At 56.0% G+C, this 44,158-nt stretch carries 37 protein-coding genes and 1 pseudogene (1 of these 38 cut by a window edge); 23 read left to right on the forward strand and 15 right to left on the reverse strand.

From position 1 onward, the window contains the following. Positions 1-843 carry the 5' portion of an excinuclease ABC subunit UvrA gene (uvrA, locus tag A1WC_RS23950; RefSeq protein ID WP_008807293.1) on the reverse strand. Its footprint begins 1,983 nt before the window's first position, so only the first 843 of its 2,826 coding nucleotides appear in the window; the start codon lies at positions 841-843; its stop codon lies off the left edge, out of view. Positions 844-1,094: 251 nt separating this feature from the next. Here uvrA and ssb1 point away from each other — a divergent pair, with 251 nt between their 5' ends. After that, positions 1,095-1,622, forward strand: a complete 528-nt coding sequence (gene ssb1 / locus A1WC_RS23945; RefSeq protein ID WP_008807292.1) for a single-stranded DNA-binding protein SSB1 — start codon at positions 1,095-1,097, stop codon at positions 1,620-1,622. A gap of 136 nt (positions 1,623-1,758) precedes the next feature. On the opposite strand, the gene A1WC_RS23940 is transcribed toward ssb1, so the two are convergent. Beyond that, the gene (locus A1WC_RS23940; RefSeq protein WP_016160107.1) at positions 1,759-3,339 is read right to left on the reverse strand and encodes a lytic transglycosylase F; all 1,581 of its coding nucleotides are present in this window, start codon (positions 3,337-3,339) and stop codon (positions 1,759-1,761) included. A gap of 588 nt (positions 3,340-3,927) precedes the next feature. On the opposite strand from A1WC_RS23940, the gene A1WC_RS23935 reads away from it, so the two are divergent. Then, positions 3,928-6,186, forward strand: coding sequence for a TonB-dependent siderophore receptor (locus tag A1WC_RS23935; protein ID WP_016160108.1), 2,259 nt, complete (start codon positions 3,928-3,930; stop codon positions 6,184-6,186). Positions 6,187-6,449: 263 nt separating this feature from the next. On the opposite strand, the gene A1WC_RS23930 is transcribed toward A1WC_RS23935, so the two are convergent. Together A1WC_RS23930 and A1WC_RS23925 are read right to left on the reverse strand one after the other, a co-directional pair. Beyond that, complete coding sequence (locus tag A1WC_RS23930; RefSeq protein ID WP_016160109.1) at positions 6,450-6,818, reverse strand: helix-turn-helix transcriptional regulator; 369 nt, start codon at positions 6,816-6,818, stop codon at positions 6,450-6,452. Positions 6,819-6,851: 33 nt separating this feature from the next. Then, positions 6,852-8,612, reverse strand: a complete 1,761-nt coding sequence (locus A1WC_RS23925; RefSeq protein ID WP_008807287.1) for a tannase/feruloyl esterase family alpha/beta hydrolase — start codon at positions 8,610-8,612, stop codon at positions 6,852-6,854. Between the two features lie 625 nt (positions 8,613-9,237). On the opposite strand from A1WC_RS23925, the gene bamA reads away from it, so the two are divergent. Then, entirely contained in the window at positions 9,238-11,661 is a 2,424-nt protein-coding gene (gene bamA, locus A1WC_RS23920) for an outer membrane protein assembly factor BamA (RefSeq protein WP_016160110.1), read from the forward strand. 39 nt (positions 11,662-11,700) lie between these two features. On the opposite strand, the gene A1WC_RS23915 is transcribed toward bamA, so the two are convergent. Next, positions 11,701-12,867, reverse strand: coding sequence for an L-dopachrome tautomerase-related protein (locus A1WC_RS23915; protein ID WP_016160111.1), 1,167 nt, complete (start codon positions 12,865-12,867; stop codon positions 11,701-11,703). 129 nt (positions 12,868-12,996) lie between these two features. On the opposite strand from A1WC_RS23915, the gene A1WC_RS23910 reads away from it, so the two are divergent. Further along, on the forward strand, positions 12,997-13,944 hold the full coding sequence (locus tag A1WC_RS23910; protein WP_008807284.1) for a LysR family transcriptional regulator: 948 nt from the start codon (positions 12,997-12,999) through the stop codon (positions 13,942-13,944). A gap of 270 nt (positions 13,945-14,214) precedes the next feature. Further along, the gene (locus A1WC_RS23905) at positions 14,215-14,568 is read left to right on the forward strand and encodes an anti-adapter protein IraM (RefSeq protein WP_008807283.1); all 354 of its coding nucleotides are present in this window, start codon (positions 14,215-14,217) and stop codon (positions 14,566-14,568) included. Between the two features lie 38 nt (positions 14,569-14,606). Here A1WC_RS23905 and A1WC_RS23900 read toward each other — a convergent pair whose 3' ends face one another. Genes A1WC_RS23900 through A1WC_RS23890 form a run of 3 tightly spaced genes read right to left on the reverse strand, consistent with a single transcriptional unit; the run spans position 14,607 to position 17,159 of the window. Continuing rightward, complete coding sequence (locus tag A1WC_RS23900; RefSeq protein ID WP_012969157.1) at positions 14,607-15,368, reverse strand: inositol monophosphatase family protein; 762 nt, start codon at positions 15,366-15,368, stop codon at positions 14,607-14,609. Positions 15,369-15,378: 10 nt separating this feature from the next. Beyond that, complete coding sequence (locus tag A1WC_RS23895) at positions 15,379-16,392, reverse strand: LacI family DNA-binding transcriptional regulator (RefSeq protein ID WP_016160112.1); 1,014 nt, start codon at positions 16,390-16,392, stop codon at positions 15,379-15,381. Beyond that, a complete protein-coding gene (locus A1WC_RS23890) occupies positions 16,389-17,159 on the reverse strand; it encodes an MBL fold metallo-hydrolase (protein ID WP_016160113.1) in 771 nt (256 codons plus the stop codon). The genes A1WC_RS23895 and A1WC_RS23890 overlap by 4 nt, the downstream gene beginning before the upstream one ends. A 162-nt stretch (positions 17,160-17,321) precedes the next feature. Between A1WC_RS23890 and A1WC_RS23885 the strand changes: the two genes are divergently transcribed. From A1WC_RS23885 to A1WC_RS23870, 4 genes are read left to right on the forward strand one after another with little or no spacing between them, the layout of a single operon-like run. Beyond that, positions 17,322-18,353 (forward strand): ABC transporter ATP-binding protein, encoded by a 1,032-nt coding sequence (locus A1WC_RS23885; RefSeq protein WP_016160114.1) that lies wholly within the window; start codon positions 17,322-17,324, stop codon positions 18,351-18,353. 29 nt (positions 18,354-18,382) lie between these two features. Further along, positions 18,383-19,522: an extracellular solute-binding protein gene (locus A1WC_RS23880; protein ID WP_012969155.1), complete on the forward strand. Its 1,140-nt coding sequence runs from the start codon at positions 18,383-18,385 to the stop codon at positions 19,520-19,522. A gap of 60 nt (positions 19,523-19,582) precedes the next feature. Further along, positions 19,583-20,416, forward strand: coding sequence for an ABC transporter permease (locus A1WC_RS23875; protein ID WP_012969154.1), 834 nt, complete (start codon positions 19,583-19,585; stop codon positions 20,414-20,416). Further along, positions 20,413-21,270 (forward strand): ABC transporter permease, encoded by an 858-nt coding sequence (locus A1WC_RS23870; protein WP_012543174.1) that lies wholly within the window; start codon positions 20,413-20,415, stop codon positions 21,268-21,270. Before A1WC_RS23875 ends, A1WC_RS23870 begins: the two co-directional genes overlap by 4 nt. A 46-nt stretch (positions 21,271-21,316) precedes the next feature. On the opposite strand, the gene A1WC_RS23865 is transcribed toward A1WC_RS23870, so the two are convergent. Next, positions 21,317-21,598: a YjcB family protein gene (locus A1WC_RS23865; RefSeq protein WP_008807275.1), complete on the reverse strand. Its 282-nt coding sequence runs from the start codon at positions 21,596-21,598 to the stop codon at positions 21,317-21,319. Positions 21,599-22,106: 508 nt separating this feature from the next. Between A1WC_RS23865 and A1WC_RS23860 the strand changes: the two genes are divergently transcribed. Further along, positions 22,107-23,711 carry an EAL domain-containing protein gene (locus tag A1WC_RS23860; protein ID WP_008807274.1) on the forward strand — a complete coding sequence of 535 codons (1,605 nt, stop codon included), beginning with the start codon at positions 22,107-22,109 and terminating at the stop codon, positions 23,709-23,711. On the opposite strand, the gene soxS is transcribed toward A1WC_RS23860, so the two are convergent. Further along, positions 23,696-24,025 (reverse strand): superoxide response transcriptional regulator SoxS, encoded by a 330-nt coding sequence (gene soxS / locus A1WC_RS23855; RefSeq protein ID WP_004151738.1) that lies wholly within the window; start codon positions 24,023-24,025, stop codon positions 23,696-23,698. The two genes, A1WC_RS23860 and soxS, sit on opposite strands and share 16 nt — an antisense overlap. Before the next feature lie 84 nt (positions 24,026-24,109). On the opposite strand from soxS, the gene soxR reads away from it, so the two are divergent. From soxR to A1WC_RS23835, 4 genes are all read left to right on the forward strand, one after another. Continuing rightward, positions 24,110-24,568 (forward strand): redox-sensitive transcriptional activator SoxR, encoded by a 459-nt coding sequence (gene soxR, locus A1WC_RS23850; RefSeq protein ID WP_004206331.1) that lies wholly within the window; start codon positions 24,110-24,112, stop codon positions 24,566-24,568. A 259-nt stretch (positions 24,569-24,827) separates the two neighbouring features. Continuing rightward, positions 24,828-25,496, forward strand: a complete 669-nt coding sequence (locus A1WC_RS23845) for a glutathione S-transferase family protein (protein ID WP_008807273.1) — start codon at positions 24,828-24,830, stop codon at positions 25,494-25,496. 390 nt (positions 25,497-25,886) lie between these two features. Further along, on the forward strand, positions 25,887-27,236 hold the full coding sequence (locus A1WC_RS23840; protein ID WP_008807272.1) for an NCS2 family permease: 1,350 nt from the start codon (positions 25,887-25,889) through the stop codon (positions 27,234-27,236). A gap of 147 nt (positions 27,237-27,383) precedes the next feature. Further along, positions 27,384-29,030, forward strand: coding sequence for a Na+/H+ antiporter (locus tag A1WC_RS23835; RefSeq protein ID WP_012543172.1), 1,647 nt, complete (start codon positions 27,384-27,386; stop codon positions 29,028-29,030). Positions 29,031-29,192: 162 nt separating this feature from the next. On the opposite strand, the gene A1WC_RS23830 is transcribed toward A1WC_RS23835, so the two are convergent. Further along, positions 29,193-30,074, reverse strand: coding sequence for a LysR family transcriptional regulator (locus tag A1WC_RS23830; RefSeq protein ID WP_012543171.1), 882 nt, complete (start codon positions 30,072-30,074; stop codon positions 29,193-29,195). A 105-nt stretch (positions 30,075-30,179) separates the two neighbouring features. Here A1WC_RS23830 and A1WC_RS23825 point away from each other — a divergent pair, with 105 nt between their 5' ends. From A1WC_RS23825 to A1WC_RS23795, 7 genes are all read left to right on the forward strand, one after another. Beyond that, positions 30,180-30,587 carry a CidA/LrgA family protein gene (locus A1WC_RS23825; RefSeq protein ID WP_012969152.1) on the forward strand — a complete coding sequence of 136 codons (408 nt, stop codon included), beginning with the start codon at positions 30,180-30,182 and terminating at the stop codon, positions 30,585-30,587. Beyond that, positions 30,584-31,273 (forward strand): LrgB family protein, encoded by a 690-nt coding sequence (locus A1WC_RS23820; protein ID WP_032691117.1) that lies wholly within the window; start codon positions 30,584-30,586, stop codon positions 31,271-31,273. The genes A1WC_RS23825 and A1WC_RS23820 overlap by 4 nt, the downstream gene beginning before the upstream one ends. Positions 31,274-31,783: 510 nt before the next feature. Next, positions 31,784-32,341 (forward strand): fimbrial protein, encoded by a 558-nt coding sequence (locus tag A1WC_RS23815; protein WP_074442684.1) that lies wholly within the window; start codon positions 31,784-31,786, stop codon positions 32,339-32,341. Between the two features lie 60 nt (positions 32,342-32,401). Continuing rightward, a complete protein-coding gene (locus tag A1WC_RS23810) occupies positions 32,402-33,091 on the forward strand; it encodes a fimbrial assembly chaperone (RefSeq protein WP_032691118.1) in 690 nt (229 codons plus the stop codon). Then, on the forward strand, positions 33,045-35,624 hold the full coding sequence (locus A1WC_RS23805) for a fimbria/pilus outer membrane usher protein (protein WP_016160117.1): 2,580 nt from the start codon (positions 33,045-33,047) through the stop codon (positions 35,622-35,624). Before A1WC_RS23810 ends, A1WC_RS23805 begins: the two co-directional genes overlap by 47 nt. Before the next feature lie 36 nt (positions 35,625-35,660). After that, positions 35,661-36,212 (forward strand): fimbrial protein, encoded by a 552-nt coding sequence (locus A1WC_RS23800; protein WP_050569050.1) that lies wholly within the window; start codon positions 35,661-35,663, stop codon positions 36,210-36,212. A 19-nt stretch (positions 36,213-36,231) separates the two neighbouring features. After that, positions 36,232-37,332: a type 1 fimbrial protein gene (locus tag A1WC_RS23795; RefSeq protein ID WP_016160119.1), complete on the forward strand. Its 1,101-nt coding sequence runs from the start codon at positions 36,232-36,234 to the stop codon at positions 37,330-37,332. 54 nt (positions 37,333-37,386) lie between these two features. On the opposite strand, the gene actP is transcribed toward A1WC_RS23795, so the two are convergent. The 3 genes from actP to acs form a co-directional block, all read right to left on the reverse strand. Continuing rightward, on the reverse strand, positions 37,387-39,039 hold the full coding sequence (actP, locus tag A1WC_RS23790; RefSeq protein ID WP_024623073.1) for a cation/acetate symporter ActP: 1,653 nt from the start codon (positions 39,037-39,039) through the stop codon (positions 37,387-37,389). Continuing rightward, on the reverse strand, positions 39,039-39,350 hold the full coding sequence (locus tag A1WC_RS23785) for a DUF485 domain-containing protein (protein ID WP_004177812.1): 312 nt from the start codon (positions 39,348-39,350) through the stop codon (positions 39,039-39,041). Before A1WC_RS23785 ends, actP begins: the two co-directional genes overlap by 1 nt. A 184-nt stretch (positions 39,351-39,534) precedes the next feature. Continuing rightward, positions 39,535-41,493, reverse strand: a complete 1,959-nt coding sequence (gene acs / locus A1WC_RS23780) for an acetate--CoA ligase (protein ID WP_008807262.1) — start codon at positions 41,491-41,493, stop codon at positions 39,535-39,537. 100 nt (positions 41,494-41,593) lie between these two features. Here acs and A1WC_RS25575 point away from each other — a divergent pair. After that, a pseudogene (locus tag A1WC_RS25575) lies at positions 41,594-41,794 on the forward strand (hypothetical protein). Positions 41,795-41,905: 111 nt separating this feature from the next. After that, positions 41,906-43,219, forward strand: coding sequence for a glutamate/aspartate:proton symporter GltP (gene gltP / locus A1WC_RS23775; RefSeq protein ID WP_012543161.1), 1,314 nt, complete (start codon positions 41,906-41,908; stop codon positions 43,217-43,219). 34 nt (positions 43,220-43,253) lie between these two features. On the opposite strand, the gene A1WC_RS23770 is transcribed toward gltP, so the two are convergent. Next, positions 43,254-43,940, reverse strand: coding sequence for a tetratricopeptide repeat protein (locus A1WC_RS23770; RefSeq protein WP_016160120.1), 687 nt, complete (start codon positions 43,938-43,940; stop codon positions 43,254-43,256). Between the last annotated feature and the right edge of the window lie 218 nt (positions 43,941-44,158).

The raw sequence follows: 44,158 nt of genomic DNA on the forward strand, positions 1-44,158 counted from the left end.
GTCGCAGGTCGGGCAGGCGCCCGCCGGGTTGTTGAAGGAGAACAGGCGCGGCTCCAGCTCGCGCATGCTATAGCCGCAGATCGGGCAGGCGAAGTTAGCGGAAAACAGCAGTTCTTCCGCTTTTTCATCATCCATATTGGCCACAATGGCGGTACCGCCGGAGAGCTCCAGCGCGGTTTCGAACGACTCGGCCAGGCGCTGCGCCAGATCGTCGCGCACCTTAAAGCGGTCGATGACCACCTCGATGGTGTGCTTCTTCTGCAGCTCCAGCTTCGGCGGATCCGAAAGATCGCAGACTTCGCCGTCGATCCGCGCGCGGATGTAGCCCTGGCTGGCGAGGTTTTCCAGGGTTTTGGTGTGCTCGCCTTTACGCTCTTTAATAATGGGCGCCAGCAGCATCAGGCGCAGGCCTTCCGGCTGCGCGAGGACGTTATCGACCATCTGGCTGACGGTTTGCGCCGCCAGCGGCACGTCGTGATCCGGACAGCGCGGTTCACCGACGCGGGCGTACAGCAGACGCAGGTAGTCGTGAATTTCGGTAATGGTACCCACCGTCGAACGGGGGTTGTGAGAGGTTGATTTCTGTTCGATGGAAATCGCCGGCGACAGCCCTTCGATGTGGTCGACGTCCGGCTTCTCCATCAGCGACAGGAACTGTCGCGCATAGGCGGAGAGCGATTCGACGTAGCGACGCTGGCCTTCGGCATACAGGGTGTCGAAAGCGAGTGAAGATTTGCCAGACCCGGAAAGCCCGGTGACGACAATGAGTTTGTCGCGCGGGATAACGAGGTTGATGTTTTTGAGATTATGGGTGCGGGCGCCCCGAACTTCGATCTTATCCATTCACCTTTCCCGGTAGGTAGATACACGGATTGCCTGGTTTGCTTGAAGGACAAACGGCAGAAACGGCTAATTATGACACAATTTAACCTGAATGAATATACAGTATCGGAATGCAAATTCAGGGGGAGTGTGCAACAATGTCTTGTACGAGTGCTATCTCTGGAATCAGCCTCGCAGCTATCAAAATGCTACGTGGAAATGGTACACTCGCGCGTTTACACTATTAAGAAACGTATTCAGGAGACACGAACATGGCCAGCAGAGGCGTAAACAAGGTGATTCTCGTCGGTAATCTGGGGCAGGACCCGGAAGTACGCTACATGCCAAGTGGCGGCGCTGTCGCCAACTTCACGCTGGCAACTTCCGAATCCTGGCGTGACAAGCAGACCGGCGAAATGAAAGAGCAGACCGAGTGGCACCGCGTTGTGCTGTTCGGCAAACTGGCGGAAGTCGCTGGCGAGTATCTGCGCAAAGGCTCTCAGGTATATATCGAAGGCCAGCTGCGTACCCGCAAGTGGACCGATCAATCCGGTCAGGAGAAATACACCACCGAAGTCGTGGTTAACGTTGGCGGCACCATGCAGATGCTGGGCGGCCGTCAGGGTGGCGGCGCGCCGGCAGGCGGCGGCCAGCAGCAGGGCGGTTGGGGTCAGCCTCAGCAGCCGCAGGGCGGCAACCAGTTCAGCGGCGGCGCACAGTCCCGTCCGCAGCAGCAGGCCCCGGCAGCGCCTTCTTCTAACGAACCGCCGATGGACTTCGACGACGACATCCCGTTTTAAGGCTTGCCTTAAACGCGTTGCCTGCGCCGTAAAATACAAAAAGCCCCGGTTTCGCCGGGGCTTTTTCTTTATCCTTTCAGCATTTTTTCTGCGCCACCGTGTCAGAACCGGTTTTTAACCTGCGGCGACGAGCGTTTCAGGCAGAGGGCGCCTGAGCGGTCTCCGGCGTCGCCACGCTGGGCTGCGGTTTCACTGGCTCTGCTGCTGGCTCCTGTCGCGGCGCGGCCGTCGCTTTCTGTTTGCGGGCCATATCATCGACGATCAGCCGATAGGCGATGTAATACTTATAGATATTACTGACGTAGGTGACCGTCTCGGCGCCAATTTTTTCTGCCGCCAGATTTTCGACATTACCGAACCAGACGTTCGGGTCAAATCCTCGCTGTTTAGTCATGGTGCGCAGGCGGGCGATACGCGCCGGACCCGCGTTATAGGAGGCAAAGGCAAACAGCGCCTTATCGAGCCGGGTCATGGGCTCATCAGCATAGTAGCGATCTATCATCCAGCGCATGTATTTCACGCCAGCATGGATGTTGGGATCCAACTGTTTAATATCGCCCACTTTCAGCTCTTTTCCGGTGCTGGGCATCACCTGCATTACCCCGACGGCGCCGACGTGGCTTCGCACCGACTGGTTCAGTCGCGATTCCTGGTACCCCTGGGCCGCCATCAGCAGCCAGTCGACATCGTAGCGATCGCCATATTTGCGGAAGACTTCCACCATGGCGAGGAACTTGCGCCGTTCCTTACTCGCGGCGGCATTTTTGACATATTTGGCATTTTTCAGGTAACGCAGCAGGAGGGTATTACCCAGCGTGGTGCCCTGACGATTCTTTTTGACGAAGTTGTTTAGCACCGCCAGCAGCTGCGGGCTGTCTTTGCGTACCGCCCAGGCAATGTTGCCGCCGTCGCGCAGCACCACGTTGTCATGGACCTGAATTTTCGGAAACACCTGTTTCCAGAAAACGGCTTTGTGTTGATCGACGACGATCAGCGGAATCAGCCCGGCGTTGAGCATTTCCAGCAGATCTTCATCCTCCAGCGCTTCCGGCGCTGCCTCCAGGATAACCGGCGGCCGCGACTCACTGGCAAATCGGGCATTCAGCGCCTGCAGACTCTCGTAATAGCTGGAGGAGCGGCGAACAAAGACGGTTTGGCCGGAGAGCTGCTCCAGGCTGTCGATCTTCGGCGATGCCGGCCCGGAGATCAGTAATTCTTTCACGTTGCTGTAGAGCGGCTGGGCGAAATCGACCTGGGCTTCCCGCGAGGGCGTGATGGTCAGATTGGCAGCCGCAATATCGCCTTTACCTTCATTAAGCGCGATAAAGAGATTATCCCGGCTGACCGGCACAAAAACGATATGCAGCTTCAGGTGGCGCTGTTTGAGCTTTTTATCCTTCGCCAACTGCTTATTCAGATCGTTTTCCAGCGCCATAAAGATATCGTGGGTTGCTCCGCGCTGAGTGCCTTTATCAATAAAAAAGAAGGTCTTGCTGTAGGTGGTTAATACCCGAATGGTGCGCCGCTCGGTCATGCCGGGCAGATCGCCTTTCCATGGCTGCAGCATATCGTCGATGTGGATCGACAGCGTATTGTCTTCGGTTGCGACTGGCGGCGCTTTTTCCGCCTCCGCCGCAAGCAGGATAGGGGCGAATAACAGCGGCGCGAGGCAGGTGAGCCAGGCGATAAACAGGCGTGATAGCAAGTTGGCGTTCATGGAGGAACACTCCGCAGGGGGATGTGGTTATTTTAGCAGAACGGCTGCCGTTAGCCGGGCACGACAAGGGCGTAAAAAACATAACGATGCCGACAAATAGTCTTCTCCCATTTTATCGCTTGCTATTAATGTGCTTTTATCTTTACTTTAACTATGGAGATAATATGGCGGAAATGTGTGTTTTTAATGATAAATAGAAAATGATGATGATATTTTTATTTTATTCTTCTCCATTTGTTTTGTTGTAACTGTTTGATTATTTGTGTTTATTTTATTTTTCCCTGATATTGATTATTATCATCTTGATAATGAATCTCATTTTTATTACCGTAGCACAGCACATTACTCTTATTATTCGCTGTCTGGATTACGCTATCAAAGAATAGCGCGCAGCGCTTTTTCTCTAATGATGAAACAGGGCACTTAATTTTATTATGCCTCATGCTGTTTTCTTATTCCCATGACTATCGGGAAGGGGCTGACCTACGCCAAAATCTGGCGAGGCGCAGAGGCGAGTATTTTATCCCATTGTTTTTTCAATTGGGGAAGGCGTTATGCCCGACAGCAACAGAAAACAGGGCATATTCTATGAAATACACGTCTCACTTCCCGCTGGGGATCGTCATTCCTTTGCTCGCCTGTAGCGTGCCGCTGCAGGCGGCAGAGAATATGACAGAACAATCGACGCGCGATAAGAGCACCCCAACGGCCGAAAACCAGGAGGAAACGATGGTGGTGACCGCTGCCAGGCAGAACCTGCAGGCACCGGGCGTGTCGACCATTACCGCAGAGGAGATTCGCAAACATCCCCCCGCCCGCGATGTATCGGAGTTAATTCGTACGCAACCTGGGGTAAACCTGACCGGCAACTCCACCAGTGGTCAGCGCGGCAACAACCGGCAAATTGATATCCGTGGCATGGGGCCCGAGAATACGCTGGTGCTGGTCGATGGTAAACCGGTGACCAGCCGTAACTCGGTGCGGTATGGCTGGCGCGGCGATCGTGACTCCCGCGGCGATACCAGTTGGGTGCCAGCGGAGATGATCGATCATATCGATGTGATCCGCGGCCCGGCGGCGGCGCGCTATGGTAATGGCGCGATGGGCGGGGTCGTCAACATCGTGACCAAACCGACCACGCCAGAATGGCACGGGTCGTGGAATACCTATATGAATGCTCCGCAGCACCGTAAAGAAGGGGCGACGAAACGTACCAACTTTAGCCTCAATGGTCCACTGTCGGACAGTGTCAGCTTCAATCTCTGGGGTAATCTGAGTAAAACCCAGGCTGATGCTCAGGACATTAACGCCGGGCATGAAGCGGAGCGTACCGGTTCCTACGCCGGTTCTTATCCCGCCGGACGTGAAGGGGTGGTGAACAAAGATATTCACAGTAAGCTACGCAGGGAGTTCGCCCCGATGCAGGCCCTGGAGTTTGAGGCCGGCTACAGCCGCCAGGGCAACCTCTATGCCGGCGACACGCAAAACACCAATACCAGTACGTTGGTGAAGAGTATGTACGGGAAAGAGACCAACCGTCTCTACCGGCAAACTTACGGCGTCACATGGACCGGCGGCTGGGATAATGGCGTGACCAGCAACAGCTATGCCCAGTACGAACACACCCGTAACTCGCGAATGAATGAAGGGCTGGCGGGCGGTACGGAAGGGATCTTCTCCAGTAGCGAGTTTTCAGATATCGATCTGGCCGATGTCCTGCTACATAGCGAAGTGAATATTCCGTTTACGCTGGGGGTCGATCAGAATCTGACGCTGGGCACCGAATGGAATCAGCAGCGGATGAAAGATGGCGTATCGACAACCCAGGCGCTCTCTTACGGGACTATCGACGGTGTGTCGGCTACCGGTCGTAGCCCGTACTCCAGCGCCGAGATCTTCTCGCTGTTTACCGAAGATAATATGGCGCTAACGGACAGTACCATGCTGACACCCGCCCTGCGCTTCGATCACCACAGCATCGTCGGCAATAACTGGAGCCCCTCACTGAACCTCTCCCAGGAGTTGACGGATGACTGGACGCTGAAGCTGGGCATTGCCCGCGCTTACAAGGCACCTAACCTCTACCAGTTGAACCCGAACTATATTCTCTACAGCAACGGTCAAGGCTGTTACGCCAGTAGTTCCGCCTGCTATCTGATGGGGAATAGCGACCTGAAAGCGGAGACCAGCGTTAATAAAGAGATTGGTCTTGAGTACAAGCATGATGGCTATCAGGCGGGAATCACCTGGTTCCGTAACGACTATCACAACAAGATTGAGTCAGGGTACGCGGCGGTGGGCACCGCCAGCAACGGCACCACCAATATCTATCAGTGGGAAAACGTACCAAAGGCGTTAGTGGAAGGCCTGGAAGGAACGCTGAATCTTCCGGTGGGGGAGACGGTTAACTGGAGCAATAACCTGACATGGATGCTGCAGAGCAAGAATAAGACGACCGGCGACCGGCTGTCAGTGATCCCGCAGTTTACCCTGAACTCGACTTTGAGCTGGCAGGTTCGTGAAGATCTCTCCCTGCAGAGCACCTTTACCTGGTATGGTCGACAGAAACCAAAACGCTTTAATTATAAGGGCGAGGCGGTCAGCGGCAGCGAACTAAACGAAGTCAGCCCATACAGCATTGTCGGCCTCAGTGCGACCTGGGATGTGAACAAAAATCTGAGCTTCACCAGCGGGATAGATAACCTGTTTGATATTCGCCACTACCGGGCAGGGAATGCGCAAACGACCGGCAACGCGACGACGGGGGCTTATCTGTATGGCGCGGGTGCGGAGACCTATAACGAGTCGGGGCGGACCTTCTTTATGAGCGTTAATACTCATTTCTGATGATGCTGATGAGGAGTAAACCGGGTGCAGCGCGACCCGGTTTTTTTATTTCAGATGAGAGCGGAGGAGGCGGTTATAAATCGTGACAAAATCTTCACGCCCTCTACATTATTAGCTCAACATATCCTTTTATACTGATTTCCGTCGCGCAAGGTCGTTGATCCCGACCGGGTTCGATAATAGCATCCTGCTATTTCCCTTCTGTAATATCCCCTGTCCCCCTTCCATTCCCAACCGCAGCGATGCGGAGGAGGGGGACCTCCTTATTTTTGCCGCGTGATCTGATAGCGATACTGAGTGGGTGTGAGCGCATAATATTTTTTGAAGGTACGATTAAACGCACTGAGATCGTCATAACCGACCATCATACAAATATCGACGATTCGGTAACCAGGCGTCGTCAGCAATAAACGGCAATACAGCGACATGCGCTGCTGGCGGATATATTCCATGGGCGAACGATCAAAATAATGGCGGAAGAGTCGAAATAAATGCCAGGGGGAATAACCAGAGATATCGCTCAGATCGTCGACGGTCAGTTTCTTATCCAGATTATTATCGATCCACAGGAGCAGGTCGTTTAATACCGATTGCTGGAGCGTTTTGCTACGCATGATTGCGGCTAATCCCATAACGAATGGCTCCTCAGCGAGGAGCCTTGGGGTTTATTGAACAGTGAGTTCGCCGTGGCGAACCTGATAATTTTTTTGATTATCAGGGCCAATATAGTCGCTGGCGGGTTTTGCCAGCTGCAGATGACCAAACGCGGTTGATTGCTCTGCATGATAATTTTCGCCGTCATTCACGTCGCCGTGCCCGTTATAACGGGCAATGGCCGGAAAGGGGTACGCCGGGCGAGTCGCGATAACGGCTGGGGCGGCGTCAGCGAAAGGCTGACTGACTTTCTGCACGCCGTGAAACTGCGTTTGGGCATCTGGTTTTTCTGTCATCGGCGGCAGGCTGGTGGCGGCTGGCGCCCGTTTTCCGGCCATGATCTCTTGCGGCGCGATGCCTTCCTCGGTCCAGCGCATCAGCGGGGTAAGGAGATCAATTTGATCGTAACCTTCGCCATTACCGCAATGGGCTACCCCAGGCAGCAGGAATAACCGCAGGAAGGTATCCGTTGCGGCATGGCCCATCTCTGCTTCTACGCCGCGGTAATAGGCGATAGAAAAGGCTGGGCTGACGGAGTCATCGGCCAGACCGTGCCACAGGATAAGCTTGCCGCCGCGCTGTTGATAGGCATGAAGATTGGTATTTGCCGCGTTATAGAGCGGTGCCAGTTGAGCGACGGCGTCAAAATTCTGCTGGTTCAGTGGGAAATCCCGCATCGATTGGATCTTCTGTTTTCCTCCCGGCAGGAGCACGGATTGCAGAGCCGGCAGTACCATCATTTCCGACATCGAGTGGCCGGTCGGGGTCTCGGGCACCGGCCAGCGTAGCTCGGAGCCCAGCGGCAGACCGCCAGCGACAAACTGGGCGCCGTGGCTGTCGTAAGCGCCGCGGTAGAGTTTTTTCACCACCTCGATCTCTTCCTGCGTCAGGCAGGTAGAACGGTCCTGAGCATCGGCAGGACAGCGGGGGAGCCATGACTCAGAGAACTGACAGGCATACGGATTTTGCAGGATACCATCCTGCACGCCGGAAAGCGTCGGGCAGTGAGCCAGCACGGCCTGGTGAATCAGAGGAAGGCGATCTTTCAGCAGGATAGCGGTACCGTCCGGACGCTGATTGGCGGCCACATTCCAGCCGTGGAAGAAGGAATTCTGAAACTGGAAAAAGGCCGCAGGCGCGCCAGCGCTGATACCGTCAAAATCTTGCGGAAAGCGCTGTGCTTCCATCAATGCTTCGCGACCGCCGTCTGAGCAGCCCATAAAGTACGCGTACTTTGGTTGCTGGCGGTAAAGCGTCTGAATCACCGCTTTGGTCAGCACGGCGGTCAGGTGGTTGGCGCGCCAGGCAAAATCGATGCGCTTTTGCGGATCCTCGGCCCATGAAGCATCCATCATACTGCCATGGTGCCCCATATCGGTTGCTGCCACCACAAACTCGCCGTTCATTGCCGGCAGGCAGCCGCTGGCATTCGACAGACTCAGGTTAATACTCCCGCACAGTCCGCCGCAGCCGACCTGCAAGAAACGTTGACTCCAGCGTTGGGTCGGCAGGGCAATCTGCACGCCAATCTGGGGGGCGATAGTGGCGCTCACCTTGCACCAGCTTCCCTGCGCGGAGGTTTGCATTTCAGTGTGGTTGATAGTGACCTTTGCGCCAACGGCGGCGCTGAAGTCGGTCGCGCTCAGCGCATCGCATGTTAGCGCGGGGAGAACCATCGGCAGACTGGCGGCAGCCTGCGTGGGTGAAGCGAACGATAACCCAAAGAGGGTGCAGAGGATGACGGGTAAGATCGTCTTGAGTAAGCGTGTCATACGCAGTTCCCTGTTGCTAATGATGGGAGGCGGCAGGATGGCGAAGCCTATGCCTCACCTTCCCTGGCGAGGCGCCACTGCTTGGCTATTGTAGATAACGATAGACTTTCCTTGATGCCTTGATAAGGCGACCCTACTGTATTCTGCTATTTTGAGGAAAATATGGAGATGTTCGTTAACGGCCTTTGGCAGTGTATACGGGGTAGAATGTTGTGATATCAGTTGCATAATTTATTCAATTTCTCTTCATTATATCTGCTGGGTTTCAGGATATTTTTCTCCCTGTTCCTGGTGATCCCAGAGAGCATCATTCCTAACGAGAATTTTCCCCCTTTCCATTAACAAGAAAGGGGGCTTTTTTAATAAAAAACGTTCAGGTAAATCTAAATATAGCTCTGGTGTTGGCCATTAGAACCACGGCGTTCAGCAAAAGTTCCATCATTAAATATATTTTTAAAGATGATTTAACATCCTTTTTTTCTCCATTTTATCGCCATAATTGCATGTAATTCTGCGCCTCGCTCAGGTTATTTTCTGTCGCACATTTTAGAGATGCATCCTGAACAAATAAGCTCAACACCAGCAGAATACTGCTATTGCTCATTATCTCGTAGACGACACATTCATGTTAAAAAAGACTCATATCATCAGCGGATTATTGATCGCCCCTTTAACGTTATATGCCGCAACATCATATCAAGTTGATGATATCCGTTTTGAAGGGCTACAGCGCGTGACCGTCGGGGCAGCGCTATTAAGTATGCCATTGCACGCGGGAGATGCGGTGACGCCAGAAGATGTCAGCGAGGCTGTGCGCGCGCTGTATGCGAGCGGCAATTTCGAGAATGTGCAGATCCTGCGCGATGGGAAAACGCTGGTGGTGCAGGTTAAGGAACGGCCCACTATTGCCAGCGTCAGTTTTTCCGGGAATAAGTCAGTGAAGGATGATGCGCTAAAGGAAAATCTCACCGCGTCCGGTATTTCTGCAGGTAGCGCACTGGACAGAAATTCGCTTAGCGAAATAGAAAAAGGGTTACAGGATTTCTATTACAGTGCGGGGAAATACAGTGCGCAGGTTCACGCGGTGGTGACCCCGTTACCGCGTAATCGCGTTGACTTAACGTTCGTCTTTCAGGAAGGCATCTCGGCGAAAATCGCACAAATAAACATTATCGGTAATCAGGCGTTTCGGGAAGAGACGCTCCTGGACCAGCTTCAGCTACGCGATAATGTGCCGTGGTGGAACGTGGTAGCCGATAAAAAATACCAGAAGCAGAAGCTGGAAGCCGATCTGGAAACGCTGCGCAGTTTTTATCTCGATCGCGGCTATGCGCGCTTTGCTATCGAGTCCACGCAGGTCAGTATGACGCCAGATAAAAAATCCCTGTATATCACTATCGCCCTCAATGAAGGCGAACGTTATCGGGTCGACCGAACTCAGGTGACAGGCGACCTGGCGCAGCATGGCCCAGAGATCGAGGCCCTTGCCCAGCCGCTGGCGGGGGCATGGTACAGCGGGGCGCAAGTCACCACAGTTGAAAATGAGATCAAAAAGCGTTTCGGTAAGTATGGTTATGCCTGGCCGCAGGTGACGACCACGCCGGAAATCGATGATGCGCATCACCGCGTGGCGCTGCATATTCAGGTCAACGCGGGCCGCCGCTACTCGGTACGCCAGATCCGATTTTCCGGTAACGACACCTCCCGGGACGCGGTGCTGCGTCGTGAAATGCGCCAAATGGAAGGGGCGTGGCTCAACAACGAAAAAGTCGAACAAGGGAAAGTACGTCTTGACCGAACGGGTTTTTTTGAGAACGTTGAACAGCAGATCGTTCCGGTCAGTGGGACGGCAGATCAGGTCGATGTGGTCTACAAGGTGAAGGAGCGCAACACCGGCTCATTTAACGTGGGCCTGGGATTTGGTACGGACAGCGGCGTGAGCTATCAGCTTGGCGTGACTCAGGATAACTGGCTGGGAACGGGTAATAGCGTTAGCTTCAACGGGACGCGCAACAGCTACCAGTCTTATCTTGAACTGGGGGCGACGAACCCGTGGTTTACCGTCGATGGCATCAGCCTGGGCGGAAAGATTTTTTATAACAGCTATGATGCTTCCGATGCGGATGCCGGGAGCTATAACCAGCAGAGCTATGGCTTAGGCAGTACGCTGGGGTTTCCCATTAGCGAAAATAACTCCCTGAACCTGGGACTGGATTATGTTCATAATCGCCTGACCAATATGGATCCGGAGCTGACGACCTGGCGCTACCTCAGCTCCCGGGGAATCGAGCCCAGCGTGGTGACGAAAGATGGCGACAGCGGCGCGAAATATAGCGCCAACGACTATTTTGTGAGTCTTGGATGGGGATATAACGATCTCGATCGCGGTTTCTTCCCGCGTGCGGGAAACAAGAGCAGTCTTAGCGGTAAAGTGACCCTCCCCGGTTCGGATAATAGCTACTACAAGCTCTCATTTGACACCGCCCAGTATCTGCCGCTGAGCGAGAATAAGCGCTGGGTCTGGATGGAACGTTTGCGTGCAGGCTATGCCGGTGGGTTAGACGGCAAAAGTGTACCGTTCTACGATAACTTTTACGCCGGCGGCTCGTCGTCAGTGCGCGGCTTCTCTTCTAACACCATTGGGCCTAAAGCGGCCTATTACCGCTGCAATGGTAGCGAAAGCAGCTATAGCGCCTGCCCGCTGGACGCCTCATCTGATGCGGTCGGCGGGAATGTCATGGCGGTGCTGAACAGCGAATTTATCATTCCAACCCCCTTTGTGAATGATAAGTACGCCGATAGCTTGCGAACCTCGCTGTTTGTTGATGCCGGGACGGTCTGGAGCACATCCTGGCAGAACACCGCGCAGACGCTGGCGGCAGGGATCCCTGATTACGGCGATCCGGGTCATATTCGTCTCTCCGCGGGGATTGCCGTGCAGTGGATGTCTCCCCTCGGTCCACTGGTCTTCTCCTGGGCAGAGCCGTTTAAAAAGTATGATGGCGATAAAGCAGAACAGTTTCAGTTTAATATTGGCAAAACCTGGTAAAAACGCAGGCAGGTCCAACGGGCCTGCCTGCCGTGTGGATCAGGGTTGCACCACTTTCCAGATGGTATATTTCTCTTCTCCCGGTTTAACCGCCTGAGCGAAGTGTTGGTTTAAATGGCTGGCGGTGAACATTACCGCGCCATCCGGGCCGATAGTCGGCGTATCGGGCCAGTACACGCGGTCGTCAGCGGCAAGCAGGGTGAACCGCCCGCTCTGCGGGCGATAACGGACAATACCGTTATGGGTCACATCGGTGATATAGAGTGCGCCATGCTTATCGACCACGATCCCATCGCTATTCCCGCCGACCTCACCCGCGGTACGGATGGCCGCGGCGAGCTGGCGTTCGTTCATCGCGGGATCGCGCAGCGCGGCGGTGGCGATGGTCCGCGCCGTGGTACCGGTGGTGACCGTCCAGTAGAGGGTTTCCTGGTCCGGTGACAGCGCAATACCATTGATACCAAGCATAATGGGGTTGCCCGGCCAGACCGTTTCCCCATGTGAAACCACCTGCAGACCGGCAACCGGCATCAACGCCGGGTGCTGGTTCAGTACCCGGCGGACCGTCCCACGGTTAGCATCCGCGACGATCAGTCCGGCCTGATTGTCCGGCGCGCTGCGCAGGCCGCTGTCGGCGATATACGCCACCCGGCGCGCCTCATCGACCACAATATCGTTGAGGAAGCTTCCTTCCCGGTCGGCGACGCTGTCGAGCGGAATACGCTGCACCAGATGACCGTCGCTGAGCGCATAGATCATGATTTTTTGCGCCCCCGGCGGCGCCGTCTTTTCCCCTGCGACAAAGCCCTGATCTAACGCCCATAGCCAGCCGTTGCGGTTATCGACGTAAAAGCCCAGCACATTGCGCAGGTGCGTGCGGGGATCGGCGCTGATGCTGTTGGCCGCGGTGGACGGAAAGGCGGTGAGTCGTGCCGGGCCGCTCAGGGACTTGGTATCGAGCAGGCTGAGCGTGGCGGGCGCCTGGGTCGAAATCAGACGTGGGGTGCTAACAAATGCCCGACCGGCGGCGTCAAAGTGCAATCCTGCGATGGGCGCATTGACGGAATGCGCATCGACGCGCTGCTGCCAGGTGACCCCGGTATAACTGCGCCATAGCGCCAGATGGGCAGGGGCGTCAGGCCCGGCCGCCAGTGCGGTCTGCCCCAGGGACAGCAGGCCGAGAATGAAGAGTGAAAAACGATGCATCATGGTCTCCAGAAAGCAGTAAAAAAGAGGGGCAGATGGCCCGGTTAAGCCTCGGTAAACGATTTTATTAAATCCCTTTGGGAAGATAAGATGCCTGGAATGACAATCATTTGTTCTCTGGAGAACCAAATGGCCCGGCGGTTTGATTATCTTGCGGATGTAGAAGTCTTTCTGGCGGTGGCCGAGCGCGGGTCGTTTACCGCCGGCGCGGTGGCGCTGTCGTCGACGCCGTCGGTGTTAAGCCGGGCCGTCACCCGTCTTGAAACGCGTCTGGGGTGCCAGCTGCTGCGCCGCTCCACCCGTCGGATCAGCCTGACCGAGGCCGGAAGCGCCTATCTGAGTCAGGTCCGCCAGGCGTTTGAGGTGCTGGATAATGCCGAACGGGAGACGCAGGGGCAAAAAGGGGCGTTATCCGGGCGCGTTAAATTGAGCGCCCCCACCACCTGGGGACACTATCGTTTGCCCGCCCGGCTGGCGTTGTACCGTCAGTTGCACCCCGACGTACAGATTGAGCTGAATATTACCAACCGTAATGTCGATATTATCGCTGAGGGCTTCGATCTGGTGGTGCGCCAGGGACATTTACCCGACAGCGGCCTGGTGGCAAAAAAGCTGGAGGATGCGGCGCTATGTCTGGTGGCCTCGCCGGCCTATTTACGCTCGACAGCGAGACCGCTGAGTAAAATAGCCGATTTGCGCCATCATTCATGCCTGACATTTATTATGCCGGCAACGGGAAAAGTCGCCGAATGGGTATTTCGTGAGGATGGCCGGGATATCAGCTGGCTACCGACGTCATCTCTGCATGTCTCCGATGATGTGCTCGGGGTGGTCTCGCTGGCCCTGCAGGGGGCGGGGATCTGTCAGAGCTATGCGTTTATTGTGCAGGAGGCGATCGCGCGCGGGGAGCTGGTTCCTGTTCTTCCGGCGTTCGCCGGACGTTCACGGCCTTTCTCGGTGCTTTACCCGCCGCATAAAAGCCAGTCAGCCGCTGCCCGGGCATTAATTACTCTGCTGACCATGCCTGCCGAGGCGCTGGCGACGCTGTGCGCGACATTACCTGATGCCTATGGCTGAGGGCTCATCCACAAGGACTAAGACGTTTTGTCAATTATGTTTATATTATCTTATTTTTTATTATATTTTCTTTTCTGTGGTTAATTTATTTCTTTTTTTATAGAGGTTAACCATTAATCTCTTGATGAAAAATTAAGGTTACCGATAATGGGTTATGTTGTTAGGAATTGTCTTAAGTCACATAATTGTCAGGTGTGCTTGCAGTTTATAATAATGGATGCTATCACTATATAAGGTAATAATTTGTAGCATCTTTTATAAGGAAGGAATATGAAATGGACTATTCTTAATACTCTCATCTGCCCGCAATCCGGCATCGCCTTTTCGGCAATATCCAGCCTGCGTTTCTTAAAATTTATTATGTGGTACGAGGCCGATGTGATACTACTGCCCGGCGAGTCGATGAAGCTCTATTCCTCGAGAGTTTTAATTAATGACCAGTATCATTCATTAAAAATCTACAATATTACGGTGTACGACGAGGCGCAATGGGAGAAATTACGCGAACGGCCATCTTGCCCGTATCAGGCTGGCGGCAAGCAGTCTGACTCCTGTTTTTTCCAGTCCTTTTGCGCGATTAAGCGCTGCCCGAATAATATTCCGCGCGGTGAACCCTGGCGTTAGCCCGAGAAAGCCGCCGGTCGGCTACCGGCGGCGCGATGTTATTTGACCAGCAGGGCGGCCATTCGTGGCTGGACGCTTGCGCAGCCGGCGAGGACGAGGTTGCCTTGCCGCAGCCCTTCATTGGCGAGAAATGCATTGCACGTTCCGCCCGCCTCCTCAATCAACAGCATACCCGCCAGCGCGTCCCAGCTGTTCATATGCGCTTCAAAATAGCCATGGATCTGACCGGCAGCGACATGCGCCAGCATCAGGGCGCCTGCGCCAAAACGGCGATACTCCAGGCCGGCGTCGAGCAGCGTGTCGATGGCCCGGGCATAGTCGCTGGCCGGGGCGCGGCTGGAGCGCCCCATGCCGATCACCACCGCGTCGGGATCCGGTTCACGCAGCGTCAGGCGACGACCGTTGAGAAACGCCCCTTCGCCGCGGCCGGCGAAGAAAAACTCATTGCGATCGGGGGCGTAGATGATGCCGAGCGAGAGTTCGCCCTGGCACACTCTCGCCAGTGAGATGCACCAGTAATCCATGCCAAGGATAAAGTTGGTGGTGCCATCCACGGGGTCAAGCACCCAGACGGTGTGCTCATCGCCTTCGAAACCGCTCTCTTCACCGAGGAAACCCTCCTGCGGAAAGTGCGCCTTCAGCCACCCTTTAATCTCCTGTTCTACCGCGAGATCTGCTTGCGAAACAAAGTCCTGGCGCGATTTTTTATCGACCTGCAATCCCGCATCGCGCAGCGCCTGGGCGTGGGCGCCTGCCTGGCGAATCAAGGCGCATAATGACTCTCGTTGTGCTTCCGTCATGGTCTTGCTCTCAGATAATAAAGGGCGACGTGCGCCGGTGAATTAATGTCACCTCCACCCAGGTGGTGCGTGAAGGTTGTAAAGGGTCGACGGTGCGCTCCTGCAGCCGGGCGAGCGCCTGGCGGGAGATCGCCGCCACATCCTGATGTAGCGTGGTGAGCTGGTAGCTATATTGCGCGGTCGGCGGCGTGTTATCAAAACCAATCAACTGATAATCCTCAGGCGCCTGTTTGCCGCGCTGGCGCATTCCATCGAGAAAGCCGCAGGCAATCTGGGCGTTAGCGCAGAAGATCCCCTCCAGCGCCTCGTCGGCGAGCGCAGCGGCCTGAAACCCGCCCGTATAGCCCTCTTCCGGGCAGGCGAGGATCGCCAGATTGCGTTCGACGTCCACTCCGCGCGCCTGCAGTGCCCGGCTGAATGCTTCCCCACGCATGCGCCCGGCCCAGGTGGAAGGTGAGTGGTTGAGCCAGCCAAACCGCCGGCAGCCGCTGCGCAGCAGCTGGTCGGCCGCCAGTTCGGCGCCGGCGATGTTGTCAGAGCAGACATAATCCACCCCGGGTATCGTCGGCTGGCGGTTAATGCCCACTACCGGGATATGCTGCTGGACGCACTCATTCACCAACGCCTCCGGCGGCTGGCCGGAGGTGACGATAACGCCGGAGACGCGAAACTGCGTGAAACGGCGCAGGGTGTGCGCCAGGTCCTGCTCGCTGTGGATCTCGCTCACCAGCGCCTGAAAGCCCTGGCGCTGGATCTCGTTGAGCAGGGCATCAAGCAGGGCGCTGCGAAAAGGATCGCTGATGCGCGAGACGATCACGCCGATTAAGTGGCTGCGCTGGCGATTGAGCCCCTGGGCAAGAAAGTTAACCTGGTACCCCAGCTCTTCGGCGGCGCGCAGCACCCGCGCCCGGGCGTCGGGAGAGATGCTGCCGTTGCTGCTCAGCGCGCGTGACACCACCGCCCGCGAGACGCCGGCCAGTCTGGCCACATCCTGGGCGGTGACGCTGGGTTTACGTGGGCTCATAGGGCATGCGCCTCATCGGCGAATGCGGGACGCGGCAGCGTAAAGTGGTCCCCATCCTGCGACACGAATAATCCCTGCCACGGCTGACAGGCTTGCTTCAGCGCCGACAGGGCGGCGTCCTCGCAGTGATAGAGCCCCAGCGCCGGGAGCTGCAGCGTTCTGAACAGCATCAGGCAGGAGGGGAAATCGCCATGAGAAGCATCGTCGTCAAGGGCCGCCACTGAGGCACACTCCTGAAACGCCAGCCCGGCGCCGGCCATCAGGGCTATCGAGTCGGCGGTTGGCCGGCCATCGCCGCTGTAAAACAGCGTCTGCCCGGCAATGGTGATGCGGATGGCGCGATTACTCAGCTCATGCTGGGTGGCGGCGGTGCGGATCTGCCAGTCCTGCCACGTCCAGGCTTCGCGGCATTCCTGCCAGTCGATGGTGAAACCAGGGTCCGCCTGAGGCCAGTTCGCCAGCGCGGCCAGCTGCATGAGCACCGGCTGCTGCGCTGGCTGGCAGTAGATAATCAGCGGCTTCTGACGGGAGCCACTTTTCCAGTAATTCAGCAGCGCCGTCAGACCGGTACAGTGATCCGGATGGATGTGGGTGAAGTAGATTGCGTCAATATCATTGACCCCACCGCCGCGCTGCCAGAGTGCGCGGGGAACGGTGGGGCCGCAGTCGATTAACCACTGTTTGTTGTCCGCGTCGATCACCCGCAGCGCGGAGGTATTTTGCGTGCAGGAAAAGGCGCTCCCGCAGCCAAGCACATCTATTTTCATTGACCCTCGCCAAAATTTTTTGCCGCTTAATTAAATTGTCATAAATACCCGACAAAGTAGGCTCACATCATGTCGAGTTAACGTTGCATTTTTTTTACAGCCAAATGAACACGTGTTCACCTTGCTAAAAAAATGCCGCAGCAGCGCTTTCAGGTAGCGAATATGAGTTATTTACAGATCACCGGCCTTAAAATTAGTTATGGCGATAACGTGGTTTTACATAATATCGATCTGGCGGTCGAGCAAGGGGAAATGATTGCCCTGCTGGGTCCGTCGGGATGCGGAAAAACCACGCTGCTGAACGCGCTCTGCGGTTTTATTCCGGTGCAAAGCGGCGAGATGGCGATTGCCAGTCGAACGATCACCCATCTTGCGCCGGAGCAGCGCAATATCACCATGGTGTTTCAAAGCTACGCCCTGTGGCCGCACCTGACGGTAGCGCGCAATATCGGCTATGGCCTGAAGCTGCGCAAATGGCGCGGGGCGGATATCGCGCGGCGGGTGGCGGAGCTGCTGCGAATAGTGAATCTTGAGGGGCTTGGCGAGGTGAAAGTGACCGAACTGTCGGGCGGTCAGCGGCAGCGGGTGGCGCTGGCGAGAGCCCTGGCCATAGAGCCCCAGGTGCTGGTGCTGGATGAGCCGTTATCTAATCTGGATGCCAAAGTGCGCCTGAATGTGCGCCATGAAATTAAATCTCTGCAAAAGAGACTGGGTTTCACGTCATTAATTGTCACCCACGATCAGCAGGAAGCCTTAGTGATGGCGGACCGCATTGCGGTATTAAATCAGGGGCGTATTGAACAAACTGGCACCCCGGAACAAATATATCAACGTCCCGCGACGCCCTTCGTCGCTGATTTTATGGGCGCCGATAATAAAATAACCTCCGGTGAATTATCTGCTGCTGCAATATCCGGTTTATCCGCCGCTCAGCAGGAGGAAAAAGTTATTTATTTTCGCAGCGCCGATGCCGCGCTCGCTGAATTAACGCAGCCTGCGCCGCAGGAGGGACTTGCTCTGGAGGGCGTGGTGGAGCAAAGCGCGTTTCTGGGCAATCTGTATCGCCACAGCGTGCGCTGTCATGACCGCCTGCTACTGGCTGATGCCGCGCAGTGCTGGCCGACAAAAAGCCGCGTTCGGCTCCATGTGCCAACGCCGGCCCTGCATATTTTTCCTTTACCACTATCACAGTGATATCAGCGTGTTCATTCTGGGGACAATCCATGTTGACTAAGACGAAAGCAGCGATCGTAACGACCCTCTTCCTGAGCCTTGGCGCACAGGCCGACACCATTCTGAATGTCGCCACCGCGGGCGATCAGAATATGGTGGATTATGTAAAAACCTGGCTGGGGCCAAAATTTGAAGCCGCTCATCCCGGCGTCAAGGTGCGGGTGATCGGTACCGGCCCCGGCGACGCCGGGTCGAATAAAATTAGCGAGAAGCTAACGGCCCAGCAGGAGAGCGGCGCGCAGCAGTGGGATATCGACGTCGCGGTAGTGCACCAGAAGGCGGGCGGTGAGCAGGTGGAAAAGGGATTACTGCAAAAATACCGTCAGGATATTCAGACCGGCGGCATGGTGAGTTCGCCGAGCGCCACTCAGGCGCTGGGCGTTAACGTCGACGGATACGTCATGCCGATGTTCTTAAGCCAGACCGCTATCGCCTGGAACAGCGATCTGGTCACTACCCCGCCGGCGTCGTATGACGAGCTGGTGGCCTGGACGCAGAAACATCCGCAGGCTTTTGGCTATAACGGCATCAAGAACGGCATGTCCGGCGTCAGCTTTGTGGTGGGCTGGATCTACGCCTACGGGACCGACGCCCAGCGTCTCTCCGCCGGGCCCTATGATAAAAGCGTCGAAAAAGGCTGGCAGCAGGCCTATGAGAAGCTGAAGGCGTTCAATAAAAACGTAACTTTTACCCCGGGCAACGCCGGGACGCTCGATATGCTGAGCCGGGGGGAAATCGCCATGGGCCCGGTGTGGGTCGATATGTTCTATAGCTGGAAAGATCAGGGCAAGCTGCCGCCCTCGATCAAGCTTGCTTTACTGGCGCCGGGTATGCCGGGTCAGCCGATGTATTACGTCATCCCGGCGAAGGCGGCGAATCCGCAGCTGGCGCGCGACTTTATCGCGCTGGCCACCAGTCCGGAAGTGCAGGCGCAGGGGATCGTTAAGCAGTTTAACTGGTATCCGGGCATCGACGCCGGGCAGGTGAAGCCGAAGCTGGATACGGCGACCTGGCAAAAGCTGTTTGCCGAAATCTCGCCGGAAGCGCTGGCAAAGTATGGCAAAAGCTTCCCGATCGCTCCCTATTTTGACGACATCAAAGAGGGTTACGAAAGCCAGGTGGCCAACTAACGCCTTCTCCCGCCCGGGTTGTCGGCCCGGGCGCTTTCTTGTGCTGACGCCAGGTGCATTATGTCCAGTTCATTAAAATATCTGCTGCTGGTTGCTCCGGCGGCGCTGATGATCGCGATCCTGTTTTTGTATCCGCTGGGGTTTTCGCTGGTCTCGGCGTTTACCGCGCCGGGACAGCCGTTCACGCTCGATCACTTCCGCAAGGTCTATGCGCTTTACGCCAGTGATGTGCTCTTTTCGCTGATTATCGTACTGGTCTCAGTGGCGCTGTTAGCGCTGATCGCCATTACCCTGTCGGCAGTGATTGCGCTGTCACCGTGCCGACCCGTTGTTCGTCTGCTGGGTTTTTTGTATCGCTTACCGCTGTTTATTCCGTTTATCGTTGTCGCCCAGATGATGCGCACTTTTCTCGCCAAAAATGGCCTGATGAACAATGCGCTGGTGGCGGCCGACCTGGTCACACCGCTGGAGACGCTCTCCTGGCTGGGATGGAAAGGGATAGTGATCACCTTTGTCTGGAAGCAACTGGCCTTTGCCACGCTGCTGATCTGCGGGGCGATGGCGGCGCTGGAGTCGTCGCAGATCCTTGCTGCGCGTAACCTTGGCGCCTCCCGGCCGCGGATCCTGTTCGATATCATGCTGCCGCAGGTCCTGCCGACCATCGGCGTGGCGCTGGTGCTGTCGACGGTGACCATGATGTCGGTGCTGTCGGTACCGTTGATGATCGGCGTCGGAACGCCGACGATGCTGACGGTGGATATGGCGTTTCGCGTGAATTCCTATGGCGATTACGCGGTGGCGAATGCGCTGGGTATGGTGTCGCTGGCGATCTGCGGCGCGCTGTCGTGGTTTTACCTGCGCCACAGCCTGCAGCAAAAAGGAGGGGAATCATGAAAGCGCTGACTCTCGCCTCATCCCCGTCATGGTGGATAAAAGGGCGCCGTAAAGTGCGCGCCAGCCTGGCGCTGCAGACCCTGCTGCTGCTGTTTATGCTGCTGGCGATGTTTGGCCCGTTGCTGAACCTGTTGATCTGGACCGTAGCGGAAAGCTGGTATTTTCCCCATTCGCTGCCCAGTCAGTGGGGGTTGAAGTACTGGTATCAGGTTTTCAATCCATACAGCGATGTGTCCGGTTCGCTGTTAACCAGCGTGTTGATCGCCCTGTTATCGGTGGGGGTCTGTTTGCTGATTTCCGTCCCCGCCGGCTATGCGCTTTCCCGGCGGAAAATGCCGCTGCGGGTGCTGTTTATGCTGCTGTTTCTCATCCCGCAGGCCTTTCCCAACTTGACGGTATACATGAATGTTGCCCGATTGTTTTATCAGTGGGGATTGAACGGCAGTATCGCGGGGGTGGTGCTGGTGCATAGCGTCCACGGCCTGATGTATTCGGTGTGGATCTGTATGGCAGCCTTCTCATCCATCGACCCGCTGCTGGCGCGGGCGTCGCGTAACCTTGGCGCCGGACCGGTATATACCTTCTGGCACATTGTGCTGCCGCAGGCGGCGCCGGGGATCGTTGCCGCCAGCATCTTCGTTTTTCTGGAGTCGCTGGATGAGTTTACCGGCACCTTCTTTGTCGGCGCGCCGGATATCACCACGCTGCCGCTACTGCTCTATAACGCCAGCATGTCGGGTAACTATCAGGTCTCGTCGATTACGGCGCTGATTTTGCTGGTGCCATCGCTGCTCTTTATGGTGGTGATCCATAAATTTATGCGCCCGGAGATGATGGCGAAACTGGGGAAGTAAGGACCGTAGAAAACGAAAAAGCTTCCCGGTGGGAAGCTTTTTAACCTCAGGTCATCATCATTGGCCATTCTGGCGGCGTCTGACTCATGACCTCAATCATCACATCTTTGATGTTGCCCCAGATTTTGGCGATATCGATCAGGGTGATGCCCAGCAAACCGGTGGCGAACCAGCAGGCGGCGGCAAGGCCGAGGCAGCTGCAGATCACTGCCAGACCGGCATAATCGCTTTTCCGTAACTGGATATTCAACGAGCTGGCGAGAAACATCAGTACCGCGCTCACCAGGGGCCAGCGCAACAAAACGACACTGGTAGTAATGGAAGCCATTAACCTATCCTCAAAGAAAGTCGGGGAGCCATGGATGACCTGGCGCGACTGACGATGGCATAGCGCTCTGGTCTCGACTGGCAAACTAGAGAGTGATGAAACGTCATTTCTGTTTCATCAACTTGTGTGAACTATATCACACTTGGTGCTTTATTCGCCAGCCAAAAAATGAGCTTTCGCTGCGCTTAATAAGCTTTAATTTTGTGTGGATATAGGTAAGCAAAACCCGATTATCTTATTTTCATTCTCTTGCTAATGATTATTATTCTGCGGGTTTTATTACCAGTTCCTGTTTATTACACGGAGAAACCGAGTCAGATGCGCGTCTATTCTTAATCTGACGAGAATATCTTTCGAATACCTGATAAATAAGTATTATTCAACACCACCAGCTGAAAAGCTGACGCCCTGAAGGGCTGGCAGATATCTGCTGATGTCTATCGCAGTCGCGATTGCTAACGTGTTCGGGCTACCTTAATTAAGGCATATCGCATGGATGAAAGCGTAAATGGCTGACAGTGCGCCGCATAAGGCGCTCAGACTTGTCGGAATGGGGCTGGTTATTTTATTGCCGGTGATGTTGGCATTGTGGTTTGCCCAGCTGCGGGCCAAAGCCGAAACCATTGATCAATTGCACTCATTTTCGCAGCTGGCGCTGCAAAAAACAGAAATGGTCATCCGGGAAGCGGATCAGGCGCGGTTTAAAGCCAGCCAGTATCGTGGTGAGCTATGCTCAGCGGAGCACCAGCGTTATTTACTGCATATTGTTCGCGGTCTGCTGTATGTAGAAGATCTGATCTACGCCAACGGTCAGCGCTTTATCTGTTCAACGTCCGCTCATCCCGAGACCGGCTGGCGGATGCCCGCGGCGAATTACACCAAAAAGCCGGATGTGGCGATTTACTACTATCGGGATACGCCGTTTTACCCGGGCTTTGCCATGAATTATATGCAGAAGGGGCCCTATGTGGTGGTGGTCAACCCCTACTCGTTCAGCTCGGTGATTGCCAGCGACCGCGATTTAGCCTATGGCGTTTTCGATACTAAAACCAACCTCTTTTTCTCGCTGAGTAATAATGTTGAGCCCGCCGAACTCCAGGCGTTAATTCGCGAAGGCGATGCTTTTTTTAATCAGAATGGTCGGGTGTATACGATAGCCCGCTCCGCTATCCGGCCGATCGCGGTCATCATGTCCACCTCCCGGGCCAGCTACTACCACAACTTCTGTGACCAGGCGAGCCTGACGCTGCCGCTGGGGATCATTTGCAGTATTTTACTGGTGCTGGTGTGGACACGAACCCGCCGCCAGTATCACTCACCGCGCAATATGCTACAGCGGGCTCTGAGCTGCCGCCAGCTGCGGCTGCACTACCAGCCGATTATCGATATTAAAAATAACCGCTGCGTCGGGGCGGAGGCGCTACTGCGATGGCCGGGGTTTGATGGTCCGGTGATGAACCCGGCGGAGTTTATCCCGCTGGCGGAAAATGAAGGCATGATTGCCCAGATCACGGACTACGTGGTGGACGAGCTGTTTTATGAAATGGGTGAGTTTCTTGCCAGCCATCCGCAGCTGTATGTGGCGATCAATCTCTCTGCGTCCGATTTCCACTCGGCGCGGCTGATTTCCCAGATCAGTGAGAAAGCGCACAGCTATGCGGTCTGCATCGGACAGATCAAAATCGAAGTGACCGAGCGCGGGTTTATCGACGTGGCGAAAACGACGCCGGTGATCCAGGCGTTCCGCGAAGCAGGCTATGAGATTGCGATCGATGATTTTGGTACCGGCTACTCGAATCTGCATAATCTGCACGCGCTGAATGTCGATATCCTCAAAATCGATAAAACCTTCGTTGATACGCTGACCACCAACAACACCAGCCATCTGATCGCTGAGCACATCATCGAGATGGCGCGCGGGCTGCGTTTAAAAACTATCGCGGAAGGGGTGGAGACCCCGGAGCAGGTAAGCTGGCTCTACAAGCGCGGCGTGCAATTTTGTCAGGGCTGGCTGTTTGCGAAAGCCATGCCGGCGCGGGAGTTTATGCAGTGGTTAGCGAATGCTCCCACGCCCATAAGCAGGCCTCAGCCGCCGCGTCACGCGGAGATCTGATGGCGGTAGTCGCTGGGAGTGCGGTCGAACTCGCGACGGAACACCCGGGAGAAGGTTTGCTGCGAGACGTAGCCCAGATCCATCGCGATATCAAAGATAGGTCGCTGAGTGGTTCGCAACGCTTCCGCCGCCAGCAGCAGGCGGCGCTGACGAATATAATCACCCAGCGTCTGATGCATTACGGTACGGAACATCCGCTGCAGATACCATTTCGAGTATCCTGACTTTCTGGCGACTATATCAATGTTAAGTGGTTGATCGATATGTTCATCAATCCATTCAATCAGTGTTTGAATAATATCCTGATGGGACATAAAGCGGCCTCTCTCAATTCTCGATTCGTCGTTTTGTCTGCGGGCGAGTATAATTCCTCAAGTTAACTTGAGGTAAAGCGCTTTATGGAAAAGAAATCACCCCGCATCAAAATGCTGCTGACGCCCGGGGAAGTGGCAAAACGAACCGGCGTGGCGGTCTCGGCTCTCCATTTTTATGAGAGTAAAGGCCTGATCCATAGCCAGCGGAATGCCGGCAACCAGCGGCGCTACCGGCGCGATGTCCTGCGCGCGGTGGCGATTATCAAAATTGCGCAACGCATCGGCATCCCGCTGGCGACCATCGGCGACGCGTTTGGCGTACTGCCGGAAGGGCACAACCTCAGCGCAAAAGAGTGGAAGATGCTGTCATCGCAGTGGCGTGAGGAGCTGGACCGGCGTATTCATACCCTGACGGCGTTGCGCGACCAGCTCGACGGCTGTATCGGCTGCGGCTGTTTATCACGGCGCGACTGCCCGCTGCGCAACCCGGGCGATAAGCTGGGGGAAGAGGGGACCGGCGCCCGGCTGCTGGAAGAGGAGTAATAAAACTAAAGCGCCACAACTGGGCGCTTTAGTTGTTTTCCGGTCTTTGTCTTTCGCATTATCTCGCTGGTTCACGAGAGGGTTTCCCCCGACATCGACGTCCCTCAGTATTGCGCAATCTGTTGATGGAGGTTCCGGTTTGCGTCGACACTTTAACTATGGCAGCTGCCGTCATTTTTTCCTCACTATTTTGCCGAAATTTTCCCGGCAATGAGCGCCTGTTCCTATAGTTAATTTGAACAAACCACGGGAGAGGCCCATGCTGACGGTACACCATCTTAATCAATCACGATCGCAACGCGTACTGTGGGCACTGGAAGAGCTGCAGCTGCCTTATCAGATAGTCCGCTATCAGCGGGAAAAGTCGATGCTGGCGCCGGCGGCGCTGAAGAAAGTCCATCCGTTGGGGAAATCGCCGGTGCTGGAAGACAACGGCTATGTGCTGGCGGAGTCCGGGGCCATTCTCGAGTATTTGCAGGAGACCTGGGACAGCGGCGGGCTGCTGAAGCCGCAGGCGATAGAGGACAAACTGCAGTACCGCTTCTGGCTGCACTATGCCGAAGGCTCGCTGATGCCGCTGCTGTTAATGAAGCTGGTGTTCGCCAGCCTGGGTAAACCCCCTGTGCCCTTTGGCGTCCGCTCTCTGGGCGCCCTGCTGGGCAAGGGCATTCAGAAAGCGTGGCTGGATCCCCAGCTGGCCACCCATGCGCGGTTTATTGACGACCATCTTGCCACGCGGCCATGGTTTGCCGGCGAGCGTCTAAGTATGGCCGATATCCAGATGAGCTTCCCGGTGATGGCGCTGTTGGCGCGCGGTGGCGTGCATGACCTTGTCCATATTGAGGCCTGGCGACAGCGGGTGGAGCAGCGTCCGGCCTGGCAGCGGGCCATCGAGCGCGGCGGTCCCTTCACCTTACCCGGCGCCTGAGGTATCAGCGGATCCGATGACGCCGACAAATGAAAGCAACTCACTAAAAATTTGTTAGCGGATTGCGCATAGACGATAACGTTTGCGCATCGTCTGGTTATTTTCTGCTCGTCATAAGCGAAATTTAGCGAAATACGATAAACATCGGTTGAAAAGGGTTATCTAAAGGCCGGATAATCGTTTGCCTTTCTGTTTTGCTCCCTCTTTTTTCTGCTATCCAGAGGGAGGAGATAAGGTTGACACACCGTAGTGTATGCGCGGAGTTAAACGTTTGCTTTTTTGCAGCCCCCCTGGCGCTGCGATTCGGTACAAGGAGATCGCGTTTAACTGGCAGTGGAGGGTCCACCATGCATATCAACGAACAATAAAAATTTTCAGGGGAAGTTTTCTATGTCTACGCCTTCAGCGCGTACCGGCGGTTCATTAGACGCCTGGTTTAAAATTTCGGCGCGCGGTAGCACCGTGCGTCAGGAGATTGTTGCAGGTCTTACTACCTTTCTGGCGATGGTTTACTCCGTCATCGTGGTGCCGGGCATGCTCGGTAAAGCGGGCTTCCCGCCGGCCGCGGTGTTTGTCTCGACCTGTCTGGTGGCGGGCGTTGGCTCGCTGGTGATGGGGTTATGGGCAAATCTGCCGATGGCTATCGGCTGCGCCATTTCGTTGACCGCCTTCACCGCCTTCAGCCTGGTGCTGGGGCAGCAGATCAGTATTCCGGTGGCCCTCGGCGCGGTATTCCTGATGGGTGTCCTGTTTACGGTGATTTCCGCGACCGGCATCCGCAGCTGGATCTTGCGCAACCTGCCGCAGGGCGTGGCGCACGGTACCGGGATCGGGATTGGCCTGTTCCTGCTGCTGATCGCCGCCAACGGCGTTGGTCTGGTGATCAAAAATCCGCTGGACGGTCTGCCGGTGGCGCTGGGCAAATTTGCCAGCTTCCCGGTGGTGATGTCGCTGATTGGCCTCGCGGTGATCATTGGTCTGGAAAAAATGAAGGTGCCGGGCGGTATTCTGCTGACCATTATTGGTGTGTCGATTGTGGGCCTGATTTTCGATCCGAACGTCCATTTCTCCGGTATTTTCGCCATGCCATCCCTGAGCGATGATAAAGGCAACTCGCTGATCGGCAGCCTCGACATCATCGGCGCGCTGAACCCGGTCGTGCTGCCCAGCGTGCTGGCGCTGGTGATGACGGCGGTCTTTGACGCCACCGGTACTATCCGCGCGGTGGCCGGCCAGGCAAACCTGCTGGACAAAGACGGACAGATCATCAACGGCGGTAAAGCGTTGACCACCGACTCCCTGAGCAGCGTCTTCTCCGGTTTAGTTGGCGCGGCGCCAGCGGCGGTGTATATCGAATCGGCGGCGGGTACCGCGGCTGGCGGTAAAACCGGTCTGACCGCGGTGACGGTCGGTGTCCTGTTCCTGCTGATCCTGTTCCTCTCCCCGCTCTCTTATCTGGTACCGGCCTACGCGACCGCGCCGGCGCTGATGTACGTCGGCCTGCTGATGCTGAGCAACGTGGCAAAAATCGATTTCAACGACTTCGTTGACGCGATGGCTGGCCTGATCACCGCGGTGTTTATCGTGCTGACCTGTAACATCGTGACCGGCATCATGATCGGTTTCGCTACCCTGGTGATTGGCCGTCTGGTCTCCGGCGAGTGGCGCAAGCTGAACCTCGGTACGGTAATTATCGCCGTGGCACTGGTGGCGTTTTACGCGGGCGGTTGGGCGATTTAAACCCTTCGTGCTCCTCACGGGCGGCTCAGGCCGCCCGTTTTATTTTTAAGCCACATCCTGTTTCCATTTGCGTTAATCTGGGTAGCGTATGATTCACAGGCACGACGCCTCACAGGTATAAAAGAAAACGCAGCAAACAGGGAACACATGGAAATATTCTTTACCATCCTCATCATGACCCTTGTGGTCTCACTGTCCGGGGTAGTGACGCGTGTACTGCCCTTTCAGGTTCCACTCCCACTGATGCAAATCGCCATTGGCGCGCTTCTGGCGTGGCCGACCTTCGGTTTGCACGTTGAATTTGATCCAGAGCTGTTTCTGGTCCTGTTTATCCCGCCGCTGCTGTTCGCCGACGGCTGGAAAACGCCGACCCGTGAATTTATTGAACACGGGCGGGAGATCCTTGGTCTGGCGCTGGCGCTGGTGGTCGTGACGGTGGTCGGCATCGGCTTTCTGATCTACTGGATTGTGCCTGGCATTCCGCTGATCCCGGCGTTCGCGCTGGCGGCCGTACTCTCGCCGACCGATGCCGTGGCGCTCTCCGGCATCGTCGGGGAAGGGCGGATACCGAAAAAAATCATGGGCATTCTGCAGGGGGAGGCGTTAATGAACGACGCCTCTGGTCTGGTTTCGCTCAAGTTTGCCGTCGCGGTGGCGATGGGCACTATGGTCTTTACCGTTGGCGGCGCGACCGTAGAATTTCTGAAGGTGGCGATCGGCGGCGTGCTGGCCGGGTTTGTGGTGAGCTGGTCGTATGGCCGTTCGATGCGTTTCCTCAGCCGCTGGGGCGGGGATGAACCCGCCACGCAGATTGTCCTGCTGTTCCTGCTGCCGTTTGCCTCCTATCTGATTGCCGAACATATCGGTGTCTCCGGTATCCTGGCGGCGGTGGCGGCGGGGATGACCATCACCCGTTCCGGCGTGATGCGTACCGCGCCGTTGGCCATGCGTCTGCGCGCCAACAGCACCTGGGCGATGCTGGAATTTGTCTTCAACGGCATGGTCTTCCTGCTGTTGGGCCTGCAGCTGCCGGATATCCTCTCCAGCTCGCTGGTGGCGGCGGAAGCTGACCCCAACGTCGAGACCTGGATGCTGTTTACCGACATCATCCTGATCTATGCCGCGCTGATGCTGGTGCGTTTTGGCTGGCTGTGGTCGATGCGTAAGCTTAGTCAGCGCTTCCTGAAGAAGAAACCGATGGAGTTTGGCTCCTGGACCACCCGCGAGCTGCTGATCTCCTCTGTGGCCGGGGTGCGCGGGGCGATTACCCTCGCCGGTGTGCTCTCGATTCCGCTGTTGCTGCCGGACGGGAATGTTTTCCCGGCGCGCTATGAGCTGATTTTCCTCGCCGCCGGGGTGATCCTGTTCTCGCTGTTCGTCGGGGTGATAGCGCTGCCGATCCTGCTGCGCCACATCGAGTCGAGTGACAACGTGCAGCAGCGGAAAGAGGAACGGCTGGCGCGCGCAGCGACGGCAGACGTGGCGATTGTGGCGATCCAGAAGATGGAAGAGCGGCTGGCGGCGGATACCAAAGAGAATATCGATAACCAGCTGCTGACCGAAGTCAGTTCGCGGGTGATCGGTAACCTGCGCCGCCGCGTCGATGGTCGTAACGACGTGGAAACCTCTATGCTGGAGGAGAGCCTCGAGCGTCGCTTCCGCCTGGCGGCGCTGCGCTCCGAGCGTGGAGAGCTGTATCACCTGCGCGCCACCCGGCAGATCAGTAACGAGACGCTGCAGAAGCTGCTGCACGATCTCGACCTGCTGGAAGCGCTGTTAATCGAAGATCAATAACCTTTAGTCCGGATAGCGCGACGCTTATTCGGGCTACTGGCGAGACTGCAGCCAATGTGTCGCCCCGGTAAGCGTTAGCGCGACCGGGGGAAACCCGGGCAGCGGCGCAAGCGCCTGACCCGGGCTACCCATTCCTCTGCGAAACGCGTTGTCACCAGGGAATTATTCCAGCCAGAACGCTTTACTGCACGCCAGCCAGGCCTCAGCGCTGCGCGACATATACACGCCCTCCCGCCAAATCATCCCCAGCTCCCAGCGCAGCTCGCTTTGTAATGGGATCCAGCAAAAGTTCTGCGGGTCGAGACGCTGGCAAATCGGCTCGGGCAGGATCGCCACGCCAATGCCGGCCTGCACCATCGCGGCGAGAAAATCCCACTGTCCGCTGCGCACCGCGATACGCGGCTTTACGTCATGCTCGGCAAACAGGCGCATCAGCTGCTGGCTGAGGGCAAATTCTTCGTTGTAGATGACCAGCGGATATGCCGCCAGCTCTGCCGGCGAGAGCGAGGTCACGCCCTCCCACGGCGCGGTTCTTGGCGTCAGGACGCACAGCGGGTGGTTGAACAACGGCAGGGTGGTGAGGTGGCTACCCTCTTCGATGGGCAGGGCGGTCATCGCCATATCGAGCTCGCCGTTGCTGACCGCCTGCTGGACCGTCAGGCCGCCAAACTCGGCGATTTTCAGCTCGACGCCCGGGTAGCGCTCGCGGAAGCGGCTGATCGGCTCCGCCATCAGCATTCCGACCATCGGTGGAATGCCAAGCCGCAGCACCCCTTTATGCAGGTGGTTGATATCGCTCAGTTCTGACTCCAGCTGGCTGAACTCGCCAAGGATCGCCTGGCCGCGTTCAAAAACAACGCGCCCGGTATCGGTGAGCAGCAGTTTACGGCCATCGCGGATCAACAGCGTGCAGTTCAGTTCATCTTCGAGATTTTTGAGCATCTTGCTGATGGTGGGCTGTGTGACGAACAGCTTTTCCGCCGCGCGAGTAAAACTCTGCTGACGAACCACTTCAACGAAATAGCGCAGCGTTCGGATATCCATAATTATTCCCTGAGACTATACCTGCGATGATTTTAATTCATTTCTGTCCGCTTCGGCGGCTCTCTATACTGCACGCCTGACTTCTTTTTTTCAGGAATATCGCTCATGGCCTTCGCGCCAGCTCGCGTTGCCCCCGCCGTGGCGCAGCGTCTTCAAATCCCGCTGCAGGTGCTTCTTTATGTCGGGTTATTTATTTTTGCGCAATATCTGGTGAACAGGTGGCAGGTACCCCTGCCGGCTAACCTGGTCGGCATGGTGATGCTCCTGCTGCTGATCGTCTGCCGGGTGATCCCCTTGAACTGGGTTCGCGCCGGCGCCCGCTGGTTGCTGGCGGAGATGCTGCTGTTTTTCGTCCCGGCGGTGGTCGCGGTGGTCAATTATACCCAGCTGCTGATGGTTGATGGCTGGCGGATTTTCCTGGTGATTGCCTTAAGCACGCTGATGGTGCTCGGCGCGACGGCCTGGGTCGTCGACAGGGTCTATCGTTACGAAGTGAGCCGGCTAAAAAAATGAGTGATGTCATGCTGAGCGTCCTGTGTCTGGTGGCGACGCTGGGTCTCTATTACGCCAATAAAAAACTGTATCGCCGTTTTCATAAACTGCCGCTGATGCCGCTGGTGTTCACGCCGATCCTGCTGGTGCTGATCCTGGTGCTGGGCCATATCTCTTATCAGAGCTATATGGGAGAGACCCACTGGCTGCTGTGGCTGCTGGGCCCCGCCACCATCGCCTTTGCCGTCCCGGTCTATGAAAATGTCGCGGTGATCAAACGCCACTGGATGTCGCTCAGCGCCGGGGTGGTAACGGCGGTGGTGGTGGCGGTGACCAGCTCCGTATGGCTGGCGCGCGGATTGATGTTGTCTGATGAAATCCAGCGCAGCCTGGCGGTGCGCTCGGTGACCACGCCCTTTGCGCTGGCGGCGGCGAAACCGCTCGGTGGTCAGCCCGATCTGGTGGCGCTGTTTGTGGTGATCACCGGCGTCTTTGGCATGGCGGTGGGGGATATGCTGTTTTTACGCCTGGCTATCCGGGAAGGGATGGCGAAAGGAGCCGGGTTCGGCGCGGCTTCCCATGGTGCCGGGACGGCGCGCTCCTATGAGCTGGGCCAGCAGGAGGGCGTGGTGGCCAGCCTGGTGATGATGCTGTCTGGCGTAGTGGTGGTGCTGGCGGCGCCGTTAGTGCGCTGGCTGCTGTTTTAGCGTTCTCGTGTAACCGGTTGTTATGAAATATTGAGGGGCGGAATAGTTGTGAACTATTTTCGCCCCTTTTTGTTTATGCCGGTTATTGGTCATCAGAAAAGATTAAGGCAATTCTTATTACCATCCTCTCTTTGTAACTAAATATTTCATAATCAATAGTGATCTAATTATATTGCGAATGATGTATAGGCTTTTTATTATCTCTAAGAATTTTATAAGTTTGTATCGCTATGATTTCAAAGGAACTTTATCTTATTTTTCTCATTTTTTAAGGCGATTTGTTTAAAAATCAATTTTTACATTAATAATTGAGCTTTTACCCTCTGTTCGTTATTCTTTTTACGCGGGCTTGTATTATTGAATGGATTCAAATGCTGGTCGTTTATTTATGTATAATATTAATTATCATAAATTATATGTCACGTAAATGTGTATGTGACGCCGCGCGGATGCAAATTCATTCTCTAATATATCTGCATAAAACAATTGACGGACTGATTGTCGTTTATAATGGATATGGGAATAAATATGAAGATGAGTAAAAAAATTCTGGCGGGTGCCCTGATTTTCTCTGCCTGCAGCGTGCTGTCTACCGTTGCTCAGGCCGATAACACCATTACTTTTAATGGTGTTGTTTCCGATACGACCTGTACGGCGACTATTGACGGCGGCGTAACGGCTATTGATATGGGCACCACCTCAGTGGCGGATCTGAAAGCGTATACCTTCGGCGCTGCCAAGAACTTCTCCTTTAGCTTAGCCGATTGCCCGACCGCGGAAGACGGTGGCAACAGTATCGCTCGCGTCACTTTTGGCGGTGTTTCCGATACCGCGAACAGCGATTATTTTAAAAACCAGGCGACTGATGAGCCGGCAACCGGTGTTGCTGTGGCCCTTTTTGACGAAGCGGGTAAGGTAATGAAGAATAATGAAGAGGGTTCGGATGTCGATATTTCTTCCGGTGCCGCAACCATTCCATTCACCGTTAAAATGGTGAAGTCGGGTGATACCGATCCGACGAAAGGTACCGTTCAGACAACTGTGACTTATAACGTGACTTATTATTAATTCGGCGTTTTGTTGAATGGAGAAAGGGGAATCGTCTGCTATTCCCCTTTAATTAAACGTATGAGATATCCTTTTTTTGTGGTCGGTTTTTTGCTGTCTTCCTCTATTGCGCAAGCCAGCGTGGTCGTGGGCGGCACGCGTCTGGTGTTTGATGGTGCGAAAAACAACGCCGTCATCACGGTTGAGAATAAAGATCAGAGCAGCAATATCGTCCAGTCCTGGCTCTCGGTGGTGGATGCCGCGTCGCCAGCCAAAGACGCGTTTATTATTACGCCGCCGCTGTTCCGTCTCAAAGCCGGAGAGAAAGGATTCGTGCGCGTTGTCCGCTCAGGAAAAAAATTACCCGACGATCGCGAGTCGATGTTTTGGCTCAATATCAAAGGGATCCCGGCAACGGAATATGTCCCGGATAAAAATGTGGTGCAGTTTGCCATCAACTCGAAAATAAAATTGATTTATCGACCTGCCGCGTTAAAAGGCAATACACCGGAATCGTATGCCGAAAAATTACAGTGGGGAAAAGCGGGGGACTCGGTGACGGTAAAAAATAACTCACCGCTGTATATGAATTTTTCCCAGGTTAGTCTTAACGGGAAAAATATTTCTGGCGCATGGTTTGCTGCCCCATTTTCTACTTTAAAAATACCCGTGCAGAGTACCTTGTCCGCGACAGGGAAAAAAGAGATCACATGGAGCGTGATTAATGATTATGGTATGTCAGGGAAGAAATATACCGCTATCATTCAGTAGCGTTGAGCTACTGTTTTCAACCAAAAGTATCTGCGTCGCTATTGTTTTGTGCCTGAGTACCTTGTCTTCTCGCGCTGAGGCCGGTGAATATTTCAACCCGAATTTACTCGAAGTCGCCGAGGATCCTGCGGCTTCGGTGGATCTGTCCTATTTTTCGCAAGATGGCGTACCGCCGGGCACCTATCATCTGGATGTTTACATCAATGATAAGTATGTCAGTTCAGAATCGCTGACCTTTCAGGAAATTGGCCATGACGCAGGCGCGACCGCTTCTCCCTGTCTTTCCGCGGAGTATCTGAATTCGTGGTTGATTAATACCACCGCCTATCCCCAGCTGTTCGCGGCAGGGGAAACCTGCGCCCGGCTGTCGGCGATCCCCGGGATGACATTTTCGGTGTCTCTTGCCCAACAGCGAATCGATTTTACCGTGCCGCAGGCCGCGATGCTGAATCGCCCAAGAGACTATATACCGGAGAGCCAGTGGCAGCAGGGGATCAACGCCGGTCTTCTCAACTATAGTGTCACCGGGCAGCGCAATGCGCCGCGGCATAATGGCGCGACCGTAGACAGCCAGTTTGTTAGCTTGCAGCCTGGGGTGAATCTGGGGCCATGGCGTCTGCGCAACTACAGCACCTATAGCCACAGCGACAACAGCAGCCGCTGGGAGTCGGTTTACTCGTACCTTGCCCGCGATATTCACACCCTGCGCAGTCAACTGGTGGTCGGTAATACCTATACCTCTTCCGGCATCTTCGACAGTGTGAGCTTTACCGGCCTGCAGCTCAGTTCGGACAAAGAGATGCTGCCGGATAGCCTGCATGGCTTTGCGCGGACGATTCGAGGGATCGCGCGCACCACCGCGGAGGTCTCGGTTTATCAGAATGGTTACAGCATTTATAAAACCACCGTCGCTCCCGGCGCCTTTGAGATTAACGATCTGTATGCCACCGGCAGCGCCGGCGATCTGTACGTCACCGTTAAAGAGTCTGACGGCAGCGAGCAAAACTTTGTGGTGCCTTTTGCCTCGCTGGCGGTCCTGCAGCGCGAGGGCCAGCTGGACTATGCGCTGAGCAGCGGCAGGACGCGCTCAGGCAGCTCCGACGATAAAGAATACAACTTTATTCAGTCTTCCCTGGCCTATGGCGCCACCAGTAACTTTACTCTCTATACCGGCTTTCAGCAGGCGGAAGATAAATACACCAACCTGCTGTTAGGCGCTGGCTTTAACCTTGGCACCATCGGCGCGCTGTCGTTTGACGGCTCTCAGTCGTGGGCCGACGTGAAAACCAGCGATACGGCCTCGTCAACCCGCAAAGAACAGGGGCAATCGTATCGCGTCCGCTTCAGCAAAAGCTTTCTGCAGACGGGCACCAGCTTTTCCGTGGCCGGCTATCGCTACTCCACCGCGGGATACTATTCGTTTCAGGATTTTGTCGATAACGCCTCCACGCAGCGCGACTGCTGTACGCAGAGCGGCAGAACGAAAGGCCGGTTTGACGCTTCGCTGTCGCAGACGCTGTTTGGCTATGGTTCGCTCTCGCTTTCGCTGGTCAATGAAACCTATTGGGACAGCTCGCGCATGGAGTCGGTAGGCGTGGGCTATAGCGGGTCGATTGGCAAGGCCTCCTACTTTATTAACTATTCCTATAACCGCAATGTGCAAAGTACCGATGACAGCGGCAATAACCGGCCGGCCAGCGATACCATCGTCTCCCTGACGCTAAGCATCCCGCTTGGCGAGACGCTCTCGGCGAATTACACCTTGAACCATGGTCGGCATAACGACACCACGCACAGCGTGGGGCTCAATGGCTCGGCGTTCGAGGATCGCTCTCTCAACTGGAGTCTCCAGGAGGGTTACAACACCCAGGATAAGAGCACCTCCGGCAACCTCAGCGTCAATTATCAGGGAGCAAAAGGCGATGTCGCCGGCGGCTATGGCTACGACCACTACAGCAATCACTACAATTATTCGCTGCGCGGCGGCATGGTTGCTCACGCGGGCGGGCTCACGCTGTCGCGCTTTCTGGGTGAGAGTGCTGCACTGATCGAAACGCCCGGCGTCAGCGATGTGCGGGTGCAGGGCCAGACCAACGTGACGACGGATGCCGCCGGGTATGCCGTCGTACCGTATGTTCGCCCTTACCATCGCAACAGCCTGGCGCTGGATGAACAGCAGATGGCTGGCGCCGAGGTGGATAACGTCGCCAGAACGGTGGTCCCAACGCGCAATGCAATCGTCAAAGTGCAGTATGACACCCGAATTGGCTATAAGGCGATGCTCACCCTGCGTACTCGCAACGGTGTGGTGCCTTTCGGCGCGCTGGTGACCCTTGATAATGATCGCGCCAGCGCGGCGCGCAGCAATATTGTCGGCGATGAGGGGCAGGTGTATCTCACGGGGCTGCAGAAAAAAGGCCAGCTGTTAGCGCGCTGGGGGGAGAAAAGCAGTGAGCAGTGCACCGTTCATTACGACTTCTCCAGCATGGCTCTTGGCGACGATATTCTGTTCTATCAGGCCGAATGCCGGTAATGGATGCAGGTTTTCAACATGGAAGAAGGGGCTGATATGAATATGCGAGACGGCAGCACAAGGGGCATCCTGGTGGCCAGCCTTTTGCTGCTCTCCCTTCCGGCGCTGGCTTATGAAGGCAGCAGCACGGTCAATTTTAACGTCACGGGCACCATCGAAGCGCCTTCCTGCGAGGTGGCCGTGGAACCGTCGAACAGTATCGATTTAGGCACCGTCTCCTCGCAGACGTTCTCCGGAAATGCCGGGTCGAGCGGCGCCAGCGTGCCGGTTAAGCTGGTCTTTTCCAGTTGTTCCGCCGATGCGTCGGCGGTAACCATCGCATTTAGCGGAGCAAAATTCGATAACACTTACACCTCGGTTTATAAAAACTTCCGCACAGGCAGCGACGGGGCCAGCGGCGTCGGTATGCAACTTCTCACTCTTGCCGATCAGCAGCCCCTCGGGCCTGGCGACCAGTATCTCTATACCTTTGGTGATAATGCGGACGTTCATACTTTCAATATGATGGCGCGCATGTTTTCGCCCTATGGCCAGGTAAGGCCGGGGATTGTCGGCTTTACCGCCACGTTCGATGTGGCTTACAAATAACGTTTCGACAGGGATGGATATGAAAAAATGGATCTTATTGCTCATATTGGCGCTGTGCCCCGTCTATAGCTGGGCAGTATGCGGAGGGACCAACTATGGCGATATCTCAATGACCAACCTGCCGGAAAAGATCCTGGTTAACGCCGGGAGCTACACCGCGGGCACCGTGCTGTATGACTCGGGGAAAATTACCCGCGCGCAAACGAAGCTGACTAACTGTCAGGGCAGTGTCTACGCGGTGTTTGCCTGGTCCTCAAACAATGCCGGGGCGCTGATAGGGGATAATATCTATGCCACTTCGGTGCAGGGGATCGGTATCCGCGTTAAGGTGTGGCTCAATATCACTGGTGACGATGGTGATGGCGATACCGATGATTTCAGCCCCGACTCGCAGGTGCATTATATCGGCGATGTGAATTACTATCTCGGTAAGCCCACCGGTCTGTTTGATTATTATGCGTCGACCTATTACACCCCGGCGTATCAGCTGCAGCTGGTGGCCACCGGCGGCGCTATTGGCAGCAACAGTCAATTATCGTTCAGCGATCCGGTGGCCACAGTATCGGCTAAGGATAGTGGCGGGACAATCTCCATTTCCCGGCTGCACATCAGCGGCACCACCAGCATCCAGATGATCCCGATGGGGTGTATCGTCAGTAGCAATAGTCTCAGTTTTGCCATGGGTAGCATCAATGCCAGCGAGTTTAACACCGCGACGAAGGTGGGGAGTGCGCAACAGCCCCTGACCCTCTCCTGCGAGCCGGGGACCAATGTTTTAATGCGGGTGGTGGCGACGCAAGCGAGCGGCAATAATCCTGGCAACACGGTGATGGCCTTAACGGCAGAGGAGAATGTTGCCACCGGGGTGGGGGTTCAGTTAAATATGGATGGCAAAGCGATGCCGTTGAATACTGACCTCAGTCTCTATTCCTCGGGCCGCACTACGGTGACCAACAGCGGCGCGGATGCCAGCTACAGCTATTTTACTAATCCCGACAGTCCTGGTGGCGCAGCGGCCATGCAAACGCTCACTTTTACCACCAACTATTACAAAACAGGCAGCGCGGTGACCGCCGGTTCGGCAAACGCCACCGGGGTGATCACATTTACCTATAACTGAGCCGGTCAGAATAACCCCCTTCTCCGGACGGCGCCGGGGAAGGGGAGAGAACGATTAATGCGCCTGGCCGCGTTCGATACCGATCCCGGTTTGTGAACGGATAAACTGGGCGCGGAACTGCTCGCGCTCGCGCATCCCTTCCGGTGAGTTATCGGTGGCGGAGAAGACCCAGATACCGATGAACGCGATGGCGATGGAGAACAGCGCCGGATATTCATACGGGAACAGCGCTTTCTCATGGCCGAGGATCTGCACCCAAATGGTCGGGCCGAGGATCATCAGAATGACCGCAGTCAGCAGGCCCAGCCAGCCGCCGACCATCGCGCCGCGGGTGGTCAGCTTCGACCAGTACATCGACAGCAGAATAATCGGGAAGTTACAGCTGGCGGCGATGGAGAAGGCCAGGCCGACCATGAAAGCAATGTTCTGATTTTCAAACAGAATACCCAGCAGAATGGCCACCACCCCAAGGATCAGCACGGTGATCTTGGAGACCTTCAGCTCCTGACGCTCGGTCGCGCCCTTGCGGAAGACGTTGGCGTACAGGTCGTGCGACACCGCTGACGCGCCGGCGAGGGTCAGGCCCGCCACCACCGCCAGGATAGTGGCGAAGGCTACCGCGGAGATAAAGCCGAGGAACAAATTGCCCCCCACCGCATCCGCCAGGTGCACCGCCGCCATGTTATTGCCGCCGATAAGCTGTCCGGCCGCGTCTTTAAACGCCGGGTTCGCGCCGACCAGCATGATGGCGCCGAAGCCGATGATAAAGGTCAGGATATAGAAATAGCCCATAAAACCGGTGGCGTAGAAGACGCTTTTACGTGCTTCTTTGGCGTCGCTCACGGTAAAGAAGCGCATCAGAATATGCGGCAGGCCAGCGGTACCGAACATCAGACCCAGACCCAGAGAGAGCGCCGATATCGGATCTTTCACCAGTCCGCCGGGACTCATAATCGCCGCCCCTTTCGGGTGGACCGCCATCGCCTCGGTAAACAGGTTATTGAAGCTGAAGCCGACGTGCTTCATGACCATAAAGGCCATAAAACTGGCGCCGCACAGCAGCAGAACCGCTTTAATAATCTGCACCCAGGTGGTCGCCAGCATGCCGCCGAACAGGACATAGAGCACCATCAGCACGCCAACCAGCACCACGGCGACATGGTAATTAAGGCCGAACAGCAGCTGGATCAGCTTGCCGGCGCCCACCATCTGGGCAATCAGATACAGGGCCACCACCACCAGCGAACCGCAGGCGGAGAGGGTGCGGATCGGCCCCTGCTTCAGGCGGTATGAAGCGACGTCAGCAAAGGTATAGCGGCCAAGGTTGCGCAGTCGTTCGGCAATCAGAAACAGGATAATCGGCCAGCCGACGAGAAAGCCAAGCGAGTAGATCAGGCCGTCGTAGCCTGAGGTATACACCAGCGCGGAAATACCGAGGAACGACGCTGCCGACATAAAGTCGCCGGCAATCGCCAGCCCGTTCTGGAAGCCAGTAATATTGCCGCCGGCCGTATAATAATCGCTGCGCGAACGTACCCGTTTTGAGGCCCAGTAGGTGATGTAAAGCGTCAGGGCGACGAAAATCAGGAACATGACAATCGCCTGCCAGTTGGTCGGCTGGCGCTGTACCGCGCCGGTAATGGCGTCTGCCGCGTGAGCGCCGAGGGGCAGCAGCGTGGCGGCGAGCGCCGTCAGGACTCTCTTGATCATGCTTTTACCTCGTTGAGAACGCTCTTGGTCAAACGGTCGAATTCACCATTGGCCCGCCAGACATAAATACCGGTCAGGATAAACGAAATGACGATCACGCCAATGCCGAGCGGGATCCCGCGGGTGACGCTGGTACCGGCGTGCAGCGGAGTGCCGAGCCAGCCGGGCGCGAAGGCGATAAGCAAAATAAAGCCCACGTAGATCACTAACATAATCACTGACAGAATGGCGGCAAACCGTTGCCGTGATGCAACTAACTCCCTGAAATGCGCACTATTTTCTATCCGCTGACAAAGTTGTTCATTCATCTTAGCGTCTCCAGAGGTCTCCCTTTCGTCATCCACTCAGCGGACGCTGGCGACAGCAACCCCTCCGGCGATGGAGCCGGGATACGGTTTGCTGACGGCGTTCCTGCGAGTGGAATCCTGGGGGAGGGACTTATTTTTATCCTCTCCCCGGCGGGGGGAGAGGGTGTAGGGAATCGGTCCTTGCTTACGATGGCATCGTTATGGCCTGCTTCTCTTCGAGCAGTTTTTCCACGACGCCAGGATCGGCGAGCGTCGAGGTATCGCCGAGGTTGCTGGTGTCGCCCGCGGCAATCTTACGCAGAATGCGACGCATGATTTTGCCCGAGCGGGTTTTCGGTAGCGAATCGGTCCAGTGCAGCACATCCGGCGTCGCCAGCGGGCCGATCTCTTTGCGCACCCAGTTACGCACTTCGGCATACAGCTCCGGCGTTGGTTCTTCGCCGTGATTGAGCGTCACGTAGGCGTAGATGGCCTGGCCTTTGATGTTGTGCGGGATCCCCACCACCGCCGCTTCAGCGATTTTCGGGTGCGACACCAGCGCGGATTCAATTTCCGCGGTACCCAGACGGTGGCCGGAGACATTCAGCACGTCATCCACGCGGCCAGTGATCCAGTAGTAACCATCTTCATCGCGACGCGCGCCATCGCCGCTAAAGTACATATTTTTGAAGGTGGAGAAGTAGGTTTGCTCAAAGCGCTCATGGTCACCGAACAGGGTACGCGCCTGGCCGGGCCAGGAGTCGGCGATGGCAAGATTGCCCTCGGTGGCGCCATCCAGCGGCAGGCCTTCGTTATCCACCAGCACCGGCTGGACGCCGAAGAACGGACGCGTCGCGGAGCCGGCCTTCAGCTCGATTGCGCCCGGCAGCGGAGTGATCATAAAGCCGCCGGTTTCGGTCTGCCACCAGGTGTCCATCACCGGGCACTTCTCGTTGCCGATCTTCTTCCAGTACCACTCCCAGGCTTCCGGGTTAATCGGTTCGCCGACCGAGCCGAGAATGCGCAGCGAGGAACGGTCTGTGCCTTCGATCGCTTTGTCGCCTTCCGCCATCAGGGCGCGGATAGCCGTCGGGGCGGTATAGAGAATGCTGACCTTATGCTTATCGACGACCTGGCACATACGCGCCGGGGTTGGCCAGTTCGGTACCCCTTCGAACATCAGGGTGGTGGCGCCGCAGGCCAGCGGACCATACAGCAGATAGCTGTGGCCGGTGACCCAGCCCACATCGGCGGTGCACCAGTAAATATCGCCCGGATGGTAGTCGAAAACGTATTTAAAGGTGGTGGCCGCGTAGACCAGATAGCCGCCGGTGGTGTGCAGCACCCCTTTCGGTTTGCCGGTGGAGCCGGAGGTATAGAGGATGAACAGCGGATCTTCGGCGTTCATCTCGACGGGCCGGTGCTCGGCGCTGGCGTTCGCCATCAGGTCGCTCCACCACAGGTCGCGGCCTTCCTGCCAGTCGATTTTGCCGCCGGTACGTTTCAGGACCACGACATGCTCAATACTGTTGACGTTCGGGTTTTTCAGCGCGTCATCAACGTTTTTCTTCAGCGGGATGGCGCGACCAGCGCGCAGCCCTTCGTCAGCGGTGATCACCAGGCGCGAGCTGGAGTCGATAATGCGTCCGGCCACCGCCTCCGGCGAGAAGCCGCCGAAAATCACTGAGTGGATAGCGCCGATGCGGGCGCAGGCCAGCATCGCCACCGCGGCTTCCGGCACCATCGGCATATAAATGGCGACCACATCGCCTTTTTTAATCCCAAGGTCGAGCAGCACATTGGCGAAGCGGCACACGTCCGCATGCAGTTCACGGTAGGTGATGTGCTTGCTCTGGCTGGCGTCGTCGCCTTCCCAGATGATGGCGGTTTGATCGCCGCGCTCGGCGAGATGGCGGTCGAGGCAGTTGGCGGCGAGGTTCAGGGTGCCATCTTCATACCATTTGATGGAAATATTACCCGGCGCGAAAGAGGTGTTCTTCACGCGGGTATAGGGGCGTATCCAGTCAAGGATCTTGCCCTGCTCGCCCCAAAATGTATCAGGGTCGGTTATGGATTGTTGGTACTGCGCCTTGTACTGTTCCGGGTTAATCAGGCAACGTTCCGCGATATTAGCGGGAATAGGGTGTTTGTGTATTTGGCTCATGGCTTTTTTTCTCCTTTGAACTTGTTAAATATATGTCAAACAAACGTTAAGAGTAGGGGTTTTGACAGCTTTGTTTGTTAATTGGGGGGCAGATCACGCAATGATTCAACTGAGTGAAATTTCATCAAATGAAACTTTGAAGTGAAATAATTACGTAAATGAATTTATAGAAACGGAAGGTGTGAAATATTTTTTATTACAAATACTTATGCATTGTAACTGGGGAAAATTCGTGACTTTATGCAGAAAACCAGAAGAAAGCCCTATTCTTAAAGGCTTGCGCAGCATGCCGTGCAAATGATACTGATATTGCGCGTTAAATAACCCCACAAAGCAACGCAACACAATTCATACCCCCTGCAGTGGGTACCATGACGAAAAGGAATGGTGCCTTTCATTGAGGAAGTCAGTAGTGAAGAAAACGAAAAAAGTCAGTCTGGCCTGGCAAATCTTGCTAGCCCTGGTGCTGGGTATCCTTCTGGGCAGTTATCTGCATTACCACGCCGAAAGTCGCGATTGGTTGATTAGCAATTTGCTGACGCCGGCGGGCGATATCTTTATCCATCTGATTAAAATGATCGTGGTCCCGATTGTCATTTCGACCCTGGTGGTCGGGATTGCCGGCGTGGGCGATGCCAAGCAGTTAGGCCGGATCGGCGCCAAAACCATTATCTATTTCGAAGTGATCACCACGGTGGCGATCGTGCTGGGTATCACCCTGGCCAACGTCTTTCAGCCGGGGACCGGCATTGATATGTCACAGCTGGCGGCGGTTGATATTTCGAAATATCAGAGCACGACTGCCGAGGTGCAAAGCCATGCGCATGGCCTGATGGGCACTATCCTGTCGCTGGTCCCGACCAACATCGTGGCGTCGATGGCGAAAGGCGATATGCTGCCGATTATCTTCTTCTCGGTGCTGTTTGGTTTGGGGCTCTCCTCGCTGCCGGCGACCCACCGTGAGCCGCTGGTGACGGTCTTCCGCTCCATCTCCGAAACCATGTTTAAAGTCACCCACATGGTGATGCGCTATGCGCCGATCGGGGTGTTCGCCCTGATTTCGGTGACCGTCGCCACCTTTGGTTTCGCCTCGCTGTGGCCGCTGGCCAAGCTGGTACTGCTGGTTTACTTCGCGATCCTGTTCTTCGCGCTGGTGGTGCTGGGGATTGTCGCGCGTCTGTGTGGCCTGAGCATCTGGATCCTGATCCGTATCCTGAAAGATGAGCTGATTCTGGCCTACTCCACCGCCAGCTCGGAGAGCGTGCTGCCGCGCATTATCGAGAAGATGGAAGCCTATGGCGCGCCGGCGTCGATCACCAGCTTTGTGGTGCCGACCGGTTATTCCTTTAACCTCGATGGTTCAACGCTGTATCAGAGCATCGCGGCGATCTTTATCGCCCAGCTGTACGGTATCGACCTCTCTATCTGGCAGGAGATCACCCTGGTGCTGACCTTAATGGTGACCTCGAAAGGGATCGCTGGCGTGCCGGGCGTCTCCTTCGTGGTGCTGCTGGCAACCCTGGGTAGCGTCGGGATCCCGCTGGAAGGCCTCGCCTTTATCGCCGGTGTCGACCGTATTCTCGACATGGCGCGTACCGCGCTGAACGTGGTGGGCAATGCGCTGGCGGTGCTGGTTATCGCCAAATGGGAGCATAAGTTCGACCGCAAAAAAGCGCTGGCGTATGAACGCGAAGTGCTGGGCAAGTTTGATAAAACCGCCCAATAAAACACAAAGCCCGGCGCGAACGCCGGGCTTTTTCTTATCCTTTACTGATCCGGTCAAACTCTTCGCAGCCGGTATCAAACCCCTCCAGGCAGCTGACGTTAAGCCAGTGCAGCGCCTTCTGCTTATTCGGTTCGATAAAGCCTTTCTCTCCCTGCTGGAACATCATCCCGGCCCAGTATTCGGCATAGCCGGTCCGTGAGAGCGCCGAGCTGCCTTTGAAGTATTCGCTCGCTTTCACATCATCTTCCGGGCCGTGCACGCCGCTGGCGTAGATCAGCCCCAGCAGCATCTGGGCGTCCACCGCTGCATCGCTTTCGCTATCCCGGGCGGCATCCTGCAGCAGCGTGATGGCGTGCGCCACATCGGTGGGGCCAGCCTGACGGTTCACCAGCACCCGCGCCAGAACGATCTCCCCGGATTTACTGCCGACCTTGACGGCTTTTTCCGCCAGCTGGCGGGCCTGCGGATAGTCCGCCTGCTGAGGGTTGCGAATTTTGAGCTGCGCCAGCAGCGCCAGTGCATCGCCATCGCCCTGGGCGGCGGCCTTCTGCGCCCAGTATTCGGCTTTCTGATAATCACCGGAGCTGACCCAGGTATCGGCAAGGTAATATTGCGCGCGTCGATCGCCGGCTTCCGCCTGCTGTTGATACTGGCTGCCCGGTTCGGTGGCGACCGCTGCGCCGCTGGTGAAAACCAGTAAAAATAAAAAGAGGTATTTCATTTGTATTTATTATCAGCAAGGAACATAGCGCGCAGTATAAAGGGAGGCGAAAAAGAAGAAAATGGCGGGAATTAGCGGGGTAAATACCCGGAGAAGGCGCAACGCGCCGCCTCCGGAGAAAATCCCCGGTATCGCTACCGCTTACCGGGGCTACAGCGTTGTGCGATTTGGTAGCCCGGAGAAGGCGCAATGCGCCGCCTCCGGGGAAAATCCCCGGT

The organism is Klebsiella sp. KTE92, assembly GCF_000398905.1.
Lineage (GTDB): Bacteria > Pseudomonadota > Gammaproteobacteria > Enterobacterales > Enterobacteriaceae > Klebsiella > Klebsiella variicola.

What these genes read in the sequence shown, in the direction of transcription:
- A1WC_RS23905 (WP_008807283.1), top strand. Translation starts at nt 14,215, where the DNA reads ATGAAATGGACTATTCTTAATACTCTCATCTGCCCGCAATCCGGCATC.
- A1WC_RS23770 (WP_016160120.1), bottom strand. Translation starts at nt 43,940, where the DNA reads ATGAAATACCTCTTTTTATTTTTACTGGTTTTCACCAGCGGCGCAGCG.
- A1WC_RS23885 (WP_016160114.1), top strand. Translation starts at nt 17,322, where the DNA reads ATGAGTTATTTACAGATCACCGGCCTTAAAATTAGTTATGGCGATAAC.
- ssb1 (WP_008807292.1), top strand. Translation starts at nt 1,095, where the DNA reads ATGGCCAGCAGAGGCGTAAACAAGGTGATTCTCGTCGGTAATCTGGGG.
- soxS (WP_004151738.1), bottom strand. Translation starts at nt 24,025, where the DNA reads ATGTCCCATCAGGATATTATTCAAACACTGATTGAATGGATTGATGAA.
- A1WC_RS23915 (WP_016160111.1), bottom strand. Translation starts at nt 12,867, where the DNA reads ATGCATCGTTTTTCACTCTTCATTCTCGGCCTGCTGTCCCTGGGGCAG.
- A1WC_RS23890 (WP_016160113.1), bottom strand. Translation starts at nt 17,159, where the DNA reads ATGAAAATAGATGTGCTTGGCTGCGGGAGCGCCTTTTCCTGCACGCAA.
- A1WC_RS23785 (WP_004177812.1), bottom strand. Translation starts at nt 39,350, where the DNA reads ATGAATGAACAACTTTGTCAGCGGATAGAAAATAGTGCGCATTTCAGG.
- A1WC_RS23875 (WP_012969154.1), top strand. Translation starts at nt 19,583, where the DNA reads ATGTCCAGTTCATTAAAATATCTGCTGCTGGTTGCTCCGGCGGCGCTG.
- A1WC_RS23810 (WP_032691118.1), top strand. Translation starts at nt 32,402, where the DNA reads ATGAGATATCCTTTTTTTGTGGTCGGTTTTTTGCTGTCTTCCTCTATT.
- A1WC_RS23800 (WP_050569050.1), top strand. Translation starts at nt 35,661, where the DNA reads ATGAATATGCGAGACGGCAGCACAAGGGGCATCCTGGTGGCCAGCCTT.
- A1WC_RS23880 (WP_012969155.1), top strand. Translation starts at nt 18,383, where the DNA reads ATGTTGACTAAGACGAAAGCAGCGATCGTAACGACCCTCTTCCTGAGC.
- A1WC_RS23795 (WP_016160119.1), top strand. Translation starts at nt 36,232, where the DNA reads ATGAAAAAATGGATCTTATTGCTCATATTGGCGCTGTGCCCCGTCTAT.
- A1WC_RS23910 (WP_008807284.1), top strand. Translation starts at nt 12,997, where the DNA reads ATGGCCCGGCGGTTTGATTATCTTGCGGATGTAGAAGTCTTTCTGGCG.
- A1WC_RS23940 (WP_016160107.1), bottom strand. Translation starts at nt 3,339, where the DNA reads ATGAACGCCAACTTGCTATCACGCCTGTTTATCGCCTGGCTCACCTGC.
- A1WC_RS23830 (WP_012543171.1), bottom strand. Translation starts at nt 30,074, where the DNA reads ATGGATATCCGAACGCTGCGCTATTTCGTTGAAGTGGTTCGTCAGCAG.
- bamA (WP_016160110.1), top strand. Translation starts at nt 9,238, where the DNA reads ATGTTAAAAAAGACTCATATCATCAGCGGATTATTGATCGCCCCTTTA.
- A1WC_RS23845 (WP_008807273.1), top strand. Translation starts at nt 24,828, where the DNA reads ATGCTGACGGTACACCATCTTAATCAATCACGATCGCAACGCGTACTG.
- A1WC_RS23815 (WP_074442684.1), top strand. Translation starts at nt 31,784, where the DNA reads ATGGATATGGGAATAAATATGAAGATGAGTAAAAAAATTCTGGCGGGT.
- A1WC_RS23900 (WP_012969157.1), bottom strand. Translation starts at nt 15,368, where the DNA reads ATGACGGAAGCACAACGAGAGTCATTATGCGCCTTGATTCGCCAGGCA.
- A1WC_RS23925 (WP_008807287.1), bottom strand. Translation starts at nt 8,612, where the DNA reads ATGACACGCTTACTCAAGACGATCTTACCCGTCATCCTCTGCACCCTC.
- A1WC_RS23870 (WP_012543174.1), top strand. Translation starts at nt 20,413, where the DNA reads ATGAAAGCGCTGACTCTCGCCTCATCCCCGTCATGGTGGATAAAAGGG.
- A1WC_RS23835 (WP_012543172.1), top strand. Translation starts at nt 27,384, where the DNA reads ATGGAAATATTCTTTACCATCCTCATCATGACCCTTGTGGTCTCACTG.
- A1WC_RS23805 (WP_016160117.1), top strand. Translation starts at nt 33,045, where the DNA reads ATGATTATGGTATGTCAGGGAAGAAATATACCGCTATCATTCAGTAGC.
- A1WC_RS23935 (WP_016160108.1), top strand. Translation starts at nt 3,928, where the DNA reads ATGAAATACACGTCTCACTTCCCGCTGGGGATCGTCATTCCTTTGCTC.
- A1WC_RS23825 (WP_012969152.1), top strand. Translation starts at nt 30,180, where the DNA reads ATGGCCTTCGCGCCAGCTCGCGTTGCCCCCGCCGTGGCGCAGCGTCTT.
- A1WC_RS23860 (WP_008807274.1), top strand. Translation starts at nt 22,107, where the DNA reads ATGGCTGACAGTGCGCCGCATAAGGCGCTCAGACTTGTCGGAATGGGG.
- A1WC_RS23840 (WP_008807272.1), top strand. Translation starts at nt 25,887, where the DNA reads ATGTCTACGCCTTCAGCGCGTACCGGCGGTTCATTAGACGCCTGGTTT.
- A1WC_RS23820 (WP_032691117.1), top strand. Translation starts at nt 30,584, where the DNA reads ATGAGTGATGTCATGCTGAGCGTCCTGTGTCTGGTGGCGACGCTGGGT.
- A1WC_RS23865 (WP_008807275.1), bottom strand. Translation starts at nt 21,598, where the DNA reads ATGGCTTCCATTACTACCAGTGTCGTTTTGTTGCGCTGGCCCCTGGTG.
- A1WC_RS23930 (WP_016160109.1), bottom strand. Translation starts at nt 6,818, where the DNA reads ATGGGATTAGCCGCAATCATGCGTAGCAAAACGCTCCAGCAATCGGTA.
- acs (WP_008807262.1), bottom strand. Translation starts at nt 41,493, where the DNA reads ATGAGCCAAATACACAAACACCCTATTCCCGCTAATATCGCGGAACGT.
- A1WC_RS23895 (WP_016160112.1), bottom strand. Translation starts at nt 16,392, where the DNA reads ATGAGCCCACGTAAACCCAGCGTCACCGCCCAGGATGTGGCCAGACTG.
- soxR (WP_004206331.1), top strand. Translation starts at nt 24,110, where the DNA reads ATGGAAAAGAAATCACCCCGCATCAAAATGCTGCTGACGCCCGGGGAA.